The sequence below is a fragment of the Hymenobacter lapidiphilus genome, assembly GCF_013377885.1.
In the GTDB taxonomy this organism is placed as follows: domain Bacteria; phylum Bacteroidota; class Bacteroidia; order Cytophagales; family Hymenobacteraceae; genus Hymenobacter; species Hymenobacter lapidiphilus.
Window position 1 is genome coordinate 1 of the sequence record NZ_JABKAU010000036.1, and the last position, 49,922, is coordinate 49,922.

The 49,922-nt window shown below is 60.0% G+C and carries 48 protein-coding genes and 1 tRNA gene; 21 read left to right on the forward strand and 28 right to left on the reverse strand.

Annotated elements, in window-relative coordinates:
* Positions 1-120: 120 nt before the first annotated feature.
* The 8 genes from HW554_RS16010 to HW554_RS16045 form a co-directional block, all read right to left on the reverse strand.
* Positions 121-411 carry a GIY-YIG nuclease family protein gene (locus HW554_RS16010; RefSeq protein ID WP_176909591.1) on the reverse strand — a complete coding sequence of 97 codons (291 nt, stop codon included), beginning with the start codon at positions 409-411 and terminating at the stop codon, positions 121-123.
* Positions 412-478: 67 nt separating this feature from the next.
* Complete coding sequence (locus tag HW554_RS16015; RefSeq protein WP_176909592.1) at positions 479-808, reverse strand: hypothetical protein; 330 nt, start codon at positions 806-808, stop codon at positions 479-481.
* Positions 809-930: 122 nt separating this feature from the next.
* Complete coding sequence (gene carA / locus HW554_RS16020) at positions 931-2,010, reverse strand: glutamine-hydrolyzing carbamoyl-phosphate synthase small subunit (RefSeq protein ID WP_176909593.1); 1,080 nt, start codon at positions 2,008-2,010, stop codon at positions 931-933.
* A 108-nt stretch (positions 2,011-2,118) separates the two neighbouring features.
* On the reverse strand, positions 2,119-3,261 hold the full coding sequence (locus HW554_RS16025) for an aspartate aminotransferase family protein (protein ID WP_176909594.1): 1,143 nt from the start codon (positions 3,259-3,261) through the stop codon (positions 2,119-2,121).
* Between the two features lie 62 nt (positions 3,262-3,323).
* The gene (locus HW554_RS16030) at positions 3,324-3,728 is read right to left on the reverse strand and encodes an Imm50 family immunity protein (protein ID WP_176909595.1); all 405 of its coding nucleotides are present in this window, start codon (positions 3,726-3,728) and stop codon (positions 3,324-3,326) included.
* 54 nt (positions 3,729-3,782) lie between these two features.
* Complete coding sequence (gene argC / locus HW554_RS16035; protein ID WP_176909596.1) at positions 3,783-4,817, reverse strand: N-acetyl-gamma-glutamyl-phosphate reductase; 1,035 nt, start codon at positions 4,815-4,817, stop codon at positions 3,783-3,785.
* Entirely contained in the window at positions 4,810-6,060 is a 1,251-nt protein-coding gene (gene argG, locus HW554_RS16040) for an argininosuccinate synthase (protein WP_246285349.1), read from the reverse strand. Before argG ends, argC begins: the two co-directional genes overlap by 8 nt.
* A gap of 162 nt (positions 6,061-6,222) precedes the next feature.
* On the reverse strand, positions 6,223-6,792 hold the full coding sequence (locus HW554_RS16045) for a GNAT family N-acetyltransferase (protein WP_176909597.1): 570 nt from the start codon (positions 6,790-6,792) through the stop codon (positions 6,223-6,225).
* Between the two features lie 571 nt (positions 6,793-7,363).
* Between HW554_RS16045 and argB the strand changes: the two genes are divergently transcribed.
* From argB to HW554_RS16070, 5 genes are all read left to right on the forward strand, one after another.
* Complete coding sequence (gene argB, locus HW554_RS16050) at positions 7,364-8,146, forward strand: acetylglutamate kinase (protein ID WP_176909598.1); 783 nt, start codon at positions 7,364-7,366, stop codon at positions 8,144-8,146.
* Positions 8,134-9,228: a M20 family metallo-hydrolase gene (locus tag HW554_RS16055; protein WP_176909599.1), complete on the forward strand. Its 1,095-nt coding sequence runs from the start codon at positions 8,134-8,136 to the stop codon at positions 9,226-9,228. Before argB ends, HW554_RS16055 begins: the two co-directional genes overlap by 13 nt.
* Positions 9,229-9,407: 179 nt before the next feature.
* Positions 9,408-10,724 (forward strand): argininosuccinate lyase, encoded by a 1,317-nt coding sequence (argH, locus tag HW554_RS16060; protein WP_176909600.1) that lies wholly within the window; start codon positions 9,408-9,410, stop codon positions 10,722-10,724.
* Positions 10,725-11,175: 451 nt separating this feature from the next.
* A complete protein-coding gene (locus tag HW554_RS16065; RefSeq protein WP_176909601.1) occupies positions 11,176-11,706 on the forward strand; it encodes a TetR/AcrR family transcriptional regulator in 531 nt (176 codons plus the stop codon).
* Between the two features lie 25 nt (positions 11,707-11,731).
* Positions 11,732-12,385 carry a hypothetical protein gene (locus tag HW554_RS16070; RefSeq protein WP_176909602.1) on the forward strand — a complete coding sequence of 218 codons (654 nt, stop codon included), beginning with the start codon at positions 11,732-11,734 and terminating at the stop codon, positions 12,383-12,385.
* 59 nt (positions 12,386-12,444) lie between these two features.
* On the opposite strand, the gene lpdA is transcribed toward HW554_RS16070, so the two are convergent.
* On the reverse strand, positions 12,445-13,839 hold the full coding sequence (gene lpdA, locus HW554_RS16075; protein ID WP_176909603.1) for a dihydrolipoyl dehydrogenase: 1,395 nt from the start codon (positions 13,837-13,839) through the stop codon (positions 12,445-12,447).
* Between the two features lie 241 nt (positions 13,840-14,080).
* Between lpdA and HW554_RS16080 the strand changes: the two genes are divergently transcribed.
* The gene (locus HW554_RS16080; protein ID WP_176909604.1) at positions 14,081-14,800 is read left to right on the forward strand and encodes a tetratricopeptide repeat protein; all 720 of its coding nucleotides are present in this window, start codon (positions 14,081-14,083) and stop codon (positions 14,798-14,800) included.
* Between the two features lie 184 nt (positions 14,801-14,984).
* On the opposite strand, the gene HW554_RS16085 is transcribed toward HW554_RS16080, so the two are convergent.
* The gene (locus tag HW554_RS16085) at positions 14,985-16,217 is read right to left on the reverse strand and encodes a geranylgeranyl reductase family protein (protein ID WP_176909605.1); all 1,233 of its coding nucleotides are present in this window, start codon (positions 16,215-16,217) and stop codon (positions 14,985-14,987) included.
* A gap of 145 nt (positions 16,218-16,362) precedes the next feature.
* Between HW554_RS16085 and fabG the strand changes: the two genes are divergently transcribed.
* Both fabG and HW554_RS16095 read left to right on the forward strand, forming a co-directional pair.
* Positions 16,363-17,112 (forward strand): 3-oxoacyl-[acyl-carrier-protein] reductase, encoded by a 750-nt coding sequence (gene fabG / locus HW554_RS16090; protein WP_176909606.1) that lies wholly within the window; start codon positions 16,363-16,365, stop codon positions 17,110-17,112.
* 153 nt (positions 17,113-17,265) lie between these two features.
* Positions 17,266-17,931, forward strand: a complete 666-nt coding sequence (locus HW554_RS16095) for a YiiX family permuted papain-like enzyme (protein WP_176909607.1) — start codon at positions 17,266-17,268, stop codon at positions 17,929-17,931.
* Between the two features lie 61 nt (positions 17,932-17,992).
* On the opposite strand, the gene lpxB is transcribed toward HW554_RS16095, so the two are convergent.
* The 4 genes from lpxB to HW554_RS16115 all read right to left on the reverse strand — a co-directional run bounded on the left by lpxB (position 17,993) and on the right by HW554_RS16115 (position 21,683).
* The gene (gene lpxB / locus HW554_RS16100) at positions 17,993-19,114 is read right to left on the reverse strand and encodes a lipid-A-disaccharide synthase (RefSeq protein ID WP_176909608.1); all 1,122 of its coding nucleotides are present in this window, start codon (positions 19,112-19,114) and stop codon (positions 17,993-17,995) included.
* A 61-nt stretch (positions 19,115-19,175) separates the two neighbouring features.
* Positions 19,176-19,595 carry a 6-pyruvoyl trahydropterin synthase family protein gene (locus tag HW554_RS16105; RefSeq protein WP_176909609.1) on the reverse strand — a complete coding sequence of 140 codons (420 nt, stop codon included), beginning with the start codon at positions 19,593-19,595 and terminating at the stop codon, positions 19,176-19,178.
* A gap of 26 nt (positions 19,596-19,621) precedes the next feature.
* Entirely contained in the window at positions 19,622-20,623 is a 1,002-nt protein-coding gene (locus HW554_RS16110; protein ID WP_176909610.1) for a FecCD family ABC transporter permease, read from the reverse strand.
* A 142-nt stretch (positions 20,624-20,765) separates the two neighbouring features.
* A complete protein-coding gene (locus tag HW554_RS16115; RefSeq protein WP_176909611.1) occupies positions 20,766-21,683 on the reverse strand; it encodes an ABC transporter substrate-binding protein in 918 nt (305 codons plus the stop codon).
* Positions 21,684-21,909: 226 nt separating this feature from the next.
* On the opposite strand from HW554_RS16115, the gene rfaD reads away from it, so the two are divergent.
* Both rfaD and HW554_RS16125 read left to right on the forward strand, forming a co-directional pair.
* Entirely contained in the window at positions 21,910-22,875 is a 966-nt protein-coding gene (gene rfaD / locus HW554_RS16120) for an ADP-glyceromanno-heptose 6-epimerase (RefSeq protein WP_176909612.1), read from the forward strand.
* A 242-nt stretch (positions 22,876-23,117) separates the two neighbouring features.
* The gene (locus HW554_RS16125; RefSeq protein WP_176909613.1) at positions 23,118-24,530 is read left to right on the forward strand and encodes an FAD/NAD(P)-binding protein; all 1,413 of its coding nucleotides are present in this window, start codon (positions 23,118-23,120) and stop codon (positions 24,528-24,530) included.
* 106 nt (positions 24,531-24,636) lie between these two features.
* Here the strand turns inward: HW554_RS16125 and HW554_RS16130 are convergent, their stop codons facing one another.
* The 4 genes from HW554_RS16130 to HW554_RS16145 form a co-directional block, all read right to left on the reverse strand.
* The gene (locus HW554_RS16130) at positions 24,637-24,924 is read right to left on the reverse strand and encodes a hypothetical protein (RefSeq protein ID WP_176909614.1); all 288 of its coding nucleotides are present in this window, start codon (positions 24,922-24,924) and stop codon (positions 24,637-24,639) included.
* A 105-nt stretch (positions 24,925-25,029) separates the two neighbouring features.
* The gene (locus HW554_RS16135; RefSeq protein ID WP_176909615.1) at positions 25,030-26,040 is read right to left on the reverse strand and encodes a zinc-binding dehydrogenase; all 1,011 of its coding nucleotides are present in this window, start codon (positions 26,038-26,040) and stop codon (positions 25,030-25,032) included.
* 158 nt (positions 26,041-26,198) lie between these two features.
* Complete coding sequence (locus HW554_RS16140) at positions 26,199-26,597, reverse strand: thiol-disulfide oxidoreductase DCC family protein (protein WP_176909616.1); 399 nt, start codon at positions 26,595-26,597, stop codon at positions 26,199-26,201.
* 47 nt (positions 26,598-26,644) lie between these two features.
* Entirely contained in the window at positions 26,645-27,367 is a 723-nt protein-coding gene (locus HW554_RS16145) for a Dph6-related ATP pyrophosphatase (RefSeq protein ID WP_246285357.1), read from the reverse strand.
* A gap of 93 nt (positions 27,368-27,460) precedes the next feature.
* Here HW554_RS16145 and HW554_RS16150 point away from each other — a divergent pair, with 93 nt between their 5' ends.
* Positions 27,461-27,778, forward strand: coding sequence for a hypothetical protein (locus HW554_RS16150; protein ID WP_176909617.1), 318 nt, complete (start codon positions 27,461-27,463; stop codon positions 27,776-27,778).
* A gap of 148 nt (positions 27,779-27,926) precedes the next feature.
* On the opposite strand, the gene HW554_RS16155 is transcribed toward HW554_RS16150, so the two are convergent.
* The gene (locus tag HW554_RS16155) at positions 27,927-28,436 is read right to left on the reverse strand and encodes a DUF4126 family protein (protein ID WP_176909618.1); all 510 of its coding nucleotides are present in this window, start codon (positions 28,434-28,436) and stop codon (positions 27,927-27,929) included.
* A 79-nt stretch (positions 28,437-28,515) separates the two neighbouring features.
* Positions 28,516-30,375 carry a DUF885 domain-containing protein gene (locus HW554_RS16160; protein WP_176909619.1) on the reverse strand — a complete coding sequence of 620 codons (1,860 nt, stop codon included), beginning with the start codon at positions 30,373-30,375 and terminating at the stop codon, positions 28,516-28,518.
* A 236-nt stretch (positions 30,376-30,611) separates the two neighbouring features.
* On the opposite strand from HW554_RS16160, the gene HW554_RS16165 reads away from it, so the two are divergent.
* On the forward strand, positions 30,612-31,331 hold the full coding sequence (locus HW554_RS16165) for a 3-ketoacyl-ACP reductase (RefSeq protein ID WP_176909620.1): 720 nt from the start codon (positions 30,612-30,614) through the stop codon (positions 31,329-31,331).
* Positions 31,332-31,518: 187 nt separating this feature from the next.
* Here HW554_RS16165 and HW554_RS16170 read toward each other — a convergent pair whose 3' ends face one another.
* Entirely contained in the window at positions 31,519-33,267 is a 1,749-nt protein-coding gene (locus HW554_RS16170) for an ABC transporter substrate-binding protein (protein ID WP_176909621.1), read from the reverse strand.
* A gap of 140 nt (positions 33,268-33,407) precedes the next feature.
* Between HW554_RS16170 and HW554_RS16175 the strand changes: the two genes are divergently transcribed.
* From HW554_RS16175 to lepB, 6 genes are all read left to right on the forward strand, one after another.
* Positions 33,408-34,223, forward strand: a complete 816-nt coding sequence (locus HW554_RS16175; RefSeq protein ID WP_176909622.1) for a ParA family protein — start codon at positions 33,408-33,410, stop codon at positions 34,221-34,223.
* Positions 34,224-34,365: 142 nt separating this feature from the next.
* On the forward strand, positions 34,366-34,776 hold the full coding sequence (locus HW554_RS16180; protein WP_176909623.1) for a hypothetical protein: 411 nt from the start codon (positions 34,366-34,368) through the stop codon (positions 34,774-34,776).
* A 219-nt stretch (positions 34,777-34,995) separates the two neighbouring features.
* Positions 34,996-35,940, forward strand: a complete 945-nt coding sequence (locus HW554_RS16185) for a ParB/RepB/Spo0J family partition protein (protein ID WP_176909624.1) — start codon at positions 34,996-34,998, stop codon at positions 35,938-35,940.
* A gap of 154 nt (positions 35,941-36,094) precedes the next feature.
* Positions 36,095-36,691, forward strand: a complete 597-nt coding sequence (locus HW554_RS16190) for a DUF5683 domain-containing protein (protein ID WP_176909625.1) — start codon at positions 36,095-36,097, stop codon at positions 36,689-36,691.
* 98 nt (positions 36,692-36,789) lie between these two features.
* Positions 36,790-37,509: a 4-hydroxy-tetrahydrodipicolinate reductase gene (gene dapB / locus HW554_RS16195; protein WP_176909626.1), complete on the forward strand. Its 720-nt coding sequence runs from the start codon at positions 36,790-36,792 to the stop codon at positions 37,507-37,509.
* A 191-nt stretch (positions 37,510-37,700) separates the two neighbouring features.
* Positions 37,701-38,918 (forward strand): signal peptidase I, encoded by a 1,218-nt coding sequence (gene lepB / locus HW554_RS16200; RefSeq protein ID WP_176909627.1) that lies wholly within the window; start codon positions 37,701-37,703, stop codon positions 38,916-38,918.
* A 147-nt stretch (positions 38,919-39,065) separates the two neighbouring features.
* Here lepB and HW554_RS16205 read toward each other — a convergent pair whose 3' ends face one another.
* Positions 39,066-39,731, reverse strand: a complete 666-nt coding sequence (locus tag HW554_RS16205; RefSeq protein WP_176909628.1) for a uracil-DNA glycosylase — start codon at positions 39,729-39,731, stop codon at positions 39,066-39,068.
* Positions 39,732-39,863: 132 nt separating this feature from the next.
* Between HW554_RS16205 and apaG the strand changes: the two genes are divergently transcribed.
* Both apaG and HW554_RS16215 read left to right on the forward strand, forming a co-directional pair.
* A complete protein-coding gene (apaG, locus tag HW554_RS16210) occupies positions 39,864-40,250 on the forward strand; it encodes a Co2+/Mg2+ efflux protein ApaG (protein ID WP_116942034.1) in 387 nt (128 codons plus the stop codon).
* A 307-nt stretch (positions 40,251-40,557) separates the two neighbouring features.
* Entirely contained in the window at positions 40,558-41,391 is an 834-nt protein-coding gene (locus tag HW554_RS16215; protein WP_176909629.1) for an O-methyltransferase, read from the forward strand.
* A gap of 153 nt (positions 41,392-41,544) precedes the next feature.
* On the opposite strand, the gene kdsA is transcribed toward HW554_RS16215, so the two are convergent.
* Both kdsA and HW554_RS16225 read right to left on the reverse strand, forming a co-directional pair.
* Positions 41,545-42,369, reverse strand: a complete 825-nt coding sequence (gene kdsA / locus HW554_RS16220; RefSeq protein WP_176909630.1) for a 3-deoxy-8-phosphooctulonate synthase — start codon at positions 42,367-42,369, stop codon at positions 41,545-41,547.
* 50 nt (positions 42,370-42,419) lie between these two features.
* Positions 42,420-43,037: a methyltransferase domain-containing protein gene (locus HW554_RS16225; protein WP_176909631.1), complete on the reverse strand. Its 618-nt coding sequence runs from the start codon at positions 43,035-43,037 to the stop codon at positions 42,420-42,422.
* 112 nt (positions 43,038-43,149) lie between these two features.
* Between HW554_RS16225 and HW554_RS16230 the strand changes: the two genes are divergently transcribed.
* A complete protein-coding gene (locus tag HW554_RS16230; RefSeq protein WP_176909632.1) occupies positions 43,150-44,097 on the forward strand; it encodes a hypothetical protein in 948 nt (315 codons plus the stop codon).
* A gap of 131 nt (positions 44,098-44,228) precedes the next feature.
* On the opposite strand, the gene cphA is transcribed toward HW554_RS16230, so the two are convergent.
* From cphA to HW554_RS16250, 4 genes are all read right to left on the reverse strand, one after another.
* Positions 44,229-46,871 carry a cyanophycin synthetase gene (gene cphA / locus HW554_RS16235; protein ID WP_176909633.1) on the reverse strand — a complete coding sequence of 881 codons (2,643 nt, stop codon included), beginning with the start codon at positions 46,869-46,871 and terminating at the stop codon, positions 44,229-44,231.
* A gap of 229 nt (positions 46,872-47,100) precedes the next feature.
* Positions 47,101-47,171: transfer RNA gene (locus HW554_RS16240), tRNA-Cys, on the reverse strand.
* A 323-nt stretch (positions 47,172-47,494) separates the two neighbouring features.
* Positions 47,495-49,324 (reverse strand): 30S ribosomal protein S1, encoded by a 1,830-nt coding sequence (gene rpsA / locus HW554_RS16245; RefSeq protein WP_176909634.1) that lies wholly within the window; start codon positions 49,322-49,324, stop codon positions 47,495-47,497.
* Between the two features lie 147 nt (positions 49,325-49,471).
* The gene (locus tag HW554_RS16250) at positions 49,472-49,843 is read right to left on the reverse strand and encodes a hypothetical protein (RefSeq protein WP_176909635.1); all 372 of its coding nucleotides are present in this window, start codon (positions 49,841-49,843) and stop codon (positions 49,472-49,474) included.
* Between the last annotated feature and the right edge of the window lie 79 nt (positions 49,844-49,922).

Genomic DNA, 49,922 nt, shown 5'->3' on the forward strand with positions numbered 1-49,922 from the left:
GAGAATGAGTACTTTGTTAGGTTTGTTCATTAGGTCGTATGTGTTCGAAAAAGAACGTCATGCTGAGCGGAGCGCAGCGGAGTCGAAACACCTCTACCGCTTCGTTGAATTCGTTAGGGTTCAGCCTTCCCAAGTCTCTAAATCAATGGCTTTCCACGTCGGATTAAACGCGCTAATCAGCGCATCTTTCTTCCGGCGGTTCCAGCCTTTCAATTGCTTTTCCCGCGCAATGGCCTGCGTTGCATCGGGGGCTGTTTCAAAATACACCAGCAAATCAGCCTGATATCGTCCAGTAAATTTCCCGGCGTCGCCCCGGCCGCTACTGTGCTCATAAAGTCGCCGCGTGAGGTCGTTGGTGACGCCGATATACAAAACGGTTTGAGTTTGATTGGTCAGGATGTAGACGTACATGCTGGGTGATGTTAGAACGTCATGCTGAGCGAAGCCGAAGCAGCTCTACCGCTTCGTTGCAGTCAGATTAATTATGTTTCTGACCATAAGACATAACGCCAATCATGTTGAATTTCATAGCCTTTGTAAATGAGGTATCGCATAGCATTACATGGGTCGCTTTTAGAAGAGTGTTCACTTTACTAAGTGCTTCATCCAGAGTTGACAGATGAGAATCATGACGGCCGATAATCACATACACTTCTGATTCGTCGAACAACTTGTGAGCGTATTCAGCCACCATATCAGCTTTGTACTCATTCGCCTTTTCGTGGTCTAAGCCAACATAAATCAAGTCCGACCAATCCAAATTCTTCAGTCGGTGCTGACTGGAAATGAATATGTTTTTCGCGTCCATAGGATTGGATGATTAGACTCAGACTTGATAGTGCCTCCCCGTTTGGATTGATGCAAACGAAGCGGTAGAGATGCTTCGACTTCGCTACGCTCCGCTCAGCATGACGTTCTTTTTCCTTCGTTCTACTTGCCGTTCTTATACGCCACCACCGCCGCCAAAAAGTCATCAAACAGAAACTCTGTATCCTGTGGGCCGCCGGCGGCTTCGGGGTGGAACTGGGTGGAGAAGAACGGCTTGGACGTGTGCTTGATGCCTTCGCAGGTGCCGTCGTTCAGGTTCTCGAACAGCATCTGCCACTCGGCGGGGAGCGTGGCGGTATCCACCGCGAAGCCGTGGTTTTGGCTGGTGATGTAGCAGCGCTGGGTGCCGGTGAGCTTCACGGGTTGGTTGTGGCTGCGGTGGCCGTATTTGAGCTTGAACGTGTCGCCGCCCGCCGCCAGGCCCATGAGCTGGGAGCCCAGGCAGATGCCGAAAATGGGCCGGTCCTGGGCCAGGGCGGTTTGCAGGTGCCGGATGGTGGCCTCGCACATTTTGGGGTCGCCGGGGCCGTTGCTCAGGAACAGGCCGTCGTAGTCGAGGGTCGTGAAATCGTAGTCCCAGGGTACGCGAATCAGCTCCACGTCGCGCTCCAAAAAGCAGCGGATGATGTTGGTTTTGGTGCCGCAGTCCACGAGCACGATTTTGTGCTGGCCGTTGCCGTAGTGCTGCACGCCGGCCGGGCTCACCTGCGCCACCAAGTTGTCGAGGTTGGGGTCGTGGAAGGGCACGTCGTCCTGGGCCACGATTTTGCCCAGCATCGCGCCTTCCTCACGCAGCTTCTTGGTAAGCATCCGGGTATCGACGCCGCAGATGCCGGGGATATTGTACTCCTTGAGCCAGTCGCCGAGGCTTTTGGCGGCGTTCCAGTGGCTGTGCTCCTCGGAGTAGTAGTTCACCACGAGCCCGGCAATGTGGATTTTGTCGGACTCGAAAATGGTCGAAATCGACTCGTACAGCTCCTCGCCGGGCACGCCGTAGTTGCCCACCATGGGGGTGGTGAGCACCAGTAGCTGGCCGGCGAAGGAGGCATCGGTGAGGTTTTCGGGGTAGCCGGTCATGGCCGTGCTGAACACGACTTCGCCGGCGGCGGAAGTGAAGGCCCCGAAGGATTCGCCTTCTATCGTGGTGCCGTCGGAGAGGGTTAGGGTTACTGTTTGATTCATGTCGTTGGGTGTAGAGATGCGTATTCGCGTCTCAGTCGTTACTGACGTTGTGGTAAACCGGGTCGTTCGGGCGTGGGCCGTTCAACGACGAGACGCAAGTATGCGTCTCTACACCGTGCGAACTTCCTGGGGCACCAGCGCATACAGCGCCTCCAGGAACCGGTCAACTTCGGCCCGTGTGATGTTCAGCGGCGGCAGCAGCCGGAGCACCGTGGGGTCGGAGGCGTTGCCCACGAAAATGTGGTGCTCAGTGAGCAGCTTGTCGCGAATTTCCTTGATGGGGAAGTCGTATTTGATGCCCACCATCAGGCCACGGCCGCGAATTTCTACGGCCCCGGCGTGGGCTTCCAATTCCTTGCGCAGGTAGTCGCCTATTTCGGTGGCATGAGCTAACAACCCCTCATCCTCGATGACTTCGAGCACGGCCAGGGCGGCGGCGCAGGCCAGGTGGTTGCCGCCGAACGTGGTGCCCAGCAGGCCGTAGGAGGCTTGCAGCTTGGGGGATATCAGGATGCCGCCGATGGGGAAGCCGTTGCCCATTCCCTTGGCTACGGAAATAATATCGGGCCGCAGACCGGCGTGCTGATGGGCGAAGAACTTGCCGCTGCGGCCGTAGCCGCTCTGCACCTCATCGGCAATCAGGAGCACGTCGTTGGCCCAACAGAGCAGCGCCAGGTGGCGCATGAACTCGTCGGATGGCCTGATGATACCGCCCACGCCCTGAATCGGCTCCACGATAACGGCGCACACGTCGCCGCCGTGCAGCACGGCCAGCACGGCCTCCAGGTCGTACTCCACGAAGCTCACGGCGTGGCCCGCGTTGAAGGGGGCCACGATTTTCGGGTTGTCGGTGGCCGCCACCGTGCCGCTGGTGCGACCGTGAAACGCACCTCTGAACGCCACCACCCGCTTTTTGCCGGTATGAAACGAAGCCAGCTTCAGCGCATTCTCGTTGGCCTCGGCCCCCGAGTTGCATAGAAAAAGCATGTAATCCTCGTAGCCTGATACCCGGCCCAGCTTCTCGGCCAGCTCGCGCTGAATCGGAATCTGCACCGAGTTGGAGTAGAAGCCGATGTCTTGCAACTGTTCTGTAAGGCGCTGCACGTAGTGTGGGTGGCTGTGGCCGATGGAAATCACGGCGTGGCCGCCGTAGAAATCCAGGTACTCTTGGCCCTTATCATCCCAGAGTTTCGCGCCCAGGGCTTTGGCAGGCGTGATGTTGACGAGCGGGTAAACGTTGAAGAGGTCCATGTATTTATGGCGTCAAATAGTATTTAAAAGAAGAACGTCATGCTGAGCGAAGCGAAGCATCTCTACTGCTTCGTTGGGGTCAAGCTTAGCACTGTTACTTGTTCGGCTACTATGGTATGCGAGCCAGCAGAAGAAGAAAACGAATAATATATTGCATCACCGATTTCTTCAAAGTCAACAGCAAAAAGAACCGGAACATGGTCGAATGTGAGGAATGTATCTTTCACATTTTGAAATTCCAGTTCTATGATACAGGGCTTAAACTGCTTGTATTGTTCTTGCTCATCAAGCTCGTTTGTAAATTCAGCTGTTTCAATTAGGAACGTAATCGTGCTTTCGAAAGAGCGAATCCCAAAATTCATTCTTTCAAGTGTGGCATCATGAAAAGTTGGCCAATACCCGAAATGCTGAACAACGAAGTCAGAATTAACTATTCGATTGATGGCAATATTTCCGGTTGCAGACATGAATTCTCGTTCGGTAGAGATGCTTCGACAAGCTCAGCATGACGTTCTGTTATCTTAAAAAAACGAAGCCTTACTCATTAATCCCGTCGTTTCTGGCAGGCCAAACAGCAGGTTCATATTCTGCACGGCCTGGCCCGACGCGCCTTTCACCAAATTGTCAATCACCGAGGTAATTAATAATTGCTTGCCCTGCTTCTGCACATGCAGCAGACACTTATTGGTATTCACTACCTGCTTCAAATGAATTTCCTTGTCCGAAACTGTGGTGAATGGCGCATCGGCGTAGAACTTCCGGTACAACTCCCGCGCCTCATCCTGCGTCAAATCCGAGGGCGTGTAGACGCTGGCGAAAATGCCCCGCGCAAAATTGCCGCGGTAGGGGATGAAGTGAATCTCAGCTGCTGATTTCGGCTGCAGCTGCGCCAGACTCTCGCCGATTTCGCCGAGGTGCTGGTGCGTGAAGGGCTTGTAGATGGACACGTTGTTGGTGCGCCACGAGAAATGCACCGTTTCCGACAGGCCCTGGCCCGCGCCGGTCGAGCCCGTAATGGCCGACACGTGGATGTCGTCGGTGAGCCGGCCGGTCTGGGCCAGCGGCAGCAGCGCCAGCTGGATGGCCGTGGCGAAGCAGCCGGGATTGGCAATGCTTTGCGCCTGCTGGATGCGGCTGCGGTTCAGCTCCGGTAGGCCGTACACGAACTCGCGGCCGGCAAACTCGGCATCAGCCGTCAGGCGAAAATCGTTGCTTAGGTCGATAATGGCAGTGCTTTCGGGCAGCGGGTTCTTCGCCAGCCATGCCTTCGAGTTGCCGTGGCCCAAGCACAGAAACACCACGTCCTCGTCGCCAGCCAGCTCGGAGGCGAAAACCAGGTCGGTTTCGCCCACCAAATCGTCGTGCACCTGGTGTACCGGGTTGCCTGCGTTCGACGAACTCACAATGCCGCCTAGCTCCACGAACTCGTGGTGCAGCAGAATCCGCAGCAGCTCGCCGGCCGTGTAGCCGGCCCCGCCGACGATGCCAGCTTTGACCCCTCCCCCGTCCCCTCCCCAAAAGGGAGGGGTGCCAGACGTTATTGTTTCGTTATTCATACTCATGAGATGCTAACCTAAGCCCCTCCCTTTTGGGGAGGGGTTGGGGAGGGGTTGGGGAGGGGTTAAATGAGCCGTGAATCTTCAGCTGGTTGCTGAAAATCTTGATGAAGCCCTGGGCGTCGCGGCCGTCCCAAGCGTTGTTCTCCTCGCCATAAGTGGCCACCTTCGACTGCATCATATCGAACTTCGACTCCACGCCCTGTAACTCGAACCGGTAGGGCAGCAACGTAACGAACACTTTGCCCGATACCCGCTCCTGCGACGACGTGAGGAAGGCCTCGAAGTCGCGCATCACCGGGTCGAGGTACTGGGCCTCGTGCAGCAGCGTGCCGTACCAGTTGGCCACGTAGTCCTTGTGTAGCAGCTGCCACCGGCTGGAGGTGTGCTTTTCCAGCAGGTGGTGCGCTTTCAGCAGAATCAGCGGGGCGGGGGCTTCGAAACCCACGCGGCCCTTGATGCCCAGAATCGTGTCGCCCACGTGGGTATCGCGGCCGATGGCATAAGTACCGGCCAGCTCGTTGAGTTGCTGAATAAGGGCCACTGGGTCTATGGTTTCGCCGTTCAGGGCCACCGGCTCACCCTGCTCGAAGGTGATTTCCACCTGGGTCGGCTCCGTGGCGGTTAGCTGGGTCGGGTAGGCCGATTCGGGCAGGGCCTGGTGCGAGGTCAGGGTTTCGACGCCGCCCACACTGGTGCCCCAGATGCCCTTATTAATGGAGTACTTGGCCTTCTCCCAGCTCATCTCGAAGCCGTGCTGGTTCAGGAAGTCGATTTCGGCCTGGCGGCTCAGTTTCAAATCCCGAATCGGCGTGATGATTTCCGTATTGGGCGCAATGACCGAGAAGGCGACATCGAAGCGCACCTGGTCGTTGCCGGCTCCGGTGCTGCCGTGGGCAATGTAATCGGCCTTGTGCTCGCGGGCGTATTCGGCCAGCGCCAGGCTCTGGAACATGCGCTCGGCACTCACGCTCAGCGGATAAGTGTCGTTTTTGAGGATGTTGCCGAAAATCAGGTAGCGCAGACAGTCTTGGTAAAAGCGCTGGGTAACGTCGATTACTTCGTGCTGCGAGGAGCCCAGCTCATAAGCGCGCTTCTCAATGGCGGCCAGCTCCTCTGGAGAAAACCCGCCGGAGTTGACGATAACCGTGTGGACCTCCAGACCCAGCTCGCGGGTCAGGTACACTGCGCAGAACGACGTGTCGAGGCCGCCGCTATAAGCTAAAACTACCTTCTTTTTCATGAGTTGATGGTGTTAGAAAGTGAGAGCGAGGAGCAGTACCGTGTCATGCTGAGCGAAGGCGCAGCCGTAGTTGAAGCATCTCTACCGCTTCGTTGGGCTACTACTGTAACGAAGCGGTAGAGATGCTTCGACTCCGCTCCGCTGCGCTCAGCATGGCACGTTCTACCCTTCCTGGCTCAGAATTTCGATGGATTGCTGGCTGAAACGGTCTTGGAGCTTATCGTACACCATGCCGGTGCAGAGGCACATTTTACGCTCGTTTTCCTGCAGGATGGGGTAGTTTTTGCAGCTCGCGCAGCCCTTCCAGAAATCCTCGCTCTGGGTAAGCTCGGGGAAGGTAACAGGCCGGTAGCCCAGCTCGCTGTTGATCTTCATTACGGCCGCGCTGGTTGTGATACCGAAGATTTTGGCCGCCGGATACTTGGTGCGCGAAAGCTCGAACACGCACTCCTTGATGGCGCGTCCCAGTCCCTCCTTGCGCAGCTCCGTATTGACAATCAGTCCGGAATTGACGACAAATTTGGCGTCTTCAAAGGTTTCGATATAGCAGAAACCAGCCAGCTCGCCCTCGATGAAGGCAATAACGGAATCCCCTTTTCCCATCTTTTTAATCAGATAGTTAGGGTCGCGTTTGGCAATACCCACGCCCCGCTGACGGGCCGATTCGGCATACCACTGACATAGGGTTTCGGCGTACTGCGCATCGGCAGCTTCGGCGACTCGGAGCAACATGACGGAGGGTCGGTTAGCTGCCCGACGGGGCAGCAGGAGTGAAGACACGAAAGGCAGGCAGGCGGCGCGGACCCAGCGGGTGGGGCAGGCGCCAACAACAACCGGCCGCAACGCTTGGGCGGCGGGCTCGGTAGCGGCGAACCGGAAGAGCGGGACATTCCGGCACCGGGCCGGAAAAAACACGCGGAAGCTTACACTCGGACTAGGAACAGGTGATTCGGGAAAGTTCTCGGGGGCGGGCCGATGGGCAGGCCCCGAACCGGCTCTTCGGCGACGAAGAACACGGGAATACTAGTGCGGCCAGCTTAAGCTGGCATAATTCGCACGACCAGATTTGGTCGTCGCAGAAGCGCAGTAGTAGAGAGGTGAATCATATGCAGGTGCCGCAGGGCGGCAGGTAGGGCCTTCAGGATTTTAAAATGGTTTAAAGCCGAAAAGCGTTGCAAACGTAAATGTTTTTTTTTGGAAACTTTGCCGCGTCGGCCGCAAAAAGATTCGCTGGTCCCGGCTGACCGGCCCCGTACAGGGTATTTCCGGCCCCCTCCCCGCCCCTTTTCCCCGTATTCGTGTTATGGCTGAAACCCTGAAAATCTTTAAAATCGGCGGTGCTATTCTCGATGAGCCAGCCCAGCTGAGCCGCTTTGTAGCCGAGCTGGCCAAGGTGCCCGGCCCCCGACTGCTGGTGCATGGCGGCGGCCGCGGGGCCAGCCAGCTGCTTACGCAACTCGGCCAGCAGCCCCAACTGGTGCAGGGCCGCCGCATCACCGATGCGGCCACGCTCGACATCGTGACGATGTTCTACGCCGGCAAAACCAACAAACAGCTCGTGGCTGGGCTACAGGCCGCGGGTGCCAATGCGTTGGGCCTCTCGGGGGCCGATGGCAACGCCATCCGGGCCGTACGCCGGCCGGTGGGTGCCATCGACTACGGTTTCGTGGGCGACCTGCCGGCGGATGCGGTGAATACCAGCCTGCTGGAGCTGCTGCTACGCGCCGGTCTGCTGCCTGTGCTCTGCGCCATCACCCACGACGGCCACGGCCAGCTGCTCAACACCAACGCCGACACCATCGCCAGCGCCGTGGCCGTGGCCCTGGCTGCACGCCGCGCCGTGGAGCTGCATTTCTGCTTCGAGAAGAATGGCGTGCTGGCCGATATCAACGACGAAAGCTCGGTGATTGAGCGCCTGACGGCCGCCGAGTATGCCCAGCTGAAAGCCGCTGGCGCAGTAGCCGCCGGCATGGTACCCAAGCTCGACAACGCCTTCGCGGCGCTGGAAGCCGGCGTGGAGCGCGTGGTAATTGAAAACGCGCTCCGCATCAACGAACCCGTAAAAACTGTGCTATGCCGGAGCTAGACGAGCCGCTGCTGACCCAGCTCACCGACGACGCCATTCAGCTGCTGATTCAGCTGATTCAGACACCTTCCTTCTCGCGGCAGGAAGACCAGACGGCAGCGCATATTGTGCGTTTCCTGACCTTTCATGGAGCCCGGCCCGAGCGCAACGCCCACAACGTGTGGGCCGTGAGCCGGCACTACGCCCCCGCCCGGCCCACCGTGCTGCTCAACTCCCACCACGACACCGTGCAGCCCGGCACCAGTTGGACCACCGACCCGTTCGGGGCGCTGGTGGAGGGCGATAAACTCACCGGCCTCGGTAGCAACGACGCAGGCGCGGCAGCCGTGAGTTTGCTGGCGGCATTTCTGTATTTCGAGGAGCACCCGCCCACTTTTAACCTCATCTGCGCCATTACGGCCGAAGAAGAAATTTCGGGCCCCGAAGGCATCCGCCGGCTGCTGCCGCTGCTACCCGAAATTGCCCTGGGCATCGTGGGCGAGCCAACCCAAATGCACCTCGCCGTAGCTGAAAAAGGCCTCATGGTATTCGATTGCACCGCCCACGGCCGCACCGGCCACGCCGCCCGCGAAGAAGGCAAAAACGCCCTCTACAAAGCCCTCGACGACATTCAGCGGCTGCGCAACTTTCAGTTTGAGCGGGTTTCGGACCTACTCGGGCCGGTGAAGCTGACGGTTACCCAACTCCAGGCCGGCACCCAGCACAACGTAGTGCCCGACCGTTGCACTTTCGTAGTCGATGTGCGCACCAACGAGTTGTACACCAATCAGGAAGTTGTGGACATCGTGCGTGGGCTGATTGGCTCCGAGGTGGTGCCGCGCTCCACCCACCTCAACTCCTCGCGCATTGCCCCCCACCACCCGCTGGTGCAGCGCGGGCTGGCGCTGGGCCGCCGTACCTTCGGCTCGGTCACGCTCTCCGACCAGAGCATGATGCCTTTCACCACCGTCAAAATCGGTCCCGGCGACTCGGCCCGCTCCCACACCCCCGACGAGTACATCCTGCTCAGCGAAATCCGGGAAGGCGTGCGCGGCTATGTAGAGCTGCTGAGTGGTTTGGAGCTGTTAGCTAACAGCTACTAGCTGTCAGCTTCGTTCTTCAAATCATCCTCAGTAAGCCACCAGACCTCCTTTTGCCTCTGTGGATACCTCCGCGAACCTCTGCGAGAAAACAGTCTGGGCGGTCATCTAAAGTATTCTGCCTCCTTTCCTAAAAACGAAAGCTAACAGCTAATAGCTGTCAGCTAAAAGCTTGATAACATATGAAAATCTGGGATAAGGGCATTGCCGTCGATAAGAAAATTGAACAGTTTACCGTGGGCCGCGACCGGGAGCTGGACCTGTACTTGGCGCCGTTTGATGTGCAGGCCTCGCGCGCCCAAGCCAATATGCTGGCGGCGGCGGGCCTGATTTCGGCGGCCGAAAACACGCAACTCCAGCAGGGCTTGGGCGAGTTGGAGCAGCAGCTGGAAGCCGGCACCTTCGTCATCGAGCCCGAGTACGAAGACGTGCACTCCAAAATCGAAGCTTACCTGACCGAGAAGTTCGGCGACGCGGGCAAGAAAATCCATACCGCCCGCTCGCGCAACGACCAGGTGCTTACGGCCCTGCAGCTGTTCATCCGGGACTACTGCCGCCGCACCGCCAGCCGCACGCTGGAGCTGGTGGAGGTGCTGCTGACCAAGGCCGAAGCCCACCAAACCGACCTGATGCCGGGCTACACGCACTTCCAGGCGGCCATGCCCAGCTCGTTCGGACTCTGGTTTTCAGCCTACGCCGAACACCTGCTGCTCGACCTTTCGTTGTTCGAAGCCGCCTACGTCGTGGCCGACCAGAACCCGTTGGGTTCGGGCGCGGGCTTCGGTTCCTCCTTCCCCATCGACCGCCAGATGACAACCCGGGAAATGGGTTTCGGCAACTTGGCCGTGAGCAGCGTGGGGGCCCAAATGCTGCGCGGCAAAACCGAGCGCACCCTCGCCTTCGCGCTGGCCGGCATGGCCGCCACGCTGGCCAAAATGGCCTACGATTTGGTACTCTACAACTCCCAGGACTTGGCCTTCGTGGAGCTGCCGGCCGCCTTTACCACCGGCTCCAGCATCATGCCCCACAAGAAAAACCCCGACGTGTTCGAGCTGATTCGGGGGCGCTGCCAGGTGCTGCAGGCGCTGCCCAACACGCTGCTGCTGGCCGCCGCCGGCCTGCCCAGCGGCTACCACCGCGACTTTCAGCTGCTCAAGGAAATTCTCTTCGAGCCGATGACGCAGCTGCTCGACATCCTCGACATCGTGCTGTTTGCCCTACCCGAACTGCGCATCAAACCCAATTTGTTGAATCAGGCCAAGTACGACGCCGTGTTTTCGGTCGAGAACATCAACCAGCTTATTCAGGCCGGCGTGCCGTTCCGCGAGGCGTACAAGCAGGTGGGCCGGGCCGTGGAAGATGGTTCTTACCAGCCGCACCGCGAATTCCAGACCACTCACCTGGGTAGCGTGCACAACCTGGGGCTGGCCGAGATTCGGGATAAGGTGGTACGATTCCGGAATGGTAGCCGCCTCAGTGCGCCGCAAAAAGGCAATTAGGTGTACTGGCCAAAATTTTGCACTTCGCGTTAACAGTTCGCCCCTCAGTGGCTTACCACCCTCACCAGCCTGGTAAGTGTTTGCTCACCCCAATAAAGTGAGCTAACACTTACTGGTTTTCGAAATGATTGCGTAAGTTTGCTCTCGCTAACAGCTGCTGACTCCCACTAGGCACCGTAAGCCAATTCCCCACCCCGATTACCCGGATGTACTCCCACCCACATCCGGCCTTCTTCGAAAAGCCGCGCGGCTCTGCCCCGGCGCTGCCGCTCGCAGGCTTTCGGAACAAACGCAGCCGGCCGATTCGGAACCCCCGAATCGGCCGGCTTCTTTTTGGGCTTATCTGGGAGTTACTTATTTTGCGGCGGCTGCGCCGGTTTTGGGCTTTTGCGCCCGTACTTGCGGGTTCAATTGCTACCGGGCTCCGGTCCGTCTACTCTCCCCTACTGCCATGACCAATCGCAAACAGCACATTGCCGACGTGGCCCTGCGGCTTTTTGGGGAACGAGGCTTCGATAATAGCTCCACCCAGCTTATTGCCCGCGAGGCCGGCGTATCAGAAGCACTGATTTTCAAACACTTCGGCTCCAAAGACCTGCTGCTGGAGTTCGTTATCCGTAGCGGCTACAAGCGCATTATCGAGGCCAACCGCGGCGGCCTCACCGAGCCCGACCCGCTCACCTTCATCCACAGCGTTATCGAGCTGCCCTTTAAGCTGGTGCGCGACGAGCCGTACTTCTGGAAGCTGCAGTACCGCCTGGCCGATTCGGAGATGGCGCGCCAGCAGCACGAGCGGTTTATGCGCCCGCTACCCACGCGGCTCCGGCAGGCCTTCGAGCAACTCGAATACCCCAACCCCGATAAGGAAACAGCGCTGCTACTGCTACTGGTAGAGGCACTTTGGAAAACAGAGGCCACCAAAACCGAAGACTACGGCCAGGATATGCCCGGCTTCATCAAAAGCAAGTACCAGGCGCAGTAGTGCCCCGCAAAAGCCCCTATTGGTCATGCTTTTATTCAGAGTTTTTCGAATAGCCCTGCTCATGTGGGGAGGCTTGGTAACGCAACACACGTATGCCCAGGCCCAGATCCAGGTTCAGCGTCAGGAACAGGAATTAGAGCTGGTAAAGATGCTGCCGGATTCGCTGGATGAGCATCCCGGCCCGCTGCTTGTATTGCCTTCTGCCACCTGGGGAAACAGCAAAAAAGAATTGCCTCCCGACAAGGGAATTCTGTATGGCAGTTGCGTACAGCGGCTGGGTTTCAGTAGTGGTGGCTTGGGCCAGTACGTGCGCGTCGTCAACCTCAACACGCAGCAGTACTTTCGGCTGAATGTGAAGCCCATTGTCCGCTCCCGCCGCGAAAACCCATTCTGCTATGCGCTGCCGGCCGGCCGTTACGCCCTCATTACGTACGAGTTTGCCGGGGGCATACAATCGAGCGTTGAATCCGTTCGTAAACACCGCAACAGTCAGACACTGGAACGGACGCGCTACATCTTTACGGTAATGCCCGGCCAACTGCACTATGTGGGCACCTGGGACTTCAGCCAAGAGTTCGACCCGCGTTTTCTGGACGAGAAATTCACGCTGGATTTAGTGTTTCAGCAGAAGTATCCCCATTTACCACTACATCAGGCGCAAGTTGCGCTACCCCAGTAACAGAAAGCCCCGGCCGAAATTTCGACCGGGGCTTTCTGTTACTGAGCGGTGAGGAGGTTTTACAGGTGAATAACCTCGCCGTAGGCGGCAGCGGCTGCTTCCATAATGGCCTCGCTCATGGTGGGGTGCGGGTGCACGGCCTTGATGATTTCGTGACCCGTGGTTTCGAGCTTGCGGGCTACTACCACTTCGGCAATCATTTCGGTTACGTTGGCGCCAATCATGTGGGCGCCCAGCCACTCGCCGTACTTCTTGTCGAAGATGACCTTGACGAAACCGTCTTTCACGCCGGCAGCCGAGGCTTTGCCCGAGGCCGAGAACGGGAACTTGCCCACCAAGATATCGTAGCCCTGCGCTTTGGCTTCGGCTTCCGTCATGCCCACCGAGGCAATTTCGGGCGAGGCGTAGGTGCAGCCGGGGATGTTCTGGTAGTTGAGCGGCTCGGGATGGTGGCCGGCAATCTTCTCGACGCAGATAATGCCCTCGGCCGAGGCCACGTGGGCCAGCGCGGGGCCGGGCACGATGTCGCCGATGGCATAGATGCCGGGCACGTTGGTCTGGTAAAAATCGTCCACTACGAGGCGGCCTTTCTCTACCTTGATGCCCAGCTCTTCGAGGCCCAGGTTTTCAATGTTCGTGACTACGCCTGCGGCGCTGAGCACCACGTCGCACTCAATCTGCTGGTCGCCCTTGGCCGTTTTCACGGTGACAGTGCAGCCGGCGCCACTGGTGTCCACGGCCGTTACTTCGGCGCTGGTGAGCACCTTCACGCCGATTTTCTTGAAGGATTTTTCCATCTGCCGTGACACCTCCTCGTCTTCTACGGGCACGATGCGGGGCAGGTATTCCACCACCGTCACCTCGGAGCCCATGGTGCGGTAGAAGTAGGCGAACTCGACGCCGATAGCGCCCGAACCCACTACTACCAAGCGCTTGGGCAGCTGTTCCAGAGTCATGGCTTTGCGGTAGCCAATAATCTTTTTGTCGTCGATGGGCAGGGCCGGCAACTCGCGGGCGCGGGCGCCGGTAGCCAGGATGATGGATTTTGCCTCTACGGTTTCCGTGCCGCCCTCGGCCTTGGTGAGCTCGATTTTTCCGGCTGCCAGCAGCTTGCCGGTACCCATCAGCACCTCAATCTTATTCTTTTTGAGCAGGAAGTTGATGCCCTTGCTCATGCCATCTGCCACGCCGCGGCTGCGCTGAATTACGGCACCAAAGTCATAACCCACGTTGTCGGCACTCAGGCCGTAGTCGGCAGCGTGGTTGAGGTACTCGAATACCTGGGCGCTTTTGAGCAGGGCTTTGGTTGGAATACAGCCCCAGTTGAGGCAGATGCCGCCCAGCGACTCGCGCTCAATTACGGCTACTTTCAAGCCCAGCTGCGAGGCCCGGATGGCGGCTACGTAGCCGCCCGGGCCGGTGCCGATAACGACCAGGTCGTATTGCAATGCCATAGTGTGTTCGGTTGAAGAGTAAAAGAAGAGCCCGCCGCCGGGTAACGCCCGCGGCCGCCCGGGCAAAGATAGGCAGGCCGGGGCAGTCGGGCGCGGCCGCCTTTAAGAGCACCCAAAACAGGCGACGCAAAATTCCGGCCCCGTCTTTGCCCCTTTGGCCGCGGCGGCCGTACAAAGGCGCGCCGACCCTGTGGCCCGCTGGTCATAGTGGCTATTTTCACTAGACATGCGTTACTTTTTCATGAAGACACCTTTCCTCTCCTTGCTGGCCGGTACTACTTTGCTGGTGGCCGGTGCCTGTACCCGCAGCAGCACTACCGACGTCGAACGTCCTTCCGCCCGCTCTGCCTCCACCGAAACGGGGGCGGCCAACAATGCCCCCACCCCTAACCGCGACGCCCCAACGGCTGGTTCTTCCGACTACATCGACCCGGCTGCCCGCAAAACGGCCCCCGACTTTCGCGCGGATATAAAGAAGGCCGATGCACGTTTGCTGGCCGTGCCCGCCGACGTAGATGCGCTTTTGCTGCGGGCCAAGTCCAAGAGCCAACTCAAGGACTACCGCGAGGCGATGAAGGACTACAATGCCGCCATTCAGCTGGCCCCTACCAACAGTGATGTGTACTACAACCGGGGCCTGAACCGATTGGAGATGAAGGAGTACAGTGGAGCCATCCTGGACTTCAGCAAGGCGACCAAATACAACCCCAAAGACCGGGACGCCTTCTTCGGGCGGGGTTCGGCCAAGATGCAGATGTTCAATTACCGCTCAGCCATTTCCGATTTCACCAGGGCTATTACCCTCGACCCGAACTACGCCGACGCCTACGAATACCGCGGCATCAGCTACGCATCCATCAACAAGTTCAAGGAAGCCCGCATCGACCTCGAAAAAGCCGCCCAACTCAACCCTACCGCCGAAAAAAGCCTGCGCCGCTACGTGGGTAACAAGGATAAGTAAGAGGCAAGAAGGACAATTAAGGCACGTCATTCTGAGCGAAGGCGCAGCCGCAGTCGAAGAATCTCTACCGCAATGCTAACCCTGTCATTTGGAGTTACCATTGCGGTAGAGATTCTTCGACTGCGGCTGCGCCTTCGCTCAGAATGACGTGCCTTTTTCCTCTCCCTTTTCCTTTACTTCATCCTTACTTACCCAGCAGCAACTTGAAGTAAAAGCTGGGTTGGCGGAGCCGCTCGCGCAGGTCGAGGTCGAGGAACATGTTGCTGATGGTTTCGGCCAGCGTGGGGTTGTTGGCGGCGCGGTTGGCAATGAAGTTGAACAGCCAGGGGTAGCCCAGCAGGCGCTGCATGGCCCGGCTCAGGCGCAACTCCTGCCACAGCCGGTTGTATACGGCCGCATCGTAGCCTTTCAGGAATTCCGGCGCGAAGTTTCGGGCCGCTACGGCGCGGGCGGCCCAGTCGGCGGCGTGGCGGCCGCTTACCATGGCGTGGCTGATGCCCTCGCCCGAAAACGGGTCGATGAGCGAGCCGGCGTCGCCGAGCAGCAGGTAATTGCGGCCCGAGAGCGGACGGCGCTTCGAGCCCAGCGGCAGGCCAAAGCCGCGCACCGGCCCCAACCGCTCGGCGGTGGCAAACCGGTCTTTCAGGGCCGGGTGGGTGCGCAGGATTTCGTCGAGCCGTTCGCGCAGCTTCACCTTTTTCTTCGCAACGGCTTCGCTGAGCATGCCCACGCCCACGTTGGCCTGGCCATCGGGCAGCGGGAAAACCCAGAGGTAGCCGGGCAGGAACTCCTTGATGAAGTGCAGCTCGATGAAATTATCGGGGTGCAGGCCGGTTACGCCGCGGTAGTAGGCGCGCAGGCCGGCGCAGTGATGGTCCGGCTCCAACACGTGCCCGCCCACCACACGGGCAAAGTTCGACTGGGCACCGTTGGCTACCAGCAGCACGTCGACGGTGGCTATTTCAGTGTCGTCTTTGGCCAGTAGGCGCCAGCGGCCGTCGGGCAGCTGCTCGTGGGCGGCCACGTCGGTGTTTTCGCGGAAGTCAATTTCGGGCCGACGGCGTACCTCTTCGATGAGGAAATTATCGAAATCGATGCGCTTGCTGATGTGGCCGGCGGCGCGGTCGGTGGAAGAGTTATAGTGGGGCTTGAAGGGCACGGCCAGCCGGCGGCCGTTGGGGGCATAAAAGTCGATGCCCCAGCTGGGCAGCTGGGCCGGCTCGGCGGCCAGGCGGGCTGGCAGGTCGTCATCAATGCGCCGCAATTCGCTGAGCACTTTGCCGCTGAGCGCGTCGCCGCACACTTTATCACGCGGGAACTTGGCGCGGTCGAGCAGTAGGCAGTGGTGGCCGGCGTTGGCCAGGTGCAGGGCCGCCGTAGCCCCACCCGGTCCCGCCCCGAGAATGCAGATAGTCATGTTTTGAGCTTCAGGCCGCAAGCTACAAGCTGCAAGCTTAGGTCTGGCAGCCCAAGTCGGATAGCTCATGACTTACTACTTTCAACTTGCGCCTAAACCACCAAAGCTTGTAGCTTGCGGCTTAAAGCTTGTAGCTCAAAACACCATGACAAAACTGCTCGACGGAAAAGTAGCCCTCATTACGGGCGCTTCTAAAGGAATTGGCCGCGCTATTGCCGCATATTTTGCCCAGCAGGGCGCGCAGGTGGCTTTCACCTACCTCTCCAGCGTGGAGAAAGGCCAGCAGCTGGAACAGGAGCTGGCCGCGTCCGGCACCAAGGTGAAGGGCTACCGCTCCGATGCGTCGGTGTACGCCGAGGCCGAAAAGCTAGTGGAAGATGTGGTGGCCGAGTTTGGCAAACTCGATATCCTCGTAAATAACGCCGGCATTACCCAGGATGGGCTGCTGATGCGCATGAGCGAGCAGCAGTGGGACCAGGTAATGGCCGTGAACCTGAAGTCGGTGTTCAACCTGACCAAGGCCGCCACCAAGCCCATGATGCGGGCCAAAGCCGGTAGCATCATCAACATGTCGTCGGTGGTTGGCGTGAAGGGCAACGCCGGGCAGGCCAACTATGCGGCCTCCAAGGCGGGCATTATCGGCTTCACGAAGTCGGTGGCCCTGGAGCTGGGCTCGCGCAACATCCGCTGCAACGCAGTGGCCCCCGGCTTCATCGAAACCGAAATGACCGACGCCCTCGACGCCAAGCAGGTCGACGAGTGGCGCAAGGCCATCCCGCTACGCCGCGGCGGCACTCCCGATGACGTAGCCAAAGCAACGGCCTTCCTGGCCTCCGACGACTCGGCCTACATCACCGGTCAGGTGTTGCAGGTAGACGGCGGTATGCTGACCTAGGAAATTGGAGCACGCCGCTCACGCATTTTGCCCGATGCTGGCTGCCAAGCCGGCATCGGGCTTATCTTTTGGCGGCTTCTTCGAACAACTGGATTGCAGTTAAAATATCCGTGGTACCAGCCAGCGAATGTTTCCTGCTATAACTGAGTTACTATGCGCCGAATACTCCTGTTGGTTTTGCCGCTGGTTGTTACGCTGGCGGCTTATCCACGCCTGCGCCGCTACTTCGGGCAGCAGCAGGCCACACAGCAGGCCAGCATCACCGCAGCGCAAATAACACCCCGGCTGCAAAACGGCGACCTGATTTTCCAGACCTCCCAATCGGCCCAGAGCCGGGCTATCCAGCTGGCCACCCATTCCGAGTATAGCCACCGCGGCGTCCTATTTCAGAAAAACGGCAAATGGCGCGTGTTTGAAGCTGTGCAGCCAGTAAGCGAGACTTCATTGGCCGCCTGGGTGGCGCGAGGCAAAAACGGGCAGTTTGTGGTCAAACGCCTGCGCGATGCCGAAACGGTGCTGACGCCACCCGTGCTGCGCAAGCTGCGGGCCACCGGCGAGCAGTACCGGGGCCGCAACTACGACCTGTACTTTGGCTGGTCGGATGAGCGCATTTACTGCTCGGAGCTGCTCTGGAAGATGTACCAGCAGGCCACCGGCCGCGAAATCGGCCAGCTCCAGCGGCTCCGCGAGTCCGACCTCTCCCACCCCGCCGTACAGGCCAAAATGCGCGAGCGATACGGCAATAAACTACCGCTGGATGAGCGCGTGATTTCGCCCGTGAGGATGCTGGAAAGCCCGGAGCTAGTAACGGTGCAATGAGCATTACTCAGTCCGCCAACTCCATATGTTCCGCCTTACCAATCGGGTTGTTTCCGCTGGCCTACGCCGTTTTGGGTTCGCGCAGGTAGCCCACCATCAACGCGGCGGCTTTCTTGGACGATTTCTGCTGACCCAGCTTCTGCCAGATTTCAGCGTAGCCGGCTTTCTGCTTGGCAATGAAGTCTTCGTCGGCAGTGATTTTCTTCAACTCAATCACCAGATTACGGGAGTTAAAATCGCCCTGGATAAGCTCCTTCACCACTTCCTTGCCCGCAATCAGGTTGACCAGCGAAATGAAAGGCACCTTGATAACGGCCTTACCGATGGCATACGACACGGCACTGGTGCGGTAGCACACCACCTGCGGCACCCGGAACAGCGCCGTTTCGAGGGTGGCCGTGCCACTGGTTACCAGCGCGGCCGTGGCGTGGGCCAGCAGGTCGTAGGTCTGGTCGAAGAGGACGCGCACGTTGTTGCGCTCGAAGTGGGCGTAGTAGTTACGTTCGAGGTTATCGACGCCGGCCACAATGAACTGGTAGTTGAGGAAAGGCGGCAAGATGGCCAGCATCTCGTAGAGCATCTCCTCGATTTCCTGCTTGCGCGAGCCCGGCAACACCGCAATAATGGGCCGCTCGGGGTCGAGGTGGTTGCGCTGGTAGAAATCATCCGCCTTCTGGTGCTCGCCCACGGTGTCGGCAATGGGGTTGCCGATGTAGTCGACCTTGTAATCGAAGCGCTGGTAGAACTCCTGCTCGAAAGGCAGAATGACGAACATGCGGTCGACTACCTTCTTCACCTGATGCACCCGGCCCTGGTTCCAGGCCCATATTTTGGGCGAGATGTAATAGAACACCTTCAGGCCGGCCTCTTTGGCAAACTTGGCCACCCGCATGTTAAAGCCGGCATAATCCACCAGAATCACCACGTCGGGCTGCCAGGCCAGCAGGTCGCGCTGGGCCTGCTTGAGGTAGCCGCGAAATTTGAGCACGCTGGTAGCAGCCTCCCAGAAACCCATAATGGCCATTTCCTGGTAGTGGCGCACCATTTCGCCGCCCTCGGCCTGCATCAGGTCGCCGCCCCAGAAGCGAAACTCGGCCTCGGGGTCCTGCTGGCGCAACTCCTGCATCAGGCTGGCCGCGTGAAAATCCCCGGACCGCTCGCCCGCTATCAGGTAGTACTTCATTCCTTCTTGATTAAAAATATTTTATCCTACTGAACTGCCTCAGCATGATTTTTTTTGCAAACTACTCTTCGCCGAAATACTCCACGAAGTTGCGGGGCGTTTCGTAGAGCTTGAGTGAGTGCAGGCGGGCGGAGGAAATGGCTTCGATTTCGGGCTGCAGGATTTTCCAGAAGGCTACCACCAGGTTTTCGGTGCTGGCCAGTTGGCCGGCCATGAACGGCACGTCGATGTTCAGGTTCTTGTGATCCACCTGATCGATGACGTGGGTGCGGATGAGGGTACTGAGCTCCTTGAGGTCGATGACGAAACCGGTTTCCGGATCGGGGCGGCCCTTCACCGTCACAATGAGGTCGTAGTTGTGGCCGTGCCAGTTGGTATTGGCGCAGGGGCCGAACACTTCCTTGTTGCGTTCGTCGCTCCACTTGGGGTTGTGGAGCTTATGAGCAGCATTGAAGTGTTCCTGGCGGCTGATGTATATCATTGGTAAGATGTTGGAGGCATAGTTGCCTACGCCCCTTGTTTGCGCAGCAAATATACGAAGAACGGTACGCCGAACAGGGCCGTGACCAAGCCCACGGGCAGGCCGGCGGGCGGATAGAGCAGGCGGGCCAGCAGGTCGCAGAGCACCAGAAAATTGCCGCCCAGCAGCGCACAGAACAGCATATTGCCCTTGCCCACCGTGCCCAGCAGCCAGCGCGTGATGTGCGGAATGACTAAGCCCACAAACCCAATAGGGCCACAGAGCGCCACCACGGCCCCGGTAAGGCCCGAGGCAATGAGCAGCAACAGCCAGCGCGTACGGGCCACCGGCAGGCCCAGGGCCGTGGCCCGCTCCTCACCCAGCAGCAGCAGATTCAACTGCGGGCGCATCAGCGCCAGCGCCCCCAGCCCCAGCCCTACGGCGGCGGCCGGGTAAGGCAGCGTGGCCCAGCTGGCCCGCTCAAACCCGCCCAACGACCAGAACGTGATGGTGCGCAGCTTCTCCTCGGTGGCGGCCAGAAACGTGAGCAGCCCGCCCACCGACGTCACCAACGAGCCCATAGCCACGCCCGCCAGCAGCAGCAGCGTGGGTACCACCCGCCCCCGCCGGCTGCCAATCACCACCACTACCAGCGTAACGCCCAGCGCCCCGAGCAGTGCCGCCAGCGGGGGCGCGTACAGGCCGAATACCGTCAGGCCGGGCAGAAACAGGAACGTGAGGCTGGCTCCCAGCGCCCCGCCCGAAGCCGTGCCGAGCAGGTAAGGGTCAGCCAGCGGGTTGTTTACCATGGCCTGCATCACGTAGCCGCTCAGGGCCAGCCCGGCTCCGGCCAGCAGCGCCAGCAGCAGCCGCGGCAGCCGCAGCTCGATGAGCACGAGCTGGGCCGGGTCGTGGGCATCATAGTGCAGCAGCGCCTGACCAATCAGGGCGTAGTCGGTTTCGTAGCTACCCACCCGCAAACCCACGGCCAGCAGGCCCGCTGTAAGCAGCAGGCTCGCCAGAATAAAAGGCAATGCGGGACGGGTCATTTATGGGGTGGCTTAGGCGTTTAGGGATTGGGGTGAAAGCCCGTCATCCTGAGCGAAGCGAAGGACCTACAGAGAAGCTGTTCGCTACCTTCTGCACAGGTCCTTCGCTCCGCTCAGGATGACAGAAATTCCAGTCAGGGCATCACTTAATCAGCCTGCGCAGCTCCTGAACGCCCTTTACTATCCGGGGGCCGGGGCGCGACATCAGGTCGTCGGCGGGGTCGTATATGCGGCGGGTCTGGTAGGCTTTGATGCGTTTGAGCTCGGGATAGAGCCGGAAAAAGGTGCTGTCGAGCTTACCGAAGGAGCCGCCAAGCAGCACGTCGGGGTTCAGCTTGAGGATGTATTCGCGGGTGAGGGCCGGGTAGGGCTGGGCGAATTTCTCCACCACCGCGTTCTGCCCGCCGGCCAGCCGAATTTTATCGGTAAACAGCGTATTGCGGCCGTACACGTAAATCGGGTCGGTCCAGGTAATAGCCAGCACGGTTGGGGCCGGCGAGGGTTTGGGCAACGCCTCCAGAGTCCGCAACTCGGTCCGCAACGAATCGACCAGCTGCCGGGCCTGGGCCGAGCGGCCCAGAATGCGGCCTAAATCAGTGAGGCCCCGGAAAATATCCTCCACCTTTTCGTACTGCTGATAATAGACCGGAATACCCAGCTCCTGCAACCGTTGGGCATCGGCTTCGGAGGTGATACCAGTAGTCGTGAACACCACATCGGGCTTGAGGGCCACCAAACGCTCCAGATCGAGCGGGTAACTGTTGATGATGGGCTTGCGCAGCGCGGCGGCTGGGTAGTCGCAAACCTGGGTGCGGGCCACGATGGTAGCCGTATCGGCCACGGCGTACAGCATTTCGGTCATGGATGCCGCCAGGGCCATGATGCGGCGCGGGTGAGCCGGCACGGTCAGGGTCCGGCCCAAGTCGTCGCGTAGCTGCTGGCGCGCGGCGGCGGCTTCGGGCGGGGCGGTGGTGGCGGGCGTATCGGGGCGGCAGGCGGCCAGCAGCAACAACAGCAGCAGGCTGCGCCCGAGCAGGCGGGCAGCAAATAAACGGGGCATACGCGCAAAGGTAACCGGCCGAAAGCATGCCCGAACTGTTGTGCCCACATTCCGCGTATTGGGCGGCGGGCGGCGGCGGGCGGTGCCATTTTGCGCCGCTGCTTCCAACCCGATAGGCGGCGCGGCCCGTACCAGGAGTTCCCGTCCCGTTATCTTCTCCCAAAACCCACCGGTTGCCAGCCGTTCGCGGGCGGCTGGTTACTTTTGAATCTAAACTCTCTGCCTTATGATCGTCGTCACCGGAGCTGCCGGCTTTATTGCCAGTGCCCTCGTCGCCCGCCTCAACGCCGCCAATTTCAACGAAATTGTGGTGGTCGATAACTTCACCAACGAGCGGAAACTGCTCAACCTTTCGGGCAAGCGCCTGACCGAGTACGTGGACCGCGAGCAGTTTTTTACCTGGCTCGATGAGCACCACGCCGAAGTGGAGTTCATTTTCCACCTCGGGGCCCGCACCGACACCACCGAAACCAACCGCGACCTGCTCAATATTCTCAACCTGGAGTACTCCAAGCAGATGTGGCAGGCCTGCTGCCGCTACCAGCTGCCCCTGGTATACGCCTCATCGGCGGCCACCTACGGCTCGGGCACGCTGGGCTACTCCGACGATGACGTGCTGCTGCCGCTGCTGCGCCCGCTCAACCCCTACGGCGAGTCGAAGAACGACTTCGATAACTGGGCCGTGCAGCAGCCGGAGAAGCCGTTTTTGTGGGCCGGTCTGAAGTTTTTCAACGTGTACGGCCCCAACGAGTACCACAAGGGCCGCATGGCATCGGTTATTCTGCATGCCTTCCGCCAGATTCAGGAATCGGGCTCGATGACGCTGTTTCGCTCCCACAACCCCGATTTCGCCGACGGTGAGCAGCAGCGCGACTTCGTGTATGTGAAAGATGTAGTGGACGTGTGCATGTTTCTGATGCAGACCCGCCGCGCCTCGGGCATCTACAACCTGGGCACCGGCGAAGCCCGCACCTTCCTCGACCTGACGCTGAGCACCTTTGCTGCCCTCGACCGCACCGCCGACATCCACTTCCGCGACACGCCCGAAGACATCCGCGACACCTACCAGTATTTCACGCAGGCCGATATGAGCAAGTTGCGCGGCATCGGCTACGAGCGGCCCTTTACGCGCCTTGAAGACGGCATCAACGACTACGTGCGCAATTACCTGGTGCCCGGCGCGTATTACTAACAGCTGTTACGCAGCTACAGCACGGTGTAGGGGCGGGGCTTGCCCCCGCCCGCCGTTCGCGTCGTTGAACAAAATCGTTGAAATGGTGCGACAGGCGGGCGGGGACAAGCCCCGCCCCTACACCGTGCTGCTTATTTCACCGATTTCGTTCAGCGGCGGATGGCAGCTGTAGAACAGCGGGTATTTTTTTTGGCCCACAGTCCGGCGAGAACACTATCTTAAAGCTCCTAACCAAACAGCCTATGCAGCGCAGGAGCATTACGATCATCGGCGGCGGGTTTTCGGGCTCGATGCTGGCCGTGCAGTTGGCCCGGCTGGCGGGGCAGCCTTTTCAGTGCGATGTGCATCTGGTAGAGCCCCGCCCTGCGCCGGGGCCGGGCCTGGCCTACACCGCGCGGCGGTCGGAGTACCTACTGAACGTGCCCGCCAAAGCCCTGAGTGCATTTCCGGAGGAGCCCGACCATTTCCTGAACTGGCTGCGCGTTACTGGGGCCGATCAGGACTGCCAGGCAGGTTTCTGTACCCGCCAGAGCTACGGCCGCTACCTCCAGCAGCTGGTGGGCCAGGTGCTGGAGTGGCCTTCGATGAATGGCATGAACTGCCAGTGGCACAACTCATCGGCGCTCAGCGTGGAGCCCAATCCCGATGGAGATGGGGCCGTGGTACGGCTGCGCAACGGCCAGCTTATCCGCTCCGATCTGGTAGTGCTGGCGCTGGGCAACTTCCCGCCCGCCGCACCTACTCCCCTGCCCCATAACTACCTCAGCCACCCTGGCTACCACGGCAGCCCCTGGACCTCCAAGGCGCTTTCGGGCATCAAGCCCACTGATGATGTGCTGCTGCTCGGCTCGGGCCTGACGGCTGTAGATGTGCTGCTGGGCCTGCGGGCCGATGGCCACCAAGGCCGCCTGACGGTGGTTTCGCAGCACGGCCGCTGGCCCGCCGCCGCCATACCCGGTGCCCCGGCTTACCCCAGTTTCTGGGCCACCGAGCTGGCAGGCCTGAGCAGCGTGGGCGCGGTGTTGCGGGTGGTGCGCCGGCATGTGGCCGCCGCCCTGGCCCAGGGCCTCCCCTGGCAGCCCGTGCTCGACTCGCTCCGGCCCGATTTGCCGCGCATCTGGGCTGGTTGGCCACTGGCCGAGCAGTCGCGCTTTTTGCGCCATCTGGCCGGCATCTGGTCGGTGCTGCGCCACCGCAGCCCCCCCGGCAACGCCGAAATAGTGAGAGAGCTACTGGCTTCGGGCCGGGTGCAGCAGCTGCGGGGCCGGGCACGCGAAATCGTACCCACCGACGACGACTTGCGGGTAACCGTAAGTCGCGCCAGCCAGCCCGACCAGCAGCTTACCGCCCAGCACGTCATCACCTGCACTGGCCCATTGCTCGATTACCGCCGCATTCAGGAGCCGCTGGTAGTACAGTTGCGCGAAGACGGCCTGCTAACGCCTGATTCGCTGGGCCTGGGGATGCTGACTGATGCCGACGGCGCGGTGCTCGACGCATTTGGCCAGGCTTCCGACATGCTGTTCACCCTCGGGCCCAGCCGCCGCCCCGCCTACTTCGAATCGACGGCCGTGCCCGAGCTGCGGGCCCAGGCCGTAACGATGGCCCGCCTGTTGGGCCAGCGGCTGCGCCAGCTAGAGCGCGCTGAGGTGTAACAGAACACGTACTTTGAATCCGCAAAAAGCCCCGCTTTCCAGTATCGGAAGCGGGGCTTTTTGCAGACTGAGATGCCGGAAACGGCTTCGTGAGGCGGCGGCTTGCTCAGGCCGCCTGCTCGTTGTGCGGGTACAGCGGCAGCACGCGGGTATCGGTGCCGGGCTCGGGGAAAAGCAACGCGGGCAACTCGGGGTACTGCTGCGCCACAATCGGGGCACTGCGGCGCAGGGCGCGCATGAGCAGGTACTTATACCGCTCGGCGTCGGCCAGCGCGGCTTCCACCGCTTGCAGGGCATCGGTATAGGCCACTACCGGCACCGATTCGGCGGTTTCGCCGGTTGGGTACGTCAGCTCAAAAACCGGGCAGGCGAGGTATTCAGCGGGCATCTTCATAGGGCAGAAAACTTCGTAGTTAGCGGATGCAAAACTAACCAAATTAGCAGCTATTTAATTCCGTTTCAGAGACGAAATTTTCTGCCCTAAAGACACATTCAGCGGTTACTTTCCGGCCTTTATTTTTAGCACAATCTTGCCGAACTGCACGCCCTCATCCATGCGGCGCAGAGCCTGCTCACCCTCGGCCAGCGCGAAGGTTTCGTCGACTACCGGCACCAGCTTGTGCTGCTCCACTAAGTCCACCATATCGGCAAAGTCCTGCTCGGTGCCCATAGTAGTGCCCAGCAGCGAAAGCTGCTTCCAGAATACCTTGCGGGCGGCCAGTTCGGGCACGTCGCCCTGGGTAGCACCATAGAACACGATACGGCCCCCGGGTGCGGCGGCGTCAATCAGGTCGTTGAAACCGGGGCCAGCCGCGCTATCGATGATGAGGTCGAAGCCGCCACCGGCTTGCTTGCTGAGCGTGGAGGGCCACTTGTCGGTTTTATAGCTGATACCGCCTTTGGCTCCCAGCGCCACGGCCCGGGCAATCTTCTCTTCCGAGCTGGACGTCACCCAGACTTCGGCGCCGGCCGCTACCACCATTTGCAGGGCCAGCAGCGCCACGCCGCCACCCACGCCACTGATGAGCACCCGCTCGCCGGCCAGCACCTGCCCGCGCGTGAAGGCGGCGCGGTAAGCCGTGAGGCCACCCAGCGGCAGGGCGGCGGCCTGCTCGAAGCTCAAGTGCGCCGGCTTGGCCCGCACGGCCGCGGCCGGTACGCACACGTACTCGGCGAAAGTGCCATCGGCGGGCAGCCCCAGAATCTGAAAGTCGCGGCCCTGGGCGCGGGGGTCGTTGCCCCAGCCCTGGCCCGCGTTGATGAGCACGGCCTGGTGCAGCAGATTCTGCGGCGCACCCTCGCCGAGGGCCGTAACCGTGCCGGCGCCATCGGAGCCGAGGATAATGGGAAATTTAAGGCCGGCGTACTGGCCCTTCTGAATCCAGACGTCGCGGTGGTTGAGGGCGGCGGCGTGCAGCTGCACCAGTACCTGCCCGGCTGCGGGCACGGGTGTGGGCACCTCCTGCAGTTTCAGGGGCTGATCAATACCGGAAAGAACGAGAGCTTGCATTTGGTTAGTGGTTAGTGGTTAGTGGAAATACGAGCGTCATGCTGAGCGAAGCCGAAGCATCTCTACCGCAATGGTAATCCTGTTGGCTGCAATGAAGCGGTAGAGATGCCTCGGCTTCGTTGCACTCCGCTTAGCATGACGTTCTACTTATTTTTCGGTCACAGAAAACGGCTTTGCAGCTCGAGCGTGGGCAGCCAGCAGCTTTCCTGGCGGCCGAACCAGCGGTAGCGGTTACGGGCAATAAGGCGGTACACCGCGTCGCGCAGGGGGCGCGGAAACCAGCAGCCGGCCCGGGCCAGCCCCGCCCAGCGCCCACCCAGCCGGGCCACAATGCCCAGCGCCGCCGCCGAGTGCGTGTACGCCTGCCCATCGGCCAGCAGTACCACCGAGTCGGGCTCGGAGGGCGCAGGCAGCTGGTGGGCCCGCAGCAGCTCCTGCCCCGCTGCCGACTGCAGGGCGGCAAACCGGAACTGCCCGGCCGCATCGTGCCGGATGATAAACTGCACAAACCCGTTGCACAGGTTGCAAACGCCATCAAAGAGAATAACAGGAGCCATAGTTTAAGCTGTTAGCTGATTGAACGGAAGCCATCAGTCAACGGCTATTAGATGACAGTTTCCGTTCGGTCAGCTAACAACAAATCCTGGAACCAAAAGGCGGCTTCGGCAGCGCCACTGCCAGCCGGGGCCGGGTAGGTTCGGCGCACTAGCTCGCCGCGCTGCACCGCAATCGGGCTGCTGAAGTAGGGCGCATCATACACGAAGCTGTGGTACTCGCCGTTTTCGCCGCACGAGTCGATGCCGGGGGGCAGGTCGCGCAGAAACCCGGCGTCCAGCTCGCGGCCGCAGAAACTGCGGTCGAGGTGCTGCTCGTTTACGCACACCACTATGGCCCGGAAGCCCAGCGCCAGGTACTCGGCCAGCAGCTCGGCGTTGGGCCGCTGCCAGAGTGGAAAAACGGCCTCCAGACCCACGGCAGCCAGCTGTTGTTCGCGGTAGCAGCGTAAATCTTCCAGATGAATATCGCCAAACACCGACCGCGCCACTCCCCGGGCCTGCAACGGGGCCAGCGTGGCGCGCATCAGCTGCTCATAGGTGGCCATATCGGGGTTTTCGGGCAGCTGCAGCTGCGTCAGGGGCAGGCCGATTCGTTGGGCCTGGGCTTCGAGCAGCGCCGTACGCACGCCGTGCATCGAAACGCGACCGTGGTGGGCGTTTACACTGGTGAGCAGATCGGTGACGTGCAGCGTGGGGTCGCGCAGGGCGTGGTAAAGCGCCAGGGCCGAATCTTTGCCCCCACTCCAGTTCATCAGCGTTGGAATAGCCATACGGCGAAGGTACAACGCCACGCAACCCCACCCCTGCCCGGCACGTTTGCCCGATGAAGCCATTTCCGACTTTCCCTTCTGACCTCTCCATCTATGAACCGTACCTATTCCCTTTGCCTGATGGCCGCCCTCACCCTGGGCCTCACCACCGCCTGCGACTATGATAAAGGCCCCGGCAAAGAGCCGCAGTTCACCCAGGACTTCACGAAAGGCCAGGAAGCCACCGCCGCCGACACAGACCTCGACAGTATAAGCCAGAGCCAGGATGCCTACACACCCATCGGCAAAGGCTCGGCCGCCGACCAGAAAATGGCCCCGGACTCGGCTTTGGGAGCCAGTCCAAGCACTTCGCCTACCAGCTCGATGCCCCAGTCGAACCCCGAAGTAAAGGCCACTACCCGCGAAAACTAACCCCGGCTCCGGCCACACCTGCCTACCGGATTTTTCCGGCATTACTGCCCTGCTATCCTCCTCTTTCCTCTTCAAGCACAATGCCCCGCCGGATATTCCGGCGGGGCATTGTACTTGAAGACAGTTGTACAGCTATTGAGCGCCCGGCTTATAGATTCCAGGCACGGGGCTGGGGTTTGCCTACATCGGTGCCTTTGGTGAGGGCCAGGCCCGAGCCCAGCGTCAGCAAATCCTCGAAGCCTCCTACCAAGCCGCCCGGCAGGCCCGATTCGATAGTGGCCTGCTTGCGCATAAAGAAGCTCAGATAACTACCCGCCACGGCGGCCAGCACCCCCAGCACGGCCCCGTTCAGAGCTTTGTCGTGGTTGATCCGAAAAATGGTGGCCCCCACCAGCGCCCCCGAGGCAGCCCGGCCCAGCAGGGCGGTGGGCGCAATCCGGTCGGGTATCTGGGGAAGCTTGTCGCCTACCATTTCACCGGCGGCCAGCAACTTGAGGCCCTGCGCCACCCAGGGCTTTTGCAGGTAGCGTAGCGGCGAGCCGGCCAGCGCCTTGGGATGGTAAGTAAGCAGGTTGCTGCTCAATAAGGCCGGGGCCGTCATGCTGCGAAAGCCTGCCAGGGCGCCCAGGCCCACGGTTTGCCAATGATATTTCGTCATATATAAAGCAGCTTATGCGTTAGAAAAGAAGGGAATCTTTCCTAACGCATCCCACCGCTTCGTGGTTGGCAGGCCGCCCCTACTTCTCGTTGGCGGCCCAGGTATCCATTTTATGCTCCAGCACGGCCAGTGGCATCACACCGTCGTGGAGCAGTTCGTCGTGGAAGTCGCTGAGATTGAAGTGGGCGCGGTTCTGGCCGGCGTACTGCTCGCGCAGGCGGTTGGTATTGCCGCCCAGCTGCTGCTCGTATTTCTGGCGCAGCTCCCGCAGCTTAAGGGCCCCGATTTTATAGCTCAATGCCTGCCCCGGAATAGCCATGTAGCGCTCAATCTCGGCCGTGGCACCCTCCTCACTGATGGCCTCGTTGGCCATCATGTACCGGATGGCCTGCTCGCGGGTCATACTTTTGGTGTGCATGGCCACATCGACTACCAGGCGCACGGCGCGGTGCATTTCGTCGCCCAATGAGCCCATGTACTGGTAGGGGTCGGTGTAGAGGCCCAGTTCCTTGCCCAGGCTTTCGGCGTACAGCGCCCAGCCCTCGCCCATGGCCCCGTACCAGGCAAAGCGCCGGAACTTGGGCAGCTCGGTGTTTTCCTGCTGCAAGGAAATCTGGTAGTGGTGGCCCGGAATGGCCTCGTGCAGAAATAGCGACTCCATGCCCGAGGTGATGTTGAACTTGGTGGCATCGAGAATCGGGATGTAGAAGACGCCGGGGCGCGAGCCGTCGGGGGAGCCCTGGTTGTACTCGGCCGAAGCCGAAGCGGCACGGAAGGCTTCCGTCTGGCGGATTTCGAACGGCGTTTTGGGTACTCGGCTGAACATTTTCTTCAGGTTGGGTTCCATTTTGGCCTGAATAGCCCGGAACCCATCCAACACTTCCTCGGGCGTTTTGTAGGGCATCAGCTCGGGATTGGTTTTAAGGCTCTCGAAGAAGGCCTTCAGGTCGCCCTTAAAGCCAACCTGCGCCTTCACCTTTTCCATCTCGCTTCGGATGCGGGCCACTTCCTGCAGGCCGGTCTGGTAGATCTGCTCCGGCGTCTTGTCGGTGGTCGTCCACGTTTTTACGTAGTAGCGGTACATTTCCGGGCCACCCGGAATGGCCGAAATTCCGGTGCTGGCGCGGGCTTTGGGCAGGTACTCGGTTTCGAGGAAGTCGCCCAGCTTTTTGTAGGCCGGCACCAGCTCCGTGAGAATGGCCGTCTGGTAAGCGGCCGTGAGGCGCTTCTTATCGGCAGCCGGCAGGTTGGCAGGCAGCTTATTGATGGGACCATAGAACAGGCTTTTGGTCGGGTCCTTGGTTTCCATGGCCCGCATCTGCGGAATCATCTTCAGCACCAGCGCCCGCGGCAGTACCACCCCGGCCGCCATACCCTGCCGGAAGTTGGCAATGGCCGTATCGGTCCAGGCCGTGAAGCCGTGCACGCGGCCCAGCCAGTTGTCGTAGTCCTGCACTGTTTTAAAGGGCTGCACGCCCTCGCCCGAGCCGTACTGGCCCATGCTCAGCGGCAATCCCCAGAACTGCTGGAAGGGAATCATCCAGGTGTTCAGCTTCAGGCCTTCAAGCTTGTTCTGCAGGTCGTATTCGAGAATATCGTAGCTGGTTTTATCGTTCACCGACAGCTTTTCGCGCTTGAACTGATGCAGGCCGTCGAGGTATTTCTGGTAGAAGGCGCGTAGCTGCCCGCGAAACGCGCGGGTGCCGTCGTTGGGCAGCTGGTTGTTGAAGCGGTTGTCGCCCTGGGTGGTAGCATCCAGCGGAAACAACCGCGAATTCTCCTCCCAGTAGTGCGCAAACAGCTGGTCGATATCCTTTACATTTTTCAGGTTGGGCGCGGTGTAGGCCGCGTTTTCGTCGGTGGCGGGCTGCTGCTGGTTGCAGCCGGTTAGCAGGGCGGCGGCCAGCAGGCCAGTGAGGGCAAAGTGCAAGTGCTTCATAGAACCACGGATCAGCATGGGTTTTGGGATTTCACGAGTATCGGGGCGCGCCGCAGCCCGAAAGAAATGGCGCATTACGTGCGGACGAGTGGGCCGACGCAGGCCGCCTATAGGGCCTGCGTCGGCAAGTTAAGCACGTTTTGCAAGCCCAACTGTGGGCCGGCCGGAAGCCGGGCGCTCAACTTTTGTCTGGCCGCCGGGTTATAACTACTTCATTCAACCCAACCGCTGCATTTATGGAAGACTTAACCGGCAAAACGGCCCTCGTAACGGGCGCAGGCAAAGGTATCGGCCGCGCCATTGCCCTGGCCCTGGCCCAGCAAGGTGTGCGCGTGGCCCTGCTGGCCCGCACTGCCACCGACCTGCAAGCCGTAGCCCAGGAAATTGAAGCCGGCGGCGGCCCGGCCGCCGTGGTCGTAACCGCCGACGTAGCCGACCGCGCCGCCGTAGATGCCGCCGTAGCCCAGGCCCTGGCGCAGCTCGGCAGCATCGATATCCTCATCAACAACGCCGGCATCGGCACGTTTGGCAAGTTCATGGACATGGAGCCGGCCGACTGGGAGCACATCATCCAGGTAAACCTGCTGGGCACCTACTACGTGACGCGCGCCGTGCTGCCCCAGATGCAAAAGCGTCAATCCGGCGACATTATCAACGTGGCCTCTACCTCGGGCCTGCGGGCCTCGGCGGGCTCCAGCGCCTACAGTGCCTCCAAATTCGGCCTGATGGGCCTCACCGAGGCGCTGATGCAGGAAGTGCGCAAGCAGAACATCCGCGTTTCGGCCCTCACGCCCAGCACCGTAGCCACCGAGCTGGCCACCACCAACAACCTCACCGACGGCAACCCCGAAAAGGTGATGCAGCCCGAAGATCTGGCCGAAATCGTTATCAGCCAGCTGCGCCTCAACCGCCGCATTTTCATCAAGGAAGCCAGCATGTGGAGCACGAACCCTTAACGGGGAATGAGGTGAGGAAGGTATTGAGAGTAAAAGAGGGGTGAGAAAAAGAGTGTCATTCTGAGCAGAGCGAAGAATCTCGCGTGCCACAGTAATTCCTGCCGACAGGGTTACCATTGCACGCGAGATTCTTCGCTCCGCTCAGAATGACACTCTATTTTCTCACCCAAGTACTCTCCTCGCCCATTTACTCCTTGCTCACCCGCTCCAGCACCAGCTGGTTCATAGGGTTGGGCGTGAGGCCGCGCACGTTGTTCTGGGTCAGGCGCACCACTTCATCGTAATACACGCTGATAACCGGGCATTCGGCCACGATGATGCGGTCCATTTCCTGGTAAAGGGCATAGCGCTTCGCATCGTTTTGTTCGAGCTTGGCCTGCTGGTAAAGGCGGTCGTAGGTGGCGCTTTTGAAGTGAGTTTTGTTGGGGCCAGCGGGCGCGAAATTGGGGCTGTAGAACAGGGCCAGGTAGTTTTCGGCATCGGGGTAGTCGCCGAGCCAACTTCGGGTGAAGAAGGCGGCGCGGCCGTTATCAATCATTTCGCCGTGCGCGGCGCCCTGGTTCACGTCAATTTCGACCAGCACGCCCACTTCGGCCCACTTTTTCTGGTAGTACTCGCACAGTTCCTTGGTTTCGGCCACCGTGTTGAGGCGCAGCCGTAACGGCTTGCCTGGCCCGTAGCCGGCCGCCGCCAGCAGCAGCCGCGCTTTGGCCAGCTGGTAAGTATAGCCCGGCACTTTGACGGCACTGAACGAGGGCAGCGAGGCCGGCACAAAACCCGAGTTGCCCGGCCGGCCCACGTTGTTGAGGAAGTAGGCCAGCAGCTCGGGCTTGTTGAGGGCGTAGTTGAGCGCCTGCCGTACCCGCTTATCCTGCAGGGCGCGGCCGGTGGTCAGGTTGTCGCCCCGCAGGTTGGTCAGGTCCTGCTGCATGCCGATGTACTCCGTGTTCAGGTAGGGCACCTTCTGCAGCCGGAACTTACCCTGGAAATCCTCGCGCACCTCACCGTCGGGGTACATAATCAGGTCGCGCGAGCCGCTGCGGATGCCACTCAGGAAGTCGAGCTTGCCCTGCATAAAGGTCAGGAACTCGGTTTTGCGGTCCTGGATGAAGGTAATCTGCACCGCGTCGAGGTAGGGCAACTGCTTGCCCTGCGCGTCTTTCTTCCAGTAGTTGGGGTTGCGGTGGTAAATGATGGCGTTGCCCTCGTCCCACTCCTTGAACCGGAACGGCCCGGTACCCACCGGATGCGCCCGGAAATCCTTGCCCCACTTCTGCACCGCCTCCCGGGGCACCACATAGGCGTAAGGCATGGTCAGGATGCCCAGGAACGGGATAAACGGCTCTTTCAGGTGAATGCGCAGCGTGGAGTCGTTCACGGCCACGAAGCAGGTATCCGATGGTTCGCCGCCAGCCTGCTCCAGCACTTTGCCCCGGAAAATCCAGCCGCCGGGGCTGGCCGTGGCCCCATCGAGCAGCCGTTTGAACGAGTACACGAAATCCTGGGCCGTTACGCGCCGGCCTTTGCCGCCGGTAAACACATCGGCATCATGGAAACGAACTTCGGGCCGCAGCCAGAAGGTATAGGTGGTGCCTTCGGGCGAGATGCGGTAGCGCCGGGCCAGGCTGGGACCGGGGCGCAGGCTGTCGTCGAGCTCTACCAAACCGTTGTAGAGCTGGGTGGTGGCCCAGGTATTGGCCTGGTTGCGGGCGAAGGCGGGGTCGAGCGAGGTGAGGCTTTCGGGCTGGTTGTAGCGGAACACCCGGCGCGCATCAGTCGGAGCCGTCGAATCGGTGCAGGCGGCCAGCACCAGCAGCAGCGGCAGTACCAACAGCAGCGGCAGGCGCTGCAGCACCCGCCCGAACAGCCGTGGCGTTAGCGGTTGGAAACGCACAAATCCCGCGGTGCGGGGCAGAATTGGAAGCAGGGGAACCATGAAACCGTGTATATTTGCCAAAGGTATCTTCCCGGCCGGGATTTGCTTCCGCGCCACTCTACGGCGTTGCGCCAGTCTGGCCGCCACCTGAACTAAGCTAACAGCTAGCAGCCATCAGCTAACAGCTTTATTTCGACCTCATGGGCAAAATCATTGCCGTAGCCAATCAGAAAGGCGGTGTGGGTAAAACCACCTCCTCGATCAACCTGGCCGCCTCGCTGGCGGCGCTGGAGTACCGGACCCTGCTCGTGGATGCCGACCCGCAGGCCAACGCCACCTCCGGCGTGGGCTTCGATCCGAAGGATATAGAGAACAGCATCTACGAGTGCATGGTGGACGGCATCAATGCCCAGGACATCATTCTGCAAACCAACATCCTACCCCACCTCGACCTCATGCCCTCGCACATTGACTTGGTGGGCGCCGAGGTGGAGATGATCAACCTGCCCAACCGGGAGGAGAAGATGAAGGACGCCCTGCGTCCGCTGGCCGAACTCTACGACTTCATCATCATCGACTGCTCGCCCTCACTGGGCCTGATTACGGTGAATGCCCTCACGGCTGCCCACTCGGTTATCATCCCGGTGCAGTGCGAGTATTTTGCGCTCGAAGGCCTGGGCAAGCTGCTCAACACCGTCAAAATCATCCAGAGCCGCCTGAACGAGAACCTGGAAATCGAGGGTATTCTGCTCACGATGTATGACGTGCGTTTGCGCCTGAGCAACCAGGTAGTCGAGGAGGTAAAGCTGCATTTCCAGCAGCTGGTGTTCGATACCATCATCCCGCGCAATGTGAAGCTGAGCGAGTCGCCCAGCTTCGGCATCCCCGTCATTCTGCACGACGCCGAAAGCAAGGGCAGCATCAGCTACCTCAACCTGGCCCGCGAAATCGTGGAAAAGAACATCGAAGCCATCAACGGAGGCGGTAACGAGGAGCGCAAGGACGCCGCGGCGTAGGAAACGCACGAGTTGTAGGGGCGGGGCTTGCCCCCGCCCGCCGCTGGAACGAACCGTTCGGTAACCGTTCAACGGCGGGCGGGGACAAGCCCCGCCCCTACACTCGTGTTATGAACCAGACAACCAGTAAGCCTGATTAAAAATGCAGCTGCGTCCTAAATACCTGCTGGTGGCGGCCGCAGTGGCGCTGCTGCTGTGGTTCGTGTTCGATGCCCTGACCCAGCCCGGTCCCCAGGACCTAGACGGTGGCTTCACGGAGGTGGCCCTGTACCGCAACGAGAACAACACCGGCCCGGTGCAGCGCATTTATGCCGTAACTGTGGCCGACACCGCCCGCTGGGCCGAAATGCAGCAGTACGGCGAGTACATGCCCTACACCAAGTACGGCAACACCAAGGTGTATTTCTTCGCCGCCGCCCGCCCCGCGCCCAAGCAGTTGCAGCCCGGCTCCGAGCCGTTTGCGGCGGAGTTCCGCACCAACTGCCTGGCCGTGTACGAGAAGGACTTGCTGAGCAACGTCAGCTTTAAGCGCCTGCCTTTCCGGCAGCCCTAGCCTAGCGGGCCGAAGCTGGCAGGCGGGCCACTTCCCCTTTTCGAAGCCGCAACCTCAACTGTAGATAGCCGATGAATTTTGCCGGCTAAGTAGCTCACTGCCGCGTGTTTCACGGTTTTTCTGTCGGCGTGGAACATTTTTATCCCGGCATCCCGCTTGTTTGTGTATTTTTGACTCCCGCTTTTGCTCCGTGCTATTGGGTGAGAGCGGCTTGCAGGTATGTCTGAAAAAAACGAAGAGAAGAACTCATTCCCCGCGACTCCCAAGCGCCGGGTAGGTGGCCTGGGCCGCGGCCTGAATGCCCTGATTGAGGGTAGCTACGAGAAGAAAAGCGAGCGGATGGGCGGCCTAGTGCCCCACCCCGTCAACTCGGTGGGCCTGATTCCGGTAGGCCAGATCCAGGCCAACCCGTACCAGCCCCGCACCCACTTCGACCAGGACGCGCTACGCGAGCTGGCCGAAAGCATCCGCGTGCAGGGCATCATTCAGCCCGTTACGCTACGCCAGACGGGCACCAACTCCTACCAGCTCATTTCGGGCGAGCGGCGTCTGCAGGCCTCCAAGCTGGCCGGCCTCGACGCCATTCCGGCCTACATCCGCAAGGCCGACGACCAGCAGATGCTGGAGATGGCCCTGATCGAGAACATCCAGCGCGAAAACCTCAACGCCATCGAAATTGCCCTCAGCTACCAACGCCTGGTGAGCGAGTGCAACCTCAAGCAGGAAGAGCTGGGCGACCGGGTGGGCAAAAACCGCTCGACCGTAACCAACTACCTGCGCCTGCTCAAGCTGCCGCCCGATATTCAGATCGGCCTGCGCGACACGGTTATCAGCATGGGCCACGCCCGCGCCCTCATCAGCATCGAGAGCATGGACCAGCAGCTGGCTTTGTTCCGGCGCATTGTGGCCGAGGAGCTTTCGGTGCGCAAGGTAGAGCAGCTGGTGCGCGGCGGCGCGGGCGGCGAAACCGACAAAAAACCGGGTAGCACACCCGAGCCAGTGGTACCGGTAGCCGAAATCAAGCGGACCGAGCGCCACCTTTCGGAGCGCTTTGGCAGCCGGGTGATGGTGAAGCCGGGGCCGCAGGGCCGGGGCGAAATCAAGATTGCCTTCGATTCGGTGGAGGATATGCAGCGTATTCTGCACATTCTGCAGCCTTCCTAGCCGCAGCCGGTACTTTATACCAGAGCCCCTGTGTAGCGCGTTGGCTGGAAACCGGTCGTATTGATCCGGTTTTCCGGCCGTTCGCGCGGCTCGCTCCAATTCCGTCTGTATGCTTCGCTCCCATTTTTCTCTGCTTTTTGCCTTGATCCTACCCGTGGCTGCGCTGTGGCCGTCGGCAGTTTCGGCCCAGGTTGTTACAGCCGGATCCGACTCGGTGCAGGTAGCCTCACGGCCGACCGCCGCCGATTCGGCGCGGCGTACCGAGCGGCTACTGGGCATGCGGGTTACGCGGCCCCAGAAAGCGGCGCTATTGGCCCTGGTGCTGCCGGGGGCGGGCCAAGTGTACAACCGCCGCTACTGGAAGCTGCCCCTGGTATATGGGGGCCTGGGTGGCGTGGGCTACGGTTTGTACTTCTACCAAACCGGCTACCGCGAGTACGCCGACGGCAAAAACCAGCTGATTGCCAACCCGGATATGGACATTAGCAAATTGGAGGGCAAGCGGGTGAGCCAGGAAACGAGTGCAGCCAATGTGCAGCGGGGCGTAAATTTCTACCGCCGCAACCGCGACACGTTTATTGCCTACACGGCCGTGGTATACGGCATCACCATCCTCGACGCACTGGTAGACGCCCACCTGCGCAACTTCGACGTCAGCGACGACCTTAGTCTGCGCCTCGACCCGGCCCTACTTCCCAACCCGGGGCAGGCCCCGCGCGCCGGCCTCGCCCTCACGCTTTATGTGAAGTAACGGGGTTCGGCAACCCACATCCTGCCCCTGCTCTTTTGGCTCCTCTTTCTTCCGATTATCCGCTATTTACTAGCGCCTGACTTCTAGCTTCTTCCAAAATGAATATTCTCCTGATCGGCTACGGCAAAATGGGCCGGGCCATCGAAGCCCAGGCCCGGGCCCGGGGCCACCAGATTGCCGGCATCATCGACCCCAGCCGGCCCGAGGTAAGCATCACCGATTTCACACCTGCCCAAGTAGACGTGGCCATCGAATTCACCCACCCCGATGCGGCTTTCCAGAACGTGGCGGCCTGCCTGCGGGCCGGCCTGCCGGTGGTGTGTGGGTCTACGGGCTGGCTGCACCATTTCGGCGAAGCCAAGGCCCTGAGCCAGCAAACCGGCACACCGCTGTTTTACGCCTCCAACTATAGTGTGGGCGTGAACCTGTTCTTCCACTTCAGCGAGTACATGGCCGCCAAAATGCACCAGTTTGGCGGCTACGATGTGCAGGTTCGCGAAATCCATCACACCCAGAAGGTCGACCAGCCCAGCGGCACGGCCCTGACGGTGGCCGAAGGCATTCTGCGGCACTTCCCCGGTAAAACCACCTGGCGCAACGAGGCTACCAGCGAGGCACACGAGCTGGCCGTGCTTTCGGAGCGCGAGGGCGCGGTTATCGGCACCCATATCGTTACGTACTCCTGCCCCGCCGATACCATCGAGCTCAAGCATGAGGCCCACACCCGCGAAGGCTTCGTGCAGGGCGCGCTGCTGGCCGCCGAGTGGCTGCCCGGCCGCCAGGGTGTGTTCGGCATGAACGACCTGCTGGGGCTGTAGGTGAACGAGTTAATGACCGGTGTAGGGGCGGGGCTTAGCTGCGCTATCCCTACCTCGTACGGCTACTTCCTAACATCACGCATTCGCCTATTGCTTATCCGCAGTTCGCGCATTATTTCGCATCTTCCATCGTTCAAACCGTAGCGCTCCGGCCTTGGCCGGCAGTTCGCTTTTTCTGGCTCAATTGCATCATGGCAGTACAATCCTGGGAGAAATACCTCGAAAATAATCCGGCCGGCCCGGCACCGACGGGCGGCCCCGCGCCTGTGGCCAAGAAACGCAAGGGCCCGATTCGCGAGTGGGGCGACGCTATTCTGTTCGCTGTAATTGCGGCCACGCTCATCCGCTGGGCCACGTTTGAAGCCTACACCATCCCGACGCCCAGCATGGAGCACACGCTGCTGGTGGGCGACTACCTGTTTGTGAGCAAGCTGCACTATGGCCCGCGCACGCCCCAAACGCCGCTGCAGGTGCCCCTCACCCACCAGACCGTCTGGGGTACCAGCCTGAAAAGCTACTCCGAAGCCATTCAGTTGCCCAGCTACCGGCTGCCGGGCTTCTCGGAGGTGAAAAACAACGACGTAGTGGTATTCAATGTGCCCTTCGAGGCCGAACACCCCGCCGACCTGCGCACCAACTACATCAAGCGTTGCGTAGCCATAGCCGGCGACGTGCTCGAAGTGCGCCAGAGTCAGGTGTATATCAATGGGAAGCCCGCCGAGAACTTCCCCGAGATGCAGAACAGCTACTACCTGCAGGTGCCCCAGGCCAACGACGAGCTGATGACGGCGTTCAAGGAGCAGGGCATTGTGGAGTACAACACGCCCGACGGCCTGCCCTACCAGGAAAACAGCGCTGAGTACGGCCCGGGCTACCTCATCAGCATGACCCCGGCTTCGTACAACTACTTCAAGCAGCAGCCCTACGTGAAGGGCATTATTGAGCTGAAGACGCCCGTAGGCCAGCGCGAAGGCCAGGAGGTGTTCCCCAATAATCCCGACTATCCCTACAGCCAGTCCCTGTCGCCCGCACCTTACCCCAGCTGGAACAAGGATAACTACGGCCCCCTGCAGATTCCGAAGGAAGGCCAGACCGTGCAGCTAACGGCCCAGAACACGCCCCAGTACCTGAAAATCATCACCCGCTACGAGCACAACGAGGGCATCACCGTCGATGGCACGGGCCGGATTCTGCAGAACGGCCAGCCGCTCACGAGCTACACGTTCAAGCAGGACTACTACTTCATGATGGGCGACAACCGCCACAACTCGCTCGATTCGCGCTTCTGGGGCTTCGTACCCAAAGACCATATCGTGGGCAAAGCCGTGCTCATCTGGATGTCAGTAGACCCGAATGGCAGCTTCCTGAGCAAAATTCGCTGGAACCGCCTGTTCAACTTAGTCCATTAACACAGGGATTCAGCGCGTAGCAAACTGTCATCCTGAGCAAAGCGAAGGACCTTATCACATCAGAACGAACCGCCTTTGCGATTATCGATCTGATGTGATAAGGTCCTTCGCTTTGCTCAGGATGACAGTTTGCTACGCGCTACGTACTCACCACTGAATAGGCTGCTCGTTGTGCTGTTCGAGGTAGGCGTTGGTCTGGCTGAAGGGGCGGCTGCCGAAGAAGCCGCGGTCGGCGGCGTAGGGTGAGGGATGGGCGGCTTTGAGCACGAGATGCTTGCGGGCGTCAATAATTTCACCCTTTTTCTGGGCAGAGGCTCCCCAGAGGATAAACACAATGTGCTCCTTCTGGTCGGAAATGGCTTGAATGGCGGCGTCGGTGAACTGTTCCCAGCCTTTCTTCTGGTGGCTGGCGGGCTCCTTGGCGCGCACCGTGAGCGTAGCATTGAGCAGCAGCACGCCCTGCTGGGCCCACCGGTCGAGGTTACCGTTGGGCGCCGGGGCCGTAGCGGGCAAATCGGTGGCTAGCTCCTTGAACACGTTCTGAAGTGAAGGTGGCGGGCGCACGCCCTCAACCACCGAGAAGCTCAGGCCGTGGGCCTGGCCCCGGCCATGGTAGGGGTCTTGTCCCAGAATCACCACTTTCAGCTTATCAAACGGGCAGGCCTCGAAGGCATGGAAGATTTGGGGGCCGGGCGGAAACACTTCGGCCGTGGCGTATTCGCCCTTCACAAAGGCAATCAGGTGCTGGAAATAAGGCTTTTCGAACTCAGAGCCCAGCGCCTGCCGCCAACTTTCTTCTATCTTAACCGACATACGAACCAGTATTATTTGTTAGTTTTTGTTAGTTTGAGACGGTATTGGCAGCCCGGACTGCGTAGAGGGAGGTAAGTAAACCAAACGCAGGCCCGGGCTGTTACCCTTTTTCTTCTTTGGAACTCCGCCGTTATGAATACGACCACCACTCAGGGCGTAACCGTCAGCGTTACTACCAACTATTTGCCCGACTATTCAAGCCCCGGTCAGGAGCATTACGTTTTTGCCTATAAAATTGATATTCGCAACAACAGCGAATATACCGTGAAGCTACTGCGCCGCCACTGGTTTATTTCGGATGCCAATGGCGTAGTGCGCGAGGTAGAAGGCGAAGGTGTGGTAGGCCAGCAGCCGGTACTCGAACCTGGCGAATCGCACCAGTACGTGTCGGGCTGCAACCTGAAATCGGGCGTGGGCAAGATGCGCGGCACCTATCAGATGGAGCGCATAATGGACGGCAGCGAGTTCGACGTTGAAATCCCGGAGTTCACCCTCATCGTGCCCTACCGCCTGAATTAATGGCTCGGTTTGATATCTGAGCTGTTTATAGCCGCCTCCGGGCGGCTCTTTTTTTATGAGTTGAGGGTTCCAGAAGGACTATTGATTTATAGAACAACGTAGGGGCGGGGCTTGCCCCCGCCCCTACGTTGAACAGCCCGTGTGGGAATCATTTAACGGCGGGCGGGGGCAAGCCCCGCCCCTACGTCGTTCTGCAACTTCCCCCCTGCTTGTCCAGCGTGGGGAGGGGTAAGCCCCGCCCTTATGCGCTCATCAGCTAATCGGTTTCTACCTTTCCGGCTTCAACCCAATTCTCCGCAACCGCGCCTTGCTTTTTCAGATTCTCAGCTACCTCCGTTTCCTGGGGCGCTCGGGCAACGCCCACGGGCTGCACTCGCCCTTCGTGTTCGGGCTCTACACGCACGTGGTCAACCACTCGGGCCGGTTTGCCGCCTACGAGGCCGTGGAGGCCCGCCGCGCCGCTCTGCTCACCGACAGCACGGCCATAACGGTGCGCGACTTCGGGGCCGGCTCGCGGGTGGCGGGGGCCGGCCGCTCGCGCCGCCTGCGCGATATTGCCCGCACCGCCGCCAAGCCGCCCAAGCTGGGGCAGCTGCTGTTTCGGCTCGTCAACCATTACCAGCCCCGCACCGTGGTGGAGTTGGGTACTTCGCTGGGCCTCACCACTGCCTACCTGGCCCTGGCAGACTCGCGGGCCCGGGTGCTCACCTTTGAGGGCTGCCCCGCCACAGCCGCCGTGGCCCGCCAGACGTTCGGGGCCGTAGGAGCCAAAAACGTTGAACTCATCGAAGGCAACCTCGACGATACCCTCGCTCCTGCCCTGGCTACCCTGTCCACGCCCGTCGATTTTGCCTTCTTCGACGGCAACCACCGCTACGAGCCCACGCTGCGCTACTTCGAGCAGCTTAACGCCCACCGCACGCCCAACAGCGTCTTCGTACTCGACGACATTCACTGGTCGGCCGAAATGGAGCGGGCCTGGGAAGCCATCCGCCAGCACCCCGATGTTACGCTCACCGTCGACCTGTTCTACATCGGCCTCGTCTTCTTCCGCCCCAACCTGCCCCGCCAGCATTTCACCCTGCGCTTCGATAACCTGCTGGACAAGCTACTGGAACGCACCCGGGTGTTTGGGGCGTAATAATCGAGTGGTCTGCTCGCTGGAAAAAAGCACGTCATGCTGAGCGGAGTCGAAGCATCTCTACCGCAATACTAATCCTGACACCAGATTTAGTATTGCGGTAGAGATGCTTCGACTCCGCTCAGCATGACGTACTTTTTTATCACCAGCCACTCAACGAATTGCCTCGCGTACCCGTGTCAGCTTGATTAGCAGGTCTTCCAGCTGGTCGAGGGGCAGCATGTTGGCTCCGTCAGATTTGGCGGTGGCGGGCGTGGGGTGGGTTTCGATGAACAGGCCATCGGCACCTACGGCAATGGCGGCTTTGGCAATGGTTTCGATGAGCGCGGGCTGGCCGCCGGTTACGCCGCTGCTTTGGTTGGGGCGCTGCAACGAGTGCGTAACGTCCATGATAACGGGGACGCCAAAGGCGCGCATAGCGGGCAGGTTGCGGAAATCGACCACCAGATCGGAGTAGCCGAACGAGTTGCCGCGGTCGGTTAGCAGCACGTTATCGTTGCCCGACTGGCGCACTTTGTCCACCGCAAACTGCATGGCCTCCCCGTTCAGAAACTGGCCTTTCTTCACGTTCACCACTTTGCCAGTCTGGGCGGCGGCCACCAGCAAATCGGTCTGCCGGCACAGGAAAGCCGGAATCTGGAGCACATCCACGTACTCGGCGGCCATGGCAGCCTCGCCCGACTCGTGGATGTCGGTAACCGTGGGCACGCCGATTTCGCGGCTTACCTTCTGCAGGATGCGCAGGGCTTTTTCGTCGCCGATGCCGGTGTAGGAATCGAGGCGCGAGCGGTTGGCCTTGCGGTACGAGCCCTTAAAGATGAACGGAATCTGGAGCTTATCGGTGATGTGCTGGATGCGCTCGGCAATGTGCAGCGCCATGTCCTCACCCTCAATCACGCAGGGGCCGGCCATCAGAAAAAACTGACCGGAATTGGTATTACGAAAGTGCGGCAGCGCGTTGGCAAGGGCTTCTAGCATGAGCTTAAGTATTTGAGGACAGAGATAGTGAGGAGAACTGGTTTGTGCGGCTATTCGGGCAGCGTGGCCTTCCTTTTCAAACAGATAAATAGCTCCCGGCCCTGACGGGGCGGCAGCGAGTTGATAGCGGCGGCGAAGTGCCCGAAATCGAAATACGGCTCGAAGTAGGTGCGGTACTCCTCGCGAGAGCCCCCAAAGGGCGGGCCGGCCTGGGCAAATTCGGTATCGAAGAGCAGGCCCATGAGCGTACCACCGGGTCGCAGCAGCCGGGCGCACTGGCGGGCATAAGCAGGCCGCAGGCCGGGGTTGAGGGCGCAAAAGAAGGTTTGCTCCACGATGAGGTCGAAGAGCGGGGCAGGTTCCAGAGCAAAGAAGTCGGCCAGCAGCAGCTGGACCGCCGGGAAGTCCGGAACACGGGCCTGTAAGTCTTCCAGGGCCGCAGGGGCAAGGTCGGCTACAAACACCCCGGGCCAGCCGGCGCGGTGCAGGTATTCGGCCTCGTAGCCGCGGCCGGCCCCCGGAATAAGGATGCGGCGACTATCGGGCAAACCCAGCTGATTGAAATATTCGCGCAGCGGGGGCGTTATCCCCCCCGCATCCCAGCCAGTCTGGCCGATTTCGTAGCGTTGCTGCCAGTAGGCGGTATCGAGAGCGGGTACAGGCTGCATTTCGTGGCGGGGTTGTACCTTCGGCACTTGCCGGGGTAGCAAACTCCGTTATTTTTGCCCAAAGGTACTACCGCGTCCGGACTGTCCGGACCTCCACCAAAACCCTTTCTCTATGGAACAAGATCAGAGCCCCGAACCGAAGAACAATAACCGCTTTCTGTTGATTGGGGCCCTCGTTTTGGTGCTGCTGGGCATCAACGGCTTTCTGTTCTACATGAACCAGCAGAAGAGCAAGCAGAACGAAATGCTCCAGGCCGATGTGGTAAGCAAAGACGCCAAGCTCGAAGACCAAATCAAGCAGTACGAGTCGCTGAAAGCCGATTACGAGCGCCAGAGCCAGGAAGTGCAGGGCATGGGCCTCGCCAACGACTCGCTGGTAGCCAAGTTGGCCCAGATCAACTCCGACCTGCTGAAGCTTCGCTCCTTCCGGGCCAGCAGCTTCAGCGTGTCCGAACAGCGTCGCTTCAAGCAGCGGGCTGCCAACTTTGAAACCCAGCTGCGCAAGAAAGACGAAGAAATCGTTCAGCTCAAAGCCGACAACGAAGCGCTGTACACCGAAACCACTACCCTCAAAGAGCGCCAGAACAAACTAACCGACACCATTTCGTCGGTTGTGCGCTCCAACCAGGAGTTGAGCCAGAAAGTAGCCGTGGCCTCGCGCCTGCAGTCAGAGAACATCCGGGTAAACGTGGTTAACAGCCGCGACAAGGAAAAGGAAGACACCGATAACGAGTTCAGAGCCCGGCGGGTAGAGAAAGTTAAGGTAACCTTCAACCTGGCCCGCAACGATGTGTCGCCGAAGGAAACCAAGGAAATCATGATGCGCCTGATTGAGCCGGATGGCGCCGCGCTCTACAACCTGAGCACCGGCGGTGGCACATTCATGATTGACGGCTCCGAGGCCTTCTACACGGCCAAGCAGGACATCGTATACGACAACACCCGCCAGCCTGTGCAGTTCACCTACGCCAAGGGGGCAGCCTACAAAACCGGCCTGCACACCGTTGAGCTATATGAAGGCGGCGTGCTAATTGGCAAAACCACCTTCACGCTTAAGTAGAGCGACCGAATTACCAGCGTTGTAACTGGCCCGGTTGTCAACTCCGAGCCAGACGCTAGTCAACAAAAAGAGCCGCCCCTAACGAGGTGGCTCTTTTTGTTGACTACAGAATCCGGGAAGTCCGGGGTGCCTTATCCGTGATTCGTGGCAATCTGGGCCTCGAACTCGTCGAGCTTCTGCAGCGTCGATTTAATATCTTCGGTGAACATGACAATCAGCGAACCAGGCCGGGCAGTTTGCAGCACGTGGTCCATGGCTTCCATCTCGTTTTCGATGTACGTGATGGTAATATCGGGGGCGTCGAGGCGAAGTCCCTCCGTCATCAGCTCGCGCAGTTGCTCGGCCGTTTTACCGCGTAGGTCGCGGTCCTGGCGCAGTATTACCTCATCGAATACACGGCCCACAATACGGGCAAACGCCAGCGTGTCTTCGTCGCGCCGGTCGCCGAGGCCCGAAATCACGCCTACTTTATGGGTGGCTTCGGTGGCTTCCAGAAACTGAGCGAACTTCTCCATGCCGTGGGCATTATGGGCATAGTCCACAATCACCTCGAACTGCGGGAACTTGTACACGTTCATACGGCCCGGCGTTTTCACGCCCGAAGGCACAAACGTGCGGAGCGCCTGCTTGATTTCGTCCTTTTCGAACCCGTAGCAGTAGCAAGCCAGGGCAGCGGCCATGGCGTTTTCGATGTTGAAAGTTGCCCGTCCGCCAAACGTAACCGGAAACTCCGCCGCCCGGTCGATGCGCAGCTTGTAGCTGTTTTTGTAGATGGAAATATAGCCTTCCTCGTACACTGCGGCTAGTCCGCCATGCTCGGCGTGCTCCCGGATGCGGGGGCTGTGCTCATCCATGCTGAAGAGCGCCACCCGGCAGTCGAGTTTTTCACGCATGGCATACACCAGGTCGTCGTCGGCGTTGAGCACCGCCCAGCCATTTTTGCGCACCGTGCGCGGCAGCACGCCCTTCACGGCCGCCATATCCTCCACGGTATAAATATCACGCATGCCCAGGTGGTCGGCGGCTACGTTGGTTACAATGGCCACGTCGCAGGTATGAAAACCCAGGCCCGAGCGCAGCATACCGCCGCGGGCTGTTTCGAGTACCGCGAAGTTTACCGTTGGGTCTTTCAGTACAAACTCGGCACTCTGGCCGCCGGTACAGTCGCCGCTTTGCAGCTGCACGCCTTGTATATAGATGCCGTTGGTAGTGGTGTGTCCCACTTTGTAGCCTTTGGCCGCCACAATATGGGCCAGCAGCAGCGTAGTGGTAGTTTTACCGTTGGTGCCGGTTACGGCAAAAATCGGAATCCGGGCTTTGCTGCCCGCCGGAAACAGCATATCGACAACCGGAGCCGCCACGTTGCGGGCCAGACCCTGGGTGGGCGAAATGTGCATCCGGAAGCCGGGAGCGGCATTTACCTCGATTACAGCACCGCGGGTTTCATTCAGCGGAATGGCAATATCGGAAGTCAGCAGATCGATGCCGCAGATATCGAGGCCCACGATGCCGGCCACGCGCTCGGCCATCAGCACGTTGTACGGATGCACCAGGTCGGTTACATCGGTGGCCGTACCGCCGGTGCTGATGTTGGCCGTCGTTTTCAGGTACAGCTCCTGCCCGGCAGGCAGCACCGACTCCAGCGTCAGGCTTTGGGTGAGCAGCAGGTCCTGAGTATGCTGGTCGGCCTTGATGCTGGTGAGCACTTTCTCGTGGCCGACACCGCGGCGCGGGTCCTCGTTCACCTTATCGATCAGCTGCTGAATGGTGCGCTGGCCGTCGCCGGTTACGGCAGCCGGCGTGCGCCTGGCAGCGGCAATCAGCTTGCCGTTTACCACCAGCAGCCGGAAGTCGTGGCCCTGCACCAGCTGCTCCACAATTACGGCCCGCGAGTGCTCACGGGCAGCCTTAAAGCCTTCTACGGCTTCCACCCAGCTCTTAATACCAATGGTGGCCCCGCGACCGTGGTTGCCGTTGAGCGGTTTGGTGACAATCGGAAAGCCCAGCTCTTCAATAGCCTCCCGCAATTCGTCCTCCGAATACACGGTGGTGCCGTTGGGAACAGGCACGCCGGCCGCGTCGAGCATGGCCTTGGTGCGGTTTTTATTGCCGGCTACCTCCACGCTGGCGTGGCTGGTATAGCTGGTGGTAGTGGCCCAGATGCGCTTCTGGTTGACGCCATAGCCCAGCTGAATGATGCTGCTGTTTTTAAGCTGGATGTACGGGATGTTGCGCGAGGCAGCCTCCGACACTATGCTCCAGGTACTGGGCCCGAAAAACTCTTCCTCCCTGATTTCGTGCAGCTCCTCAATCGTGCGCTCGATGCTTACCGGCCGGCCCTGGCAGATATCATCAACGAGCTGCACGGCGGCCTCGGCAGCCATGCGGCCGGCCCGCTCTTCCTGGTAGGCAAATACCACAAACTCCACCCCCGGCTCGTGCTCGGCCGGGTACGACTTGCCCCAGAAAACGGGCATGCCGGCCGTGCGCTGCAGGGCTAATGCCACATGCTGCAGCACGTAGCCCAGCGGTTCGCCGTCGGTGAGCTGCTCGGCCGTAAGCGGGGGCTTCTTCAGGATGGCTTTATCGGCATCGGAGGGTGGCGCGTCGGTCAGCCGGGGGAGCAGGCCGGGTAGCTGCTCGGCCAGCGCCGGAATGCTGCTCGACCATTTGTCGGCCAGATCCTCCAAATCCACTTTCATTACAATCAAACGGTAATGCTTAACAGACCAGAAGCTGGGGCCGCGCATAGTGCGCAGGTTCACAATTTTCATAAAGAGAAAGAGAAGAGAGAAGACGAGTTGGTGCGCGTTCTACGCAGGAACGGAATGTAAGGATAATGCACGGGTTAACTACAGCCGGGCCGCTAAATTTCGCTCCAAAAAACCGTAGTTGCGTGGCAGCCTTCCGCTTCATTCCCTCTGCTGCCCGCCGATTTCATGTGGGCGCAAAAAACCCCGATTGAAACGAATCAACCGGGGTTCAGGCAATGAGCAAAAAGAGAGGTGACGGGCGGATTCGAACCGCCGTAGGAGGTTTTGCAGACCTCTACCTAGCCGCTCGGTCACGTCACCGGGAGGGCTTTGAGGATGCAAACATACGTCTTAATCCAAAGCCAGCCAAAGCCCGGCCGCCTTTTTTGGGCCATCCGCGGGTAAGTCGTTGGCGACGTGCAGCTTCTTTTTTGGAGACAGCGCTTAGAAAAGAACGTCATTTTGAGCGGAGCGAAGAATCGCGCGTGTTGAGGTTGCAATGACAACTCCCGTCGTTGGGCTACCATTACCACCCCAGTACGCTCGATTCTTCACTCCGCTCGAAGTGACGTTCCATCAGCAAGGGCCAAAAAAAGGCCCCGACTTGCGCCGGGGCCTCTCCTATTTGCACTGAACGCTGAGTCTTACGACTCGTTATCCATCATTTTGTCACGCAGAGCCGACAGCGCGTCGAGGTCACCGAGGGTCGATTTCTCGGCCGGGGTGGTCTTCTTCATGTCGCTCAGCTTGCCTTCGCCCTGCGAAGCAGCACCGGCGGCACCAGCCGACGGCTTCTTTTTGGCAAATTTGGCAGCGCGGCCTTCTTCCTCAGCCTGCTTGTTGTACACAGCCTGGTGCGAAAGCACAACGCGACGGTCATCTTTCGAGAATTCAATCACGCGGAATTCGAGCGACTCACCGTTCTCAGCCATCGAGCCATCCTCCTTCTGAAGCGACTTGGGGTAAGCGAAGCCTTCGATGCCGTAAGGCAACTCGAGCACCGCACCACGGTCGTTCTTGTCGATGATGGTAGCCGTGTGAACCGAACCGGGAGTGAATACCGTCTGGAACGTATCCCATGGGTTTTCCTCCAGCTGCTTGTGGCCCAGGGCCAGGCGGCGGTTGGCTACGTCCAGCTCCAGTACTACCACGTCCAGACGGTCGCCCACCTTCACCATTTCGGATGGGTGCTTGATCTTCTTGGTCCACGACAGGTCCGAAACGTGCACGAGGCCGTCTACACCCTCTTCCAGCTCTACGAACAGGCCGAAGTTGGTCAGGTTACGCACAAGGCCGTTGTGGTTGGTACCGATGGCGTACTTGTCGGCGAAGTCGCCACGCGTCCATGGGTCTTCGCTGAGCTGCTTGATGCCGAGGCTCATCTTGCGGTCTTCGCGGTCGAGGGTCAGAATCTGCGCCTCTACTACGTCGCCCTGCTTGATGAAGTCCTGCGGGTTGCGCAGGTGCTGGCTCCAGCTCATTTCCGACACGTGGATCAGGCCCTCTACGCCGGGGATGATTTCCATGAATGCGCCATAATCGGCTACGTTCACGATGCGGCCCTTCACCTTGGTGCCTACACCCATGTCCTCGGGCAGCGAATCCCACGGATGCGGGGTCAGCTGCTTCAGGCCGAGGCTGATACGCTTCTTGGCTTCGTCGAAGTCAAGCACAACGATGTTGAGCTTCTGGTCGAGCTGCAGTACTTCGCTCGGGTGAGCGATGCGGCCCCACGAGATATCGGTGATGTGCAGCAGACCGTCGACACCGCCGAGGTCGATGAACACACCGAAGTTGGTCATGTTCTTGATAACGCCCTCCAGGATCTGGCCTTTCTCCAGGTTGTTGAGGATGGCTTCGCGCTGCTTCTCGAGGTCTTTCTCGATGAGCACTTTGTGCGATACCACAACGTTGTCGAACGCAGCGTTGATTTTCACCACTTTCACTTCCATGCGGCGACCCACATAGATGTCGAAGTCGCGAATAGGCTTCACGTCGATCTGCGAGCCGGGCAGGAAGGCTTCTACGCCGTCGAGGTCCATGATGAGGCCGCCTTTGGTGCGACGCTTCACCACGCCTTCGAGTACGGAATCGTTCTCCAGGGCGTCGTAGATGGCTTTCCAGGCCTGCTTGATTTTAGCTTTCTTACGGCTCAGGATGAGCTGGCCGTTGGCGTTCTCCTGCTCCTCGATGAATACCTCGACGGTGTCGCCGGCCTTCAGGTCGGGCAGGTCGCGGAATTCGGACAGGGGCACCAGACCATCGGACTTGAAGCCGATGTTCAGGATAACGTCGCGGTCGGTCATGCCAACCACGGTGCCGGTTACTACTTCTTCTTCCTGAACGGTAGTGAGTGTACCGCTGTACATCTCTTCCATTTCGGCCCGCTGCTCGGAGGTATAGTTACCACCGAAGCCGCTAGCGTCCACGTTGTCCCAGTCGAAATTGTCAACTAACTCTACTTGCTCTGCCATGATGTATTGCAGTGCCCTGATGTACACGCCGGGAGCAGGGCCCACCTCCGCAGCGCGTTTTTGCTTGATACCCAACGCCGAAGCGCCGGCCCGCCACCCTGGCAGGGCCGCAAAGATACGGAGTTTGGGTCAGGATTGAAAGGTTGCTTATTGCCTGGCTGTAAAGTTTCTGACTCGTTCAGAATAGAGGCGTAATGCCTCCGCGTGCCGGGCCAAAGTTGAATCCTGATGGCGCGCTGCTTCAATGGCGGCATTCAGGGCATGCAGATTCATCAGCGAGGCTAGCTCCTGCCTATCATCTACTGCAAGTGCCCGGACTATATCCTCCGTTTCCTGGCGCCAGATAGGCTCAGGCTGGCCGATATAGGGGTTTTTGGATGACAACAGACGCTCCAGAAACGCCGATAACCCGGATTTTTGCGGCTTTATTTCGAGCAGCAGCTCGGCAAACCGTTTTTCGATTGCGGCATACGAACCAAGCAGTTTCCCGATTTCCTCGTGACTCAGAACCTCATTCATAGCACCTGTATCCTGATAATGGATAGTTTTAATTGCCTGTTTTTTGGAGTAGGCATCATTAGCAGTCGATTAATCAACG

Excerpts from the sequence above, each read along its gene's own strand:
- HW554_RS16145 (WP_246285357.1), bottom strand. The coding sequence starts at position 27,367 with ATGGCTATTCCAACGCTGATGAACTGGAGTGGGGGCAAAGATTCGGCC.
- HW554_RS16070 (WP_176909602.1), top strand. The coding sequence starts at position 11,732 with ATGCTTTTATTCAGAGTTTTTCGAATAGCCCTGCTCATGTGGGGAGGC.
- lpxB (WP_176909608.1), bottom strand. The coding sequence starts at position 19,114 with ATGAAGTACTACCTGATAGCGGGCGAGCGGTCCGGGGATTTTCACGCG.
- HW554_RS16115 (WP_176909611.1), bottom strand. The coding sequence starts at position 21,683 with ATGCCCCGTTTATTTGCTGCCCGCCTGCTCGGGCGCAGCCTGCTGCTG.
- HW554_RS16180 (WP_176909623.1), top strand. The coding sequence starts at position 34,366 with ATGCAGCTGCGTCCTAAATACCTGCTGGTGGCGGCCGCAGTGGCGCTG.
- lepB (WP_176909627.1), top strand. The coding sequence starts at position 37,701 with ATGGCAGTACAATCCTGGGAGAAATACCTCGAAAATAATCCGGCCGGC.
- HW554_RS16150 (WP_176909617.1), top strand. The coding sequence starts at position 27,461 with ATGAACCGTACCTATTCCCTTTGCCTGATGGCCGCCCTCACCCTGGGC.
- rfaD (WP_176909612.1), top strand. The coding sequence starts at position 21,910 with ATGATCGTCGTCACCGGAGCTGCCGGCTTTATTGCCAGTGCCCTCGTC.
- HW554_RS16080 (WP_176909604.1), top strand. The coding sequence starts at position 14,081 with ATGAAGACACCTTTCCTCTCCTTGCTGGCCGGTACTACTTTGCTGGTG.
- HW554_RS16225 (WP_176909631.1), bottom strand. The coding sequence starts at position 43,037 with ATGCAGCCTGTACCCGCTCTCGATACCGCCTACTGGCAGCAACGCTAC.
- cphA (WP_176909633.1), bottom strand. The coding sequence starts at position 46,871 with ATGAAAATTGTGAACCTGCGCACTATGCGCGGCCCCAGCTTCTGGTCT.
- kdsA (WP_176909630.1), bottom strand. The coding sequence starts at position 42,369 with ATGCTAGAAGCCCTTGCCAACGCGCTGCCGCACTTTCGTAATACCAAT.
- HW554_RS16015 (WP_176909592.1), bottom strand. The coding sequence starts at position 808 with ATGGACGCGAAAAACATATTCATTTCCAGTCAGCACCGACTGAAGAAT.
- HW554_RS16160 (WP_176909619.1), bottom strand. The coding sequence starts at position 30,375 with ATGAAGCACTTGCACTTTGCCCTCACTGGCCTGCTGGCCGCCGCCCTG.
- HW554_RS16165 (WP_176909620.1), top strand. The coding sequence starts at position 30,612 with ATGGAAGACTTAACCGGCAAAACGGCCCTCGTAACGGGCGCAGGCAAA.
- HW554_RS16130 (WP_176909614.1), bottom strand. The coding sequence starts at position 24,924 with ATGAAGATGCCCGCTGAATACCTCGCCTGCCCGGTTTTTGAGCTGACG.
- HW554_RS16140 (WP_176909616.1), bottom strand. The coding sequence starts at position 26,597 with ATGGCTCCTGTTATTCTCTTTGATGGCGTTTGCAACCTGTGCAACGGG.
- HW554_RS16170 (WP_176909621.1), bottom strand. The coding sequence starts at position 33,267 with ATGGTTCCCCTGCTTCCAATTCTGCCCCGCACCGCGGGATTTGTGCGT.
- dapB (WP_176909626.1), top strand. The coding sequence starts at position 36,790 with ATGAATATTCTCCTGATCGGCTACGGCAAAATGGGCCGGGCCATCGAA.
- HW554_RS16095 (WP_176909607.1), top strand. The coding sequence starts at position 17,266 with ATGCGCCGAATACTCCTGTTGGTTTTGCCGCTGGTTGTTACGCTGGCG.
- HW554_RS16135 (WP_176909615.1), bottom strand. The coding sequence starts at position 26,040 with ATGCAAGCTCTCGTTCTTTCCGGTATTGATCAGCCCCTGAAACTGCAG.
- HW554_RS16045 (WP_176909597.1), bottom strand. The coding sequence starts at position 6,792 with ATGTTGCTCCGAGTCGCCGAAGCTGCCGATGCGCAGTACGCCGAAACC.
- HW554_RS16010 (WP_176909591.1), bottom strand. The coding sequence starts at position 411 with ATGTACGTCTACATCCTGACCAATCAAACTCAAACCGTTTTGTATATC.
- HW554_RS16055 (WP_176909599.1), top strand. The coding sequence starts at position 8,134 with ATGCCGGAGCTAGACGAGCCGCTGCTGACCCAGCTCACCGACGACGCC.
- HW554_RS16105 (WP_176909609.1), bottom strand. The coding sequence starts at position 19,595 with ATGATATACATCAGCCGCCAGGAACACTTCAATGCTGCTCATAAGCTC.
- HW554_RS16110 (WP_176909610.1), bottom strand. The coding sequence starts at position 20,623 with ATGACCCGTCCCGCATTGCCTTTTATTCTGGCGAGCCTGCTGCTTACA.
- fabG (WP_176909606.1), top strand. The coding sequence starts at position 16,363 with ATGACAAAACTGCTCGACGGAAAAGTAGCCCTCATTACGGGCGCTTCT.
- carA (WP_176909593.1), bottom strand. The coding sequence starts at position 2,010 with ATGAATCAAACAGTAACCCTAACCCTCTCCGACGGCACCACGATAGAA.
- argC (WP_176909596.1), bottom strand. The coding sequence starts at position 4,817 with ATGAATAACGAAACAATAACGTCTGGCACCCCTCCCTTTTGGGGAGGG.
- HW554_RS16155 (WP_176909618.1), bottom strand. The coding sequence starts at position 28,436 with ATGACGAAATATCATTGGCAAACCGTGGGCCTGGGCGCCCTGGCAGGC.
- HW554_RS16065 (WP_176909601.1), top strand. The coding sequence starts at position 11,176 with ATGACCAATCGCAAACAGCACATTGCCGACGTGGCCCTGCGGCTTTTT.
- argB (WP_176909598.1), top strand. The coding sequence starts at position 7,364 with ATGGCTGAAACCCTGAAAATCTTTAAAATCGGCGGTGCTATTCTCGAT.
- HW554_RS16085 (WP_176909605.1), bottom strand. The coding sequence starts at position 16,217 with ATGACTATCTGCATTCTCGGGGCGGGACCGGGTGGGGCTACGGCGGCC.
- HW554_RS16175 (WP_176909622.1), top strand. The coding sequence starts at position 33,408 with ATGGGCAAAATCATTGCCGTAGCCAATCAGAAAGGCGGTGTGGGTAAA.
- HW554_RS16030 (WP_176909595.1), bottom strand. The coding sequence starts at position 3,728 with ATGTCTGCAACCGGAAATATTGCCATCAATCGAATAGTTAATTCTGAC.
- argH (WP_176909600.1), top strand. The coding sequence starts at position 9,408 with ATGAAAATCTGGGATAAGGGCATTGCCGTCGATAAGAAAATTGAACAG.
- HW554_RS16230 (WP_176909632.1), top strand. The coding sequence starts at position 43,150 with ATGGAACAAGATCAGAGCCCCGAACCGAAGAACAATAACCGCTTTCTG.
- HW554_RS16250 (WP_176909635.1), bottom strand. The coding sequence starts at position 49,843 with ATGAATGAGGTTCTGAGTCACGAGGAAATCGGGAAACTGCTTGGTTCG.
- HW554_RS16185 (WP_176909624.1), top strand. The coding sequence starts at position 34,996 with ATGTCTGAAAAAAACGAAGAGAAGAACTCATTCCCCGCGACTCCCAAG.
- rpsA (WP_176909634.1), bottom strand. The coding sequence starts at position 49,324 with ATGGCAGAGCAAGTAGAGTTAGTTGACAATTTCGACTGGGACAACGTG.
- HW554_RS16205 (WP_176909628.1), bottom strand. The coding sequence starts at position 39,731 with ATGTCGGTTAAGATAGAAGAAAGTTGGCGGCAGGCGCTGGGCTCTGAG.
- argG (WP_246285349.1), bottom strand. The coding sequence starts at position 6,060 with ATGAAAAAGAAGGTAGTTTTAGCTTATAGCGGCGGCCTCGACACGTCG.
- apaG (WP_116942034.1), top strand. The coding sequence starts at position 39,864 with ATGAATACGACCACCACTCAGGGCGTAACCGTCAGCGTTACTACCAAC.
- lpdA (WP_176909603.1), bottom strand. The coding sequence starts at position 13,839 with ATGGCATTGCAATACGACCTGGTCGTTATCGGCACCGGCCCGGGCGGC.
- HW554_RS16025 (WP_176909594.1), bottom strand. The coding sequence starts at position 3,261 with ATGGACCTCTTCAACGTTTACCCGCTCGTCAACATCACGCCTGCCAAA.
- HW554_RS16125 (WP_176909613.1), top strand. The coding sequence starts at position 23,118 with ATGCAGCGCAGGAGCATTACGATCATCGGCGGCGGGTTTTCGGGCTCG.